This is a genomic window from Saccharothrix sp. DSM 118769, from assembly GCF_052936295.1.
In genome coordinates, this window is sequence record NZ_CP193627.1 from 7158210 (window position 1) to 7214041 (window position 55832).

The following is a 55832-nucleotide window of genomic DNA, read 5'->3' on the forward strand; positions in this document are numbered from 1 at the left end:
CGGCGACCCGGCGGCCCGGGAGCTGCTCGACCGGGTGTGCGACCTGTACGCGCTGAGCACGATCGAGGCGGACCGGGCGTGGTTCCTGGAGCACGGGCGGCTCACCCCGCAGCGCTCCAAGGCGGTGTCGCAGGCGGTCAACGAGCTGTGCGGCGCGCTGCGGCCCCGGGCGCGGGAGCTGGTGGACGCCTTCGGCATCCCCGAGAACTGGCTCGCCGCGCCGATCACCGCCTGAGGGGGCGAAGATGGGGGACGTGGACGATGCCGCGCTGCTGTCGCTCGGGCTCGCCGGTTACGTGCGGGCGGTCGCCGACGAGGTCGGGGTGCCCCCGGAGGGCACCGAGTTCGAGGTGGCCGACACCACCACCGCCTACCTGGCGCTCGCTGAGCGGGCGGGGCCGGACCTGATGCTGCTGTGGAGCGGTGAGCACGGCTGGTCGGTGGCGGTCGAGACGCGGCCGTCGGAGCCGCCGGTGACGGTGGCGCACCTGGGCGCGCCGCTCGTGCCGCCGCCCGGGGTGGTGGCCCGGTTCGTGTCCGACGTGCTGGCGGGCGACCCGGGGCGGCCGGAGCTGACCGTGGCCGACGACCGGCACGCGCTGGCCCGCGAGCTGGCCGAGTACGCGGACTAACCCACCCCGGCCAGCCGCAGCAGCGCCGTGGTGGCGGCGGCGAGCACCACGACCACCACGAACGGCGCCTTCCGCCACGCGGCGACGCCGCCGACGAGCACGCCGAGGGGCAGCGCGAGCCCGGCGAAACCGTCCCCCTTGGTCAGCGTCGAGGTCGCGACCAGGGCGAGCAGCAGGACCGTGGCCGAGGTCGACATGAGCGCCTTGACGCGGGCGGACAGCGTCAGCCGGTCGCGCAGCAGCGGTCCGGCGAGGCGGAACGCGTAGGTGCCGGCGGCGAGCACCAGGACGGCGGTGAGCGTCACGGCGCGACCTCCCGGCGGGCGGTGGCCACCAGCCCGCCGAGCGCGAGCAGCACCGGCACGCCCGCGGGCAGGAACGGGGTGGTGGCCAGGGCGATGGCCGCGCCGAGCAGGGCGGCGTTCAGCGTGACCCGGTCCTTGAGGGCGGGCAGCAGCAGCGCGAGCAGGGCGGCCGGGAACGCGGCGTCGAGCCCGAACGCGCCGGGGTCGCCGATGTTCTGCCCGACCAGCGCGCCGGCGAGCACGGAGACGTTCCACGCGCCGAACAGCGCGACGCCGCACGTCCAGAACGCGGCCTTCGCCCGCTCGGGGTCGCGCTGGGCGAGGGCGAACGCGGTGGTCTCGTCGATCAGCAGGTGCGCGCCGACCAGCCGCCGGAAGCGGCCAGGGCCGAACACGTCGCCGACCGCGAGGCCGAACGGCAGGTGGCGGGCGTTGAGCACGAGGCCGGCCAGCACCGCGGCCGCCGGGCTGCCGCCCGCCGCCACCACGCCCACCGCCATGAACTGCGAGCCGCCCGCGAACACGAGGACGGACATCACCACCGGCAGCCACCACGGCAGGCCGGCGGCCGTGGAGATCGCGCCGAAGCTCGCGCCGCTGACCGCGGCGCCGGCCGCCACCGCGGAGACGTCGCGCAGCAGCTTCGGGTCAAGGGTTCGCCATGTCGAACGCATCGTCTTCTACGATGAACAGCGGTGGGGGTGTTCGTCAAGCCGAACGATAGGACTGTCATGTCGAACACAGGTGCGCCGCTGGAGGTCATCGCCACGTCCCTGCGCCGCGAGCGCGAGCGCGTCGGGCTCTCGCTGAGCGAGCTGGCCAAGCAGGCGGGCATCGCCAAGTCGACGCTGTCGCAGCTGGAGTCGGCGAGCGGCAACCCGAGCGTGGAGACGCTGTGGGCGCTCGGCGTGGCGCTGGGCGTGCCGTTCTCCCGCCTGGTCGACCCGCCGACGCCGCGGGTCAAGGTGATCCGCGCGGGCGAGGGGCCGGCGATCTACTCGGAGCGGGCGCACTACACGGCGACCCTGCTGGCCTCGTGCCCGCCGGGCGCGCGGCGCGACATCTACACCCTGTGCCTCGAACCGGGCGCGGCGCGCGAGTCCGAGCCCCACATGCCGGGCACGGTCGAGCACATGGTCGTGTCCACCGGCCGCGTGCTCGCCGGGCCGCAGTCGGACCCGGTCGAGCTGGGGCCGGGCGACTACCTGCTCTACCCCGGCGACGTGCCGCACACGGCGCGGGCGCTGGAACCGGGCACGGTGGTGGTGCTGGTGATGGAGCACATCTGAGTGTTCACCCGAACGTGGAATTGATACCGCTGGTCAAGAGTGGTGCGTAGCACACGCGTTCGAGCGATCAAGCGGGTCGGACACCCCGCCGATGGATCTTGCATGCAAACAGCAACCGCACCGCCTATCGTCGACGACATGAGCGAGCGTGACACGAGGCCCGTCCACATCCGCGCCGTCCCCGCCGAAGTGGTGGACACGCTCCAGGCGCGGGCCAACAAGCGCGGCATGTCGCTCACCTCCTACATCCGCAACCACCTCGTCGAACTGGCGGACAGGCCGACCGCGGAGGAGTGGGTGTCGTCCGCCGTCGACCGGGATTGGGGCGTCGACAGCGCGGTGCTCCAGCAGGTGGTCCGCGAGGTGCGCGAAGAGGGGGACGACCTGTGACCGACACCATCGTGGTGGACAGCTCGGCGTTGCTGGAGGTCGTCGCCGCCAAGGCCCCGGACCGGGCACTGCTGCACAGGCTGGTGAACTCGGTCCAGTTGGCGCCGGCCCTGCTGGACGCGGAGGCGATCAGCGTCCTCCGCCGCCTGGAGCGCAGGGAACTGCTGTCGAGCGAGCAGGCGACGCGCGCGTTCCACCACATCCGCACCGCGCCCGTGGAGCGCGTCCCCCTCCGGCCGCTCGCCGACCGGGCCTGGGCGCTGCGCCAGTCGGTGTTCACGAACGACGCGTTCTACCTGGCGCTCGCCGAACACCTGAAGGTCCCGTTCGTCACCTGCGACGCGAAGGTGCTCGGCTCCAACGGTCACCAGGTGGACATCGAGGTCTACCCGGTCTCCTGACGGCGCGAGGAGCGGCCCGCCGGGGTGCACACCGGCGAGCCGCACCCGGGAAGGGCGTTACCAGCCGCGCTCGGCCAGGCGGTGCGGCTGCGGGATCTCGTCGACGTTGATGCCGACCATGGCCTCGCCCAGGCCGCGCGACACCTTGGCCAGCACGTCCGGGTCGTCGTAGAACGTCGTGGCCTTCACGATGGCCTCGGCCCGCTGCGCCGGGTTGCCCGACTTGAAGATGCCGGAGCCCACGAACACGCCCTCGGCGCCGAGCTGCATCATCATCGCCGCGTCCGCCGGGGTGGCGATGCCGCCCGCGGTGAACAGCACGACCGGCAGCTTGCCGGCCTCGGCGACCTCGCGGACCAGCTCGTAGGGCGCCTGGAGCTCCTTCGCCGCGACGTACAGCTCGTCGGCGGGCAGGTTCTGCAACCGCAGGATCTCGGCGCGGATCTTGCGCATGTGCGTGGTGGCGTTGGAGACGTCACCGGTGCCGGCCTCGCCCTTGGAGCGGATCATCGCCGCGCCCTCGGTGATGCGGCGCAGCGCCTCGCCCAGGTTGGTCGCGCCGCACACGAACGGCACGGTGAACTGCCACTTGTCGATGTGGTTGGCGTAGTCGGCCGGGGTCAGCACCTCGGACTCGTCCACGTAGTCCACGCCGAGCGCCTGGAGCACCTGGGCCTCGACGAAGTGGCCGATGCGGGCCTTGGCCATCACCGGGATGGACACGGCCTCGATGATGCCGTCGATCATGTCCGGGTCGCTCATCCGGGACACGCCGCCCTGCGCGCGGATGTCGGCGGGCACGCGCTCCAGCGCCATGACGGCGACGGCGCCGGCGTCCTCGGCGATCTTGGCCTGCTCCGCGGTGACCACGTCCATGATCACGCCGCCCTTGAGCATCTCCGCCATGCCCCGCTTGACGCGGGAAGTACCGGTGACCTGGGTGCCGGCGTCGGGTGAAGTGGTCACGGCCAACCTTTCGGAGTAGTGGGGGTGCGCCACCCATGGTAAGGCCCACGTGGACCGCCGAAGCAGGCCAATCCGGCACGTTCTCACCAGGCCACTCGTCCTTTCCGCGCAGGTGGTGGCGTGCGCCACCCTTCGGCACCTCCTCCGCCGGGCGGTGCCGGCCGCGGGTACCGGGTGACCACCCTCCGCGTTCCTCCTGCCGGGTCGAACCGGCCCGCTTGGGGTTGTCCCCGAAGTCACGCGGGTGTGAGATCGGACACCAAAGACTTGTGGAGGTCGGTCCCATGGGCAACAAGCACTCCGACAACAGCCCCTCGGCAGCCGCGGTCGCTGTGGACGACCCGGCCAAGGTCCGCAACGTCGTGCTGGTCGGCCCCTCCGGTTCCGGCAAGACGACGCTCACCGAGGCCCTGCTCGCCGGCACCGGCGTCCTCACCCGCCCGGGGTCGGTGACCGAGGGCAACACCGTGTGCGACCACGACCCGGCGGCGGTCCGCCAGCAGCGGTCGGTCGGCCTCTCCGTCGCGCCCGTCCGGCACGGCGACGTCAAGATCAACCTGATCGACACCCCCGGCTACGCCGACTTCGTGGGCGAGCTGCGCGCCGGGCTGCGCGCCGCCGACGCGGCGCTGTTCGTGGTGAGCGCGTCGGAGGGCGTGGACGCCTCCACCACGGCCCTGTGGGAGGAGTGCGCGGCCGTCGGCATGCCGCGCGCCGTGGTGATCGCGCGGTGCGACCACCAGCGGGCCGACGTGCTCGCCGGGATCGCCTCCTGCCAGGCCGCGTTCGGCGCGGGCGTGGTGCCGCTGTACCTGCCCGGCGAGGGCGACGCGCTGGTCAACCTGCTCACCACCGACGACCCCGCCCACGAGGAGCAGCGCAACGCGCTCATCGAGGGGATCATCGCGGAGAGCGAGGACGAGACCCTGATGGACCGCTACCTGGGCGGCGAGGACGTCGACCAGGCGACGCTGGTCGCCGACCTGGAGACCGCGGTGGCGCGCGGGTCGTTCCACCCGGTGCTGCCGGTGTGCTCGATGACGGGGTCGGGGCTGCCCGAGCTGCTCGACGGCATCGCCCGCGCGTTCCCCTCGCCGCTGGAGCACCCGCTGCCCGAGGTGACCGGGGTGGACGGCGTCCCGCACCCGCGCATCGAGGCCGACCCGGACGGGCCGCTGGTCGCCGAGGTCGTGCGCACCGCGGTCGACTCGTACGTGGGCCGGGTGTCGCTGGTGCGGGTGTTCTCCGGGACGCTGCGCCCCGAACGCCCGGTGCACGTGTCCGGGCACGGCATGGCCGACCGCGGGCACGAGGACCACGACGCCGACGAGCGCGTGGCGCACGTGTACTCGCCGCTGGGGGCGACCCTGCGCGAGGTGCCGTACTGCGTGGCGGGCGACCTGTGCGCGCTGACCAAGCTCGGCTCGGCGGAGACCGGCGACACGGTGTCCGCGCCGGAGCTCCCGCTGCTCGTGGCGCCGTGGGAGATGCCGGAACCGCTGCTGCCCGTGGCGGTCGTGCCGCGCAGCCGCAGCGACGAGGACAACCTGGCCCGCAACCTCGGCAAGCTCGTCGCGGGCGACCCGACGCTGCGGCTGGAGCGCAACGCCGAGACCCACCAGCTGGTGCTGTGGTGCATGGGCGAGGCGCACGCGGACGTCGTGCTGGCCCGGCTGCGCGCCGGCGGCGCGGAGGTCGACACCGAACCGGTGCGGGTGGCGCTGCGCGAGACGTTCTCCGCGCAGGCCAAGGGGCACGGCCGGCACGTGAAGCAGTCCGGCGGCCACGGCCAGTACGCGGTGTGCGACATCGTGGTGGAGCCGCTGCCGCGCGGGTCGGGCTTCGAGTTCGCGGACCGGACCGTCGGCGGCGCGGTGCCCCACCAGTTCATCCCGAGCGTGGAGAAGGGCGTGCGGGCGCAGCTGGCGCGCGGCCTGCAGGGCGAGCACCCGGTGGTCGACGTCCGCGTCACCCTGGTCGACGGCAAGGCGCACTCGGTCGACTCCTCCGACGCGGCCTTCCAGACGGCGGGGTCGCTGGCGCTGAAGGACGCCGCCGCGAACGGCCGCACCTGCCTGCTGGAACCGCTCGACGAGGTGGTCGTGCGGCTGCCCGACGAGCACCTGGGCACCGTGCTGGGCGACCTGTCGGGCCGGCGCGGCCGGGTCCTGGGCACCGAGGCCGAGGCGCCGGGCCGCACCGTGGTGCGGGCCGAGGTGCCGGTGACCGAGCTGCTGCGCTACGCCGTGGAGCTGCGCTCCCTGACCTCGGGCACCGGCACGTACACCCGCCGGTTCAGCCGCTACGACCCGCTGCCGGAGGCGGCGCGGGCGCAGGCGCGGTGACCCGCCCGTCGCGCGGGACGGGCGGGTCGGCGGTTCACGTGTTCTGCGGGAACCCCAGGTTCACGCCGCCGTGCGCCGGGTCGGGCCAGCGGCCGGTGACGACCTTCGTCCGGGTGAAGAAGTGGACGCCCTCCGGGCCGTAGGCGTGCGAGTCGCCGAACAGGGAGTCCTTCCACCCGCCGAACGAGTAGTACGCCACCGGCACCGGGATGGGCACGTTCACGCCGACCATGCCCACCTCGACCTCGTGCTGGAACCGCCGCGCCGCGCCGCCGTCGTGGGTGAAGATCGCCGCGCCGTTGCCGTACGGGTTGGCGTTGACCAGTTCCAGCGCGTCGTCGTAGGTCGCCACCCGCAGCACGGACAGCACCGGCCCGAAGATCTCGTCCCGGTACAGCGCCGTGTCCACGCCCACGTGGTCGAACAGCGTCGGCCCGAGCCAGAACCCGTCCGCCTCGCCGTCGACCGCGTGCGCCCTGCCGTCCACCACCAGCGAGGCGCCCGCGGCCCGCCCACCGTCCACGTAGGACAGCACACGGTCGCGGTGCGCGCCGGTGACGAGCGGCCCCATCTCGCAGCCGGGGCGGCGGCCGTCGCCGACCTTGAGGTCCCGGATGCGGTCCGCCACCTTCGACACCAGCTCGTCGCCCACCGGGTCGACGGCGACGACGACCGAGATCGCCATGCACCGCTCCCCCGCCGAGCCGAACCCGGCCGACACCGCCGCGTCCGCCGCCAGGTCGAGGTCGGCGTCGGGCAGCACGACCATGTGGTTCTTGGCCCCGCCCAGCGCCTGCACCCGCTTGCCGTGCCGCGTGCCGGTCTCGTAGACGTGCTTCGCGACCGGCGTGGACCCGACGAACGAGATCGCCTTCACGTCCGGGTGCTCCAGCAGCCGGTCCACGGCGGGCTTGTCGCCGTGCACCACGTTCAGCACGCCGTCGGGCAGCCCGGCCTCGGCGAACAGCGCCGCGACGAAGTTCGCCGCCGACGGGTCCTTCTCCGACGGCTTGAGCACCACGGTGTTGCCGCAGGCGATGGCGTTGGGCACGAACCACAGCGGCACCATGGCCGGGAAGTTGAACGGCGAGACGACGCCCACCACGCCCAGCGGCTGCTGGAGCGACCACACGTCGACCTTGCCGGAGGCGTTCTCGCTGAACCCGCCCTTGAGCAGGTGCGGGATGCCGCAGGCGAACTCCACCGCCTCCAGCGCGCGCTGCACCTCGCCCGCCGCGTCGGACAGCACCTTGCCGTGCTCGGCGGTCACGATCGCGGCCAGGTCGCCCTTGCGGGCGTTGAGCAGCTCGCGGAACGCGAACATGACGGTGGACCGCTGCGCGAGGGACGCGCCGCGCCACCGGGTGAACGCCTCGCGCGCGGTCGCCACCGCTTCATCCACAGTGGACTCGTCGGCGAGGTCGACGCGGGCCGCCACCCGCCCGGTCGCCGGGTCGAACACCTCGCCCGAGCGCGCGCTGTCGCCGTGCCACGGCTTGCCGCCGATCCAGTGGGTGATGCGCACGGTGCTCACAGCACGGCCTCCAGGATGCCCAGCGCCTCTTCGACCTCGTCCTCGGTCACCGTCATCGGCGGCGCGAGCCGGATGACGTTGCCGTACAGCCCTCCCTTGCCGACCAGCAGGCCGCGTTCCCGCGCGCCCTCCAGCACGGCCACCGCCTTCGCCGCGTCCGGCTCGCCGGCCGGGCCGACCAGCTCCACGCCCACCATCAGCCCCTTGCCGCGCACGTCGCCCACGGCGGGCCGGTCCTCCGCGACGTGCCGCAGCCCGTCGATCAGCCGCGCGCCGAGCTTGGCCGCGTTGGCCTGGAGGTCGTGGTCCAGCAGGTAGTCCAGGGTGGCGAGGGCGCCCGCGGTGGACACCGGGTTGCCGCCGAACGTGGAGATCGAGTTGGCCCCGAGGCAGTCCATCAGGTCACCGCGCGCCACCACGCCGCCGATCGCCAGCCCGTTGCCCAGGCCCTTGGCGAACGTCATCGCGTCCGGCACCACGCCGTGCGCCTGGATGCCCCAGAAGTGCTCGCCGGTGCGGCCCCAGCCGGTCTGCACCTCGTCCGAGACCAGCAGGATGCCGTGCTCGTCGAGCACCTCCTTGAACGCGGCGAACAACCCGTCCGGGGGCAGCGAGAACCCGCCGACGCCCTGGATCGGCTCCACCACCATGCACGCCACGTCGCCCGAGGTCGCCGTCTCCAGCACCTCGCGCAGGTCCGCCACGCACGCCTTGACGTAGTCGGCGTCCGACAGGTCCTTGAACGGGCTGCGGAACCGGTAGCCGCCGTGCACCCAGCCGACCTTCACCGGGCTCAGCGAGGACGCCGACCAGGCCCGGTTGCCGGTGATCGCGACGGTGGCGAACGCCCGGCCGTGGTAGGAGTTGCGCAGCGCGAGGACCTGGTCGCTGCGCCGGTACCGGGTGGCCAGCATGAGCGCCGTCTCGTTGGCCTCGGTGCCGGAGTTGGTGAAGAAGACCTTGGCGTCCGGGATGCCGGACAGCTCCGCGACCCGCTCGGCCAGCTCCACCTGCGACCGGATCAGGTAGAGCGTCGAGCTGTGCAGCACGCCGGTGTCGAGCTGGGCCCGGACCGCGTCGGAGATCTCGGCGACGTCGTAGCCGACCGCGTTGGTCAGGATGCCGGCGAAGAAGTCGAGGTACGTGCGGCCCTCGCGGTCGGTCACGCGCCGCCCGGACGCGCTCGCCAGCTCGATCGGCCGCTCGTAGTAGAGCGCCATCCAGGCGGGCATCACGGCGCGGTGCCTGGCCAACAACTCCTCGTGTGCCATCGCGTCCTCCGGTCGTCGTCGCCGAACTCCCTGCACCGGAGTCTGCTGGGCACGCGCGGGGGCCGCCATGCACAACCTGTACCGCTTTGGCGGAACGCCCATTACGTTGTGTCCATGTACCCCACGGTCGCCGAAGCGCTCGCCCTCCCGGTGGTCCGCCGCGGGCGCCCGGCGGTGGTCGCGGGCGCCGCCGGGATGGGGCGGCGGGTGCGCTGGGTGCACGCCGCGGAGATCGCCGACATCGCCCACCTGCTGCGCGGCGGCGAGCTGGTGCTGACCACCGGCATCGCGCTGCCCGGGGACGTCGAGGGGCTCACCAGGTACGTGGACGACCTGGCCGCGGTGGGCGTGTCCGGGCTGGTCGTGGAGCTGGTGCGGCGGTGGAGCGACGAGGTGCCGGGTGCGCTGGTCGCCGCCGCCGAGCGGCACGGGATACCCCTGGTGGCGCTCGCCCGCGAGACGCGGTTCGTGGCCGTGACCGAGGCCGTGGTGTCGCTGATCGTGGACGCCCAGCTCGCCGAGCTGCGGGCCGCCGAGCAGGTGCACGAGACGTTCACCGCGCTCACCGTGGCGGGCGCCGAACCGGCCGAGGTGCTGCGGGAGGTGGCGCGCACGTCCGGGCTGCCCGTGGTGCTGGAGAACCTGGGGCACGAGGTGCTGGCCTACGACGCGGCCGGGCAGGACCCGACGGCGCTGCTCGCCGACTGGGGCGGGCGGTCCCGTGCGGTCACCGTGGCCGAGCGGACCGCCTACCACGAGCAGGCGGGCTGGCTGGTGACCGTGGTCGGCGCGCGGGGCGCGGACTGGGGGCGGCTGGTGGTGGTCACGCCCGAGGCCCCGCCGCACCGGCAGGTCGTGGTCGCCGAGCGGGCCGCGTCGGCGCTGGCCGTGCACCGGCTCGTGGCGCGCGACCGCGAGTCGCTGGAGCGGCAGACGCACCGGACGCTGCTCACCCAGCTGCTCGGGCAGCCGCCGCACGACCTGCCGGCGCGGGCCGCGGCGCTGGGCGTGCCGCTGGACCGGCGGCAGCTCGTCGGCGTGGCGATCCGGCCGGGCGCGGCGACCGCGCCCGCGCAGGCGCTGGCCACGCAGGAGGTGCTGAGGGACCTCGCCGAGGCGACGGCGCTGGCGGCTCGGCGAGTGACGGTGCCCGCACTGGTCGGGGTGGTGGACGACACGAGTGTGCGGGCGTTGCTCTCGGTGCCGCCGCAGACCGGGTTGGACGGCGTGCTGCGGCGGTTGGCGCGGGAGGTGCACCGGACGGCGGCGGCCACGCCGCACGCCCTGCCCGTCGTGGTCGCCGTGGGGACGACCGTGACGGGGCTGGCGGACGTGCGGCGGTCGCTGGGCGAGGCCGCGCACGTGGCGGGTGCGGCGCTGCGCTCACCGGGGTCGAGGCTCTACCACCGGTTGGACGACGTGCGGCTGCGCGGGCTGCTGCACCTGCTGCGCGAGGACGAGCGGGTGCGGGCGTTCGCGGACCGCGAGCTGGGGCCGCTGCTGTCGCGCGACGGCAACCAGGGCAGCCGCTTGGTGGAGCTGCTGCGGTGCTTCTGCGAGAACGGCGGCAACAAGTCCGCCGCCGCGGCGGCGGCCCACCTCTCCCGCACCGCGTACTACCAGCAGCTCGCGCGCATCGAACAGGTGCTCGGCGTGTCGCTGGAGGACCCGGAGTCGGTGCTCTCGCTGTACGTGGCACTGCTCGTGCACGACCTGGACGCGGTCCGGGAGCCGGGCGGGCGGGACACCCGGCCGTCCCGCCCGGGGCGGCCCGACGACGGGCCGCCCGTTCCCGACACCCGCTAGGGCAGCTGCGGCGCCTGGACCGGCAGACCGCCGAGGGCGGGCACGTGCGGCGCCTCGCCGGACTGCACGAGCTGCTCCGCGCCGGGCACGGCGGGCGCGGTGGGCAGCGCGCGGCCGGTGGGCGCGAGGCCGCCGACGCCGAGGGCGCCGCCGGTGAGGGCGCTGCCGGTGAGGGCGTCGGTGACGAGCGCGTCCGCGTTGGCCGGGACGCTCGGCGTGGACGCGGGCTGGACGCCGGCGGGCGCGGCCACGTGCGGTGCCTTCACCTCGGGCAGCGCGGCGGCGGCCGGGGCGGGCAGCGCGACGGACCGGCCGCCCAGCAGGTCGGTGGCCGGCTTCGCGACGTCGAGGCCGGCGGCGGGCGCGCGGCCGACGGCGTCGTCGACGACGTCGAGGGGGGCTTCGGCGGCGTTCGCGACGGGTGCGAGCAGCGGCGAGGCGCCGGCGGCGAGCAGGGCTGCGGCACGCAGGAGTCCGCGCGTGCGGTGTCGGGACACGGTGTTCCTAACCTGGTTGGGGACCTGCAAGGTGGTGACCACCCAGACATCGGCCGGTGCCAAACCCGTCCTGAACCGCTCGATCAGGTGACTGACCGTCCGTACACCGCACCACGCCCGATCAGGTGATCACTTGCCCGATCGGGGAGGGCGTGTCCGGCGCGGCCCCCGACCGGATCGTGGGACGCGGGTAACCGCGCGGTCTCACGGTGTTCCGGTCCCCCGGCCGGGGTTCGGCCCTCCCTGGGCCCTCCGGCGCAGCCGGGTCGCCGCCGTTCGGCGCCCGGTCATCCGGCACTCGGCTCGGAACCACGGCGATCGGCGCAGGTCAAGCCTTTTCCGCTAGGAGGGCATAGGGGTTGTCGCCTGGCCGGCGGCGCTGGGAACGTCGATGATCGACCCGCCTTTGACGGATCGCCCAGGGGAGAGACGATGACGGTTGTGGCCGATCAGCCGGCGAACGGCGCGTTGCCGGAACCCGACCCGCGTGACCCGCACCTGCGGCTGGCCAAGCTGCTCGACCCCGGCTCGGTGGACGTGGTGCCGCACCCGGTGGCGTGCGCGGTCGTCGTGGCGCGCGGTCGCGTGGAGGGCGTGCCGGTGGTGGCCTACTGCACCGACGGGGCCAACCGCGGCGGGGCGCTCGGCGCGGCCGAGGCGGCGCGGATCGTGGAGGCCATCGAGCTGGCCGTGCGGCTGCGCGCGCCGGTGATCGGGCTGTGGCACTCCGGTGGCGCGAAGCTCGCCGACGGCGTGGAGTCGATGGACGGCGTGGGCCGGATGTTCGCGGCGATGACCCGCGCCTCGGGCCGGGTGCCGCAGCTGTCGGTGGTGCTCGGTCCCGCCGCGGGAGCCGCCGCCTACGGCCCGGCGCTCACCGACGTGGTGATCATGTCCGAGGCGGGCCGGGTGTTCGTCACCGGGCCCGAGGTGGTGCGCTCGGTGACCGGCGAGCGGATCGACATGGCCGACCTGGGCGGGGTGGAGGCGCACGGCCGGCGCTCGGGCGTCGTGCACGTCACCACGGACACCGAGGCCGAGGCGTTCGAGCGGACCCGCGCGATCACCGCCCTGCTGGGCGGTCCGGGCCTGCCGACGCCGCGCGAGGTGGTCGACGGCCCGTCGCCGGGCGACCTGCTGCCCGACTCGCCGCGCCGCGCCTACGACGTGCACCCGGTGGTGCGCAGCCTGCTCGACGACGGCGCGTTCGAGGAGCTGCAGGCCAAGTGGGCGCCGAACGTGGTGATCGGGTTCGGCCGGTTGGCCGGGCGCGCGGTCGGCGTGGTGGCGAACAACCCGCTGCGCAAGGGCGGCTGCCTGGACTCGCTGTCGGCGGAGAAGGCGGCGCGGTTCGTGCGGCTGTGCGACAGCTTCGGGGTGCCGCTGCTGGTGCTGGTGGACGTGCCGGGCTACCTGCCGGGCGTGGGCCAGGAGTGGGGCGGCGTGGTGCGGCGCGGCGCGAAGCTGCTGCACGCGTTCGCCGAGGCCACCGTGCCCCGGGTCACCGTGATCACCCGCAAGTCGTACGGCGGCGCGTACATCGCGATGAACTCCCGTTCGCTCGGCGCGACGCGGGTGTTCGCCTGGCCGGGCGCGGAGGTCGCGGTGATGGGCGCGGAGGCGGCCGTGGGCATCCTGCACCGCAAGAAGCTCGCCGCCGTGCCCGAGGAGGACCGCGCGGCCCTGCTCCAGGAGCTCGTGGCCGAGCAGCGGCGGGTGTCGGGCGGCGTGGACCGCGCGCTGGAGCTGGGCGTGGTGGACGAGGTGATCGCGCCCGAGCAGACTCGGCGGCGCGTCGCCGAGGAGCTGGCCGCCGCCCCCGCGGGCCGGGGCCACCACGGCAACATCCCCCTCTGACGGAGGGGGGACCGGCACCAGTGAGGGGATCGTCTTGGGCACCACCGCCACCGACCTGTGGACGCGCCGCTTCCACCCCGCGCCCGACGCGCCGCACCGGCTGGTGTGCCTGCCGCACGCGGGCGGTTCGGCCAGCTACTACTTCCCCGTCTCCCGGGCGCTGTCCCGGCGGTCGGTGGACGTGGTGGCCGTGCAGTACCCGGGCAGGCAGGACCGCAGGCACGAGCCGTGCGTGGAGTCGGTGACCGAGCTGGCCGACCGGTTGGTGGACGTGGTGCGCCCCTTGGCGGACCGCCCGCTGACGCTGTTCGGCCACAGCTACGGCGCGAGCACGGCGTTCGAGCTGGCGGTGCGCCTGGAGGCGGCCGGCACGCCGGTGCACGGGCTGTTCGTCTCGGGCCGCCGCGCGCCGAGCGCCCACCGCGTCGAGCGGGCGCACGAGCTGGCCGACGACGCGCTGCTGGCCGAGATCCGCAAGCTCGACGGCACCGACAGCGGCGTGCTCCAGGACGAGGAGATCCTGCGCATGGTGCTGCCCGCGATCCGCGCCGACTACAAGGCCGCGGAGACCTACCGGTGGGAGTCCGGGCCGAAGGTGCGCGCGCCGGTCCGGGCGCTCATCGGGGACAGCGACCCGAAGGTCACCGAGGCCGAGGCGCGCCGGTGGGCCGACCACACCACCGCCGACTTCGACCTGGAGCTGTTCCCCGGCGGGCACTTCTACCTCAACGAGCACTCCGGCGCCGTCATCGACCGCATCGCGCGGTACTGCGGGGGATGACGGCGCCGGGCGCTCACTTCTGGCCGGCCGCGTGCCGGCGCGGCAGCCGCACCGGCAGCTCGGTCCGCTTGGACACGTTGAGCTTGCGGTAGACCTTGGTGAGGTGCTGCTCCACGGTGCTCACCGAGATGTAGAGCTTCACCCCGATCTCCCGGTTGGTGTGGCCGAGGGCGGCGAGCACGGCGACCCGCCGCTCGGCCCCGCTCAGGGACGCCATGCCCGCGTGCTCGACCCGCTCGTCCCACTGCTCGGGCGGGTCGAGGTCGCGGACGGGCTGGAGGCGCAGGGTCAGCGGTTCGGCCTGGCAGCCCTTGGCCATCTGCGCGGCGCGGCGGGCGATCGTGCGCGCGGTCTCGCAGTCGCCGGTGGCGTTGTGCGCGTCGCTCAGCTCCAGCAGGGCGCGGGCCAGCTCGAACTTGTCGCCGGCCGCCTGGAGCAGCTCCACCGACTCGCGCAGGACCGGTACCCGCCGCTGCGCCGGGACGGTGGCGGCGAGCACCCGCAGCGCGACGCCCCGGCCGCGGTCGCCGCCGAGCGACGGGTGCTCCAGCTGCTGGCGGGCCAGGGCGTGCGCGGCCTCCCGGTCGCCCAGGGCCAGGTGCGCCTGCGCCGCGCCCACCCGCCACGGCACCGGGGCGGGCAGGTCGACGTCCCACGCCCCGGCCAGGTCGCGGCAGCGGTCGAAGTCGGCGAGCGCGGCCAGCGCGCGGCCGGTGGCCAGCAGGTGCTGCCCCCGCGCGTGCAGGTAGAGCAGGCCGAGCTGGGTGCGGAACACCGCTTCCGGCACCGGGGTGCGCAGCAGGGCGGCGGCCTCGTCGTGGTGGCCCATGGCGGTGTGCGCGGCGACGCCGACCGCCAGCGGGAGGACGATGGCGATGCCCCAGCTCTGCGGCGCCAGCGCCTCGAAGGAGGTGCGGGCCTGGCGGGTGGCCTCGGCCAGGTCGCCCTGCCGGAACAGCGCCTCCGCGCGCAGCGCGCCGACCACGGCGGTCCGGGTGTCGGCGGTCTCCGAGTCGGTCAGCAGCGCCTCGAACCACCGGGCGGCCAGGTCGACGTGGTCGAAGTAGACCAGCGCGGCCAGCGCGCACGCCTGCGTGCCGAACGTGTAGCTGCCGACCCGGCCGCTCTGGAGGATGCGCTCGGCGGTGGCCGCCAGCTCCGCGGGCCGCACGCCCGACGTGGTGGGCAGGTCGGGGTTCGGCCGGCCCGGTCCCGCCGGGTCGACGAGCACCGCCGGGTGCAGGAACGACAGCGAGCCCACCCGCGCGCCGCCGTGCTGGGCGTCCGCCGCGCCGCCCTGCTGGGGGACCACGTCGGCGAGCGTCGTGGCCAGCTCGTCGACCCGGCCGTACCAGAACAGGAACTCCGCCAGGTGCAGGCGGTTGCGGCGGGACAGGGCGCCGCGGTCGCGGGCGGCGAGCAGCGGCGGGACGTGCGCGGCGGCGGCGGACGGGTTGCGGACCCACTCCACGCGCAGCAGCAGCGTGGTGACGTCGGCGCGCTCGGCGTCGTCGGCGGTGCAGCGCAGCGCCAGCTCCAGCCGCCGCACGGCCACGTCCAGCCGGTTGGCGACCAGGTCCTCCTGCGCCGCCTTGCGCAGCACGTCGGCGCCCCACGCGCCCACCGCGCCGCCGCCCAGGGCGTCGGCGCCGGTCAGGTGACCGGCCACCTCGGCGGGCGCGGCGCCGTCGAGGTGCAGCAGCTCGGCGGCCTTGAGGTGCAGCTCGGCGCGCTCGGCGGGGGCGAGGCTCGCCAGCACGGCGGCGCGGGCCACGGGGTGCCGGAAGCGGCCGTCGTCGAGCAGCCCGCCCAGCTCCAGCACGTCGACGACGTGGGCCGCCGCGTCGGAGGTGGTGTCCAGCAGCTTGCCGAGCAGGGTCGGGGTCCGGCCCTCCCCCAGCACGGCCAGCGCGCGCGCCGCCTGGAGCACGGGCGGCCCCCAGCGGTGCAGGCACGCCAGCACGCCCTGGCCGAACTCGCGGCCCGCGGTGATCTCGCCGGCGTCGAGCGGGCCGCCCGCGCGGACGGCCGCGCGGTGGTCCTCGACGAGCGCGGTGACCAGCAGCGGGTTGCCGCCGCTGATGGCGTGGTGGACCGGGGCGAGCACGGCGGCCGTGCGCGGGTCCAGGGTGGTGGCCAGCAGCTCGGTGACCCCGTCGAGGGACAGCGGGTCGAGCACGAGGCGGGTGGTGTTGGGCTGGCGGGTCAGCTCCGCGCGGAACGCGGCCCGGCTCGGCCGGGGCACGGCCCACTCGGTGAACACGACCAGCGTGCGGGTGAAGCGCATCCGGCGCTGGAGGTAGAGCAGCGCGCGCAGGGAGGCGTCGTCGACGAACTGGACGTCGTCGACGGCGACCACCACGACCTGCTCGGCGGCCAGCGCGAGCAGGGTGGTGCACACCTCGTCGAGCAGCCGGGCGTCGGCGGCGCCGATGGTCGACGCGTCGCCGGCGGGCTGGTCGGTCGCGGTGCCGTCCGCGCCGGCGGCGCGCAGCAGGTCGAGCAGCCGTTCGCCGACCGCCGCGGGGAGCGCGGTGCTGCGGAACAGCTGGCCGAGGACGCCGAAGGACACGTCGCGCTCGGCGCGCGACCCGGTGGCGGGCAGCAGCACCGCGCCGCGCTGCACCACCTGTTCGGCGAAGGCGTGCAGCAGTTCGGTCTTCCCGCTCGCGACGCCGCCGCTGACGATCACGGCCTGCCCCCGGCCCCGCGCGCACCGCTCGTAGAGCCGGCTCAGCGCGGCCAGCTCCTCGTCCCGCTCGACAAGTGTCATTCGCATCCTCACCCCAGTGACGCGGGAGGCACTGTTGTGCGCACCCGCAGAACGCACGCTCCGTAACACCTCGCCGTGTTGTGCAGCGGGGGACGAATCTATCCGGCAACCCATTCGAGTGGAAGCTTTGCGCACTTCCGCAAGCTGAACACCCGGTTCCGGAATTGCTCCATCCGGGACCGGGTGCGGTCCGGCCCGTGTCCGCGGGTGCTCGGGGACACCCCCGGACACCGAGCGATATCACGGTGCGTAGTCATCGGCGGGTGTCGGGGCGGTGGCGCGGGGCGGCCCGACCGCCGCGCGCCCGGACCGGGCGCCGTTCCCGGGGGGCGGGAACGACTGCGGCGCCCCGCAGCCTCAGGCTCCGACGCGGTGCGGCACCGCGCCGTACTCGGGGTGCGCGGGCAGCCAGGCGGTGTAGCGCGGGTTGCGCTCGGCGACCTCCCGGTACGCCTCGGCCGCGTACCCCAGCACGCGCGGCCCGGAACCGGCGGCCGGTCCCTCCGGGTCCCAGCCGATGAGGTGCCGCCACCGCAGCGGCACGCCCGCGAGCGGCACCGCGGCCAGGCCGGGCGTGCGGCGGAACGTCGGCTGGCACAGCGCCACCGCGTCGCCGGCGGAGGCCAGGTCGATGCAGCTGCCGGTGTCCACCTCGTACACGGTGCGCGGGGTGAACCCGGCCCGGCTGCACGCCGCCACGAAGCAGTCGCCGAAGCACCCGTCCCCCGGTGTCACGGCCCACTGCACGTCCTTGAGCGCACCCAGCTCGACCTCGTCGAGCAGGGTGAACGGGTGCTCCTCGGGCAGCAGCACGAACACCGGGTCGACCGCGACCACGCTCCAGGCCAGGCCGTGCCCCGACGGCGGCGGGGCGTCACCGCACACCCCGACCAGCACGTAGTCCAGCCGCCCCGCGGCGACCATCGAGGCCAGCTCGGCACCGGACCACGACACCTGGGTGGACACGTGCGCGCCGGGGTGCCCCTCGGTGAGCCGGTGCACGAGCCCGCCGAGCATCGGCCCGTTCACCGCGCCGACGCGGTGCCGCTCGCCGGGCGCGTCGTCGTCGACCAGGCGCAGCGCGTCCTCCTGCAACCGGGAGAACGCGGGCAGCAGCACGCGGGCGCGCTCCAGCACCAGGTCACCGAGGGCGGTGGGCCGGGCTCCCCGGTGGTCGCGCTCGAACAGCCGGCCGCCGAGCAGCGCCTCGATCCGGTGCAGCTGGGCGGTCAGGGCGGGCTGGGCGAGGCCCAGCGCCGCGGACGCCTTCGACAGGCTGCCCGCGTCCTCGATGGCGCAGACGACCCTCAGGTGCCGCAGTTCCAGCTTCACCCGACCGACGGTAGGTGACCGTTCGCGGTCAGTCGAGGGTGGAGGTCCGGCCCGGGGAGCCCGGTGGCAATGGACAGAGTGTGCCCTGATCATGGCAAGCGTGGACACAACGACACTGCCCAACGCGCGTGGGCCGACCGGAGGATTCCGGGATGGAAACCGCGCCGAACCGCCCGCGTCGAGGGTGTTCCACGAGCGTAACAGGGATGTGACCGATGGCCCTTGACCACGCGACCCAGGTCACGACCGACGCCGACGGCCGCGTCGAGCTGCGCGACCACCGGGCGATCGCGGACAGCCCCCACTACAACCCGGAACTGGCCCCGGTGCCGCTGGAGCGCCGCACCTGGAGCACCTACAACTTCTTCGCGCTGTGGATGGGCATGGCGCACAACATCCCCAGCTACACGCTCGCCGCGTCGCTCGTGGCGCTCGGGATGGACTGGGTGCAGGCGTTCCTGACCATCACCCTCGGCAACCTGGTCGTGCTGGTCCCGATGCTGCTCAACAGCCACGCGGGCACCAAGTACGGCATCCCCTTCCCGGTGTTCGCCCGCGCGTTCTACGGCGTGCGCGGCGCGAACCTGGTGGCGCTGCTGCGGGCGTTCATCGCGTGCGCGTGGTTCGGCATCCAGACGTGGGTCGGCGGCAAGGCGCTGCACGTGATCGTCGGCCGCCTGGCGGGCGAGGGCTGGGTGGACGCGCCGGTCGTGCTCGGCCAGGTGTGGACGCTGTGGCTGTGCTTCCTGGGTTTCTGGGTGGTGCAGATGCTGATCATCTGGCGCGGCATGGAGGCGATCCGCAAGTTCGAGAACTGGACCGCGCCGCTGGTCAGCGTCGGGTTCCTGGTGCTGCTCGGGTACGTGGCGGTCAAGGCGGGCGGGTTCGGCCCGATCCTGTCCGAGCCGTCGAAGCTCGGCTGGGGCGCGGACTTCTGGAAGGTGTTCTTCCCGGCGCTCATGGGCATGATCGCGTTCTGGTCGACGCTGTCGCTGAACATGCCGGACTTCACCCGGTTCGGCGGCAGCCAGCGCAAGCAGGCGGTCGGCCAGGTCCTCGGCCTGCCGACGACCATGTCGTTCATCGCGATCGTGGCCATCCTGACCACGTCCGGGGCGGTGGCGCTCTACGGCGAGGCGATCTGGGACCCGGCGGAGCTGGCGAGCCGGTTCGACTCGACGGCGGTGGTGCTGGTCGCCCTGGTGGCGCTGGTGCTGGCGACGATCTCGGCGAACCTCGCGGCGAACGTGGTGAGCCCGTCCTACGACTTCTCCAACGCGTTCCCGAAGAGGATCAGCTTCGCGGTCGGCGGCCTGATCACCGGCGTGATCGGCATCGTGATCCAGCCGTGGCGGCTCATCGCGGACCCGTCCATCTACATCTTCGCCTGGCTCGGGTTCTACGGCGGCCTGCTGGCGTCGGTCGCGGGCGTGTTCGTCGCCGGCTACTGGGTCCTGGCGAAGACCCGGCTGGAGCTGCCCGACCTGTACCTGTCGGGGCGCGGCGCCTACTGGTTCACGGCGGGCTGGAACTGGCGCGCCGTGGTGGCCACGCTGGTCGGCTCGGTGCTGGCGGTGGGCGGCGCGTACGGCGGCCCGTTCCCGGCCGACGGGCTGATCCCGCTGCTGAAACCGCTCTACGACTACAACTGGGTCGTCGGCCTGGCCGGCGGTCTGCTCGTCTACCTGGCGCTGGCGCCACGGAGGGAGAACGCGTGAGCATCGTCCGAGCAGGTCTGGTCCAGCAGAGGTGGACCGGCGACAAGGATTCGATGATCGCGAACGCGGTCGAGGCGGTCCGGTCGGCGGCGTCGCGGGGGGCGCAGGTCGTGTGCCTCCAGGAGCTGTTCTACGGCCCGTACTTCTGCCAGGTGCAGGACGCGGACTACTACTCGTACACCGAGGGCATCCCGGACGGGCCGACCACCGAGCTGATGTGCCAGGTGGCCGAGCAGAACGGCGTGGTGCTCGTCGTGCCGATGTACGAGGAGGAGCAGCCGGGCGTCTACTACAACACCGCCGCGGTGATCGACGCCGACGGCACGTACCTGGGCAAGCACCGCAAGAACCACATCCCGCAGGTCAAGGGGTTCTGGGAGAAGTTCTACTTCAAGCCCGGCAACCTCGGTTACCCGGTGTTCGACACCGCCGTGGGCAGGGTCGGCGTCTACATCTGCTACGAGCGGCACTTCCCCGAGGGCTGGCGGATGCTCGGCCTGAACGGCGCGCAGATCGTGTTCAACCCGTCCGCGACCAGCCGGGGCCTGTCCGAGTACCTGTGGCGGCTGGAGCAGACGTCGGCGGCCGTGGCCAACGAGTACTTCGTCGGCACCATCAACCGGGTGGGCGTGGAACCGCTGGGCGACAACGAGTTCTACGGCCAGTCCTACTTCGCCGACCCGCGCGGGCAGCTGATCGGCGAGGCGGCGTCGGACACCGAGGAGGAGGTCGTCGTCCGCGACCTGGACATGGACCTGCTCGCCGAGGTGCGCGACCTGTGGGCGTTCTACCGCGACCGGCGCCCCGACACCTACGGCGGGCTGGTGCAGCCGTGAGCACCCTCCTCAAGGGCGGGACGGTCGTCAACGCGACCGGGGCCGTGCGCGCCGACGTGCTGGTCCAGGGCGAGACCATCGCGGCGCTGCTGTCGCCGACCTTCGCCGTGGACGCGGACGAGGTGATCGACGCGACCGGCCGGTACGTCATCCCCGGCGGCATCGACGCGCACACGCACATGGAGATGCCGTTCGGCGGCACGTCGTCCAACGACACCTTCTCGACCGGCACGGTCGCGGCGGCGTGGGGCGGCACCACCACGATCATCGACTTCGCCGTGCAGGCCAAGGGCACCTCGCTGCTGTCCACACTGGACAAGTGGCACCGGAAGGCGGACGGGAACTGCGCCGTCGACTACGGGTTCCACATGATCGTCTCCGACGTCGACGACACGTCGTTGAAGGAGATGGAGTCCTGCATCGACGCGGGCGTGAACACGTTCAAGATGTTCATGGCCTACCCCGGCGTCTTCTACGCCACCGACGGCGAGATCCTGCGCGCCATGCAGAAGGCCCGCGAGACGGGCGCCACGATCATGATGCACGCCGAGAACGGCATCGCGATCGACCAGCTCGTCGCGCAAGCGCTCGCGCAGGGCCGCAGCGACCCCGTGGAGCACGGCCTGACCCGGCCCGCCGAGCTGGAGGGCGAGGCCACCTCGCGCGCCATCACCCTGGCCAAGGTCACCGGGTCGCCGCTCTACATCGTGCACCTGTCCGCCGCGCAGGCGCTGGACGCGGTGACGAAGGCGCGCGACACCGGGCAGAACGTGTTCGCCGAGACGTGCCCGCAGTACCTGTACCTGTCGCTGGAGGACCTGGCCAAACCGGGCTTCGAGGGCGCGAAGTACGTCGCCTCTCCCCCGCTGCGGCCCAAGGAGCACCAGTCGGAGCTGTGGCGCGGCCTGCGCACCAACGACCTGTCGGTGGTGTCGACCGACCACTGCCCGTTCTGCTTCAAGGACCAGAAGGAGCTGGGGCGCGGCGACTTCTCCAAGATCCCCAACGGGATACCGGGCGTGGAGCACCGGATCGACCTGCTGCACCAGGGCGTGGTGGCCGGCGAGATCAGCCTGGAGCGGTGGGTGGAGATCTGCTCCACCACGCCCGCCAGGATGTTCGGCCTGCACCCGCGCAAGGGCGTCGTGGCACCCGGCGCGGACGCCGACCTGGTGGTGTACGACCCGACCGCGCGGCAGGTCATCTCGGCGGGGACGCACCACATGAACGTGGACTACTCGGCGTACGAGGGCATGGAGATCACCGGGAAGGTCGAGACCGTGCTGTCGCGCGGCCGGGTCGTCGTGGACGGCTCCGGGTTCCGCGGCTCGACCTCGCACGGCCGGTTCCTGTCCCGCGAGCTGAACCAGTACCTGGTCTAGGAGGCGCTGTGGACTTCGGTGTGGTGCTCCAGACCGACCCGCCCGCGCGGGACGTCGTGTCGGGCCTGCGGGCGGCGGAGGACAACGGGTTCAAGTACGGCTGGACGTTCGACTCGTGCGTGCTGTGGCAGGAGCCGTTCGTCATCTACTCGCAGGTGCTGGCGGCGACGTCCTCGCTGGTCGTCGGGCCGATGGTGACGAACCCGAGCACGCGCGACTGGTCGGTGACCGCGTCGCTGTTCGCCACGCTGAACGACATGTTCGGCAACCGCACGGTGTGCGGCATCGGGCGCGGCGACTCGGCGCGGCGGGTGATCGGGCAGCCGCCGGCGTCGCTGGCCACGCTCGGGCGGGCCATGACGGTGATCAAGGAGCTGGCCGAGGGCCGCGAGGTCGAGCACCACGGCACGCCGGTGCGCATCCCGTGGGTGCGCGACGGCAGGCTGGAGGTGTGGATGGCCGCGTACGGGCCGAAGGCGCTGAGGATGGTCGGCGAGCAGGCGGACGGGTTCATCCTCCAGACGGCGGACCCGGACATCGCCCGCTGGACCATCGGGTCGGTGCGCGAGGCGGCGGTGGCGGCGGGGCGCGACCCGTCGTCGATCACGATGTGCGTGGCCGCGCCCGCGTACGTCGGCGAGGACCTGCCGCACCAGCGCGACCAGCTGCGCTGGTTCGGCGGCATGGTCGGCAACCACGTGGCCGACCTGGTGGCGCGCTACGGCGACTCGGGCGCGGTGCCGGCGGCGCTGACCGACTACATCAAGGGCCGCGAGGGCTACGACTACGCCCACCACGGCCGCGCGGGCAACCGGTCGACCGACTTCGTGCCGGACGGCATCGTGGACCGGTTCTGCCTGGTCGGCCCGGCGTCGGCGCACGTGGAGCGGTTGCAGGAGCTGCGCGACATCGGCGTGGACAACTTCGCGCTGTACCTGATGCACGACGAGAAGGACAAGACGCTGGCCGCGTACGGGGAGCAGGTGATCGGCGCGGTGTGAGCCGCGGCGCTGGTCCTCGGGCGACCCCCGGGGATCAGCGCCCCTTCAGCCCGCCGAGGAAGGCGTGCCACGCGGTCGGGGTGAAGGCCAGGCGCGGAGCGGCGTTCTTGGAGTCCCGCACGCCGACGGCCCGCGGTGCGAACGCCACTTCAACGCACTCCGTGTTGCTCCCACCGCTGCGGCTGCTCTTACGCCACTTCCCCTCCGGCCCCATGCCGTTCCTCCCGCAGTCGGTCGTAGCGGTCCGCCCACGCGGCGAACACCGACCACGATTGTCCCTCACTGAGCGCCACCCGGTCGAGGTCGTCGCACGCCTGCCGGAACCGCTCGGTGGTCTCGGCCTCGTCCGAGAGCAGCGACACCGGACCGGCCTCGACGTACGAGACGGGCGCGTGCTCGGCGAAGGTCATGAAGGTGAAGGCCGAGGTCAGCGACGCGGGCAGTTGATCCGCGAAGGGCACCACCCGCACCCCGCCGCGGAACAGCAGTCGCAGCACCTGCTCGTACATCACCTGCGGACCGCCCACCACGTGGTGCAGCGCCGGTTCGAGGACGAAGAAACGCCCCTCGGGCGGCCGGAGCCGGTCGAAGATCCCCTGCCGGGCCATGCGCTCGGCCACGCGGTGCTCGGCGTCGGCGGTCATCAGCGCTCGGGCGTACCCCTCCGTCTGGAGCAACCCGGGAACGAGGGCGATCTGGTACGACCAGATGACGTCGGCGGTCTGCTCGTGCAGGAGGAGTGCACGCAGGTTGTCCGGCATCGCGATCTCGTGCGACCGGACGACGTGGCCGGTGTTCTGCGCCTGGGCCAGGGACATGATGTGGTCGTAGGTGGGTTGGTCGGCGTGGAGCCGGCCGACGTAGCGGGCGATGTCCGGCAGGCTCGTGCCACGCGTCCCGTGCTCCAGCTTCGATATCTTCGCGACCGACCAGCCCAGCTCCTCGACGAGGACCCCGACCTTGACGGCGGACCGGCGACGGGCTCGGCGGAGGGCGTCCCCCAGTTCACGGCTGAGCGCGTTGGACACGCGTGACTCCATGTCGCCACGCTAGGGCCGTCCGGTCGGGCGTTCCAAGCGGAAGCCGGTCATGTCAGCCCAAGGGGTCACCGGTGTACCGGCGGGCAACCCCTGACCCGATCGGGTGCTCGGCGGAGGTCACCCGTCCCGGAGGCGGACGTCCAGGCGGACCCGCCACTTCGTCTTCATCCGCTCGGCGCGCGGGTCGGTCAGGTACACCTCGCACCGGCAGGCGAACGCGTCCCCGTCCGGGGTGTCCGCGCGGTCCGGGACGAGGCCGGTGCCCTCGATCCACTCGACCATGGCGCGGTTGGCCCGGAGCGCGTGGTTCACGTACGTCAGGGTCGCGTACCGCCCGGCCGGCAGCACGCCCGGCGTCACGCGCCCGTCCCCGTCGAGCGCGGCGGGGGTGGTGACGCCGACCTCCACGTCCATCACGCCCCCCATGTCCACGACGTGCAGGCGGAAGAACGCGGTGCCGTGCCCGACACCGCGTTCGGCCAGCCACCCGTGCAGCTCGGCCAGGAGCGCGTCGCGCACGGCGAGCATCCCCCGGAACGGCGTCCGGACGCGGATGCCGAGCGTGTGCTCGGCCTCCCTCTCCACGACCACGGGCCCCTCGACGACCGCCACGATCCCTCCCGATCCCCGCGCGCACGGGAATTGTCGGACCCCGGCGCTACCGTCCCTCCCATGATCCTCCCCACCGCCGCCGACGAGGCCCGTTTCTGGACGATGCTGGAGAACGCGTGGTCCGGGCTCGGTCCCGAGCTGAACGAGCTGCGCCGCGCCATGTCGGACCCCGACGTGACCTTCGACGGCTACGACGAGATCGCCGCGCTGGAGGAGGGCTTCGACCACGTCCTCGCCGCCCTGCGCGCCGCCGCCGCCGACCTGTCCTCCGAGGAGCTGACCGCCCTGGACCGCGTGGTCGAGCGCAAGCTGCACGACATCGACCGCCAGGACGTGCACGAGGCCACCGACGGCTCCGACGACGGCTTCCTCTACGCCCGCGGCTTCGTCCTCGCCCTCGGCCGGGAGTTCTACGAGGCCGTGTCGCGCGATCCCTCCGTCGCCGTGGAGGACGCGTCGGCCGAGTCGTTCTGCTACCTGTTCGCCCGGGTGCACGAGGAGAAGTTCGGGGGTTACCCGGAGACGGGGTCGGGGATCTCCCGGGAATCGTTCTCCAACCCGGCGGGGTGGCGCGACTAGCGGGTACCGTCGAACGCGTGATCGACTTCGAGAAGCAGTCCGTCTTCAAGCTGGCCCCGTGCCGGCCGGAGGACATCGCGTCGCAGGTGTCGCCCATCCTGATCCAGGGCGAGCAGATCGTGTCGTGCTTCAAGACGGTGCGCGACTTCGTCGTGTTCACGAACAAGCGGATCATCGCGGTGAACGTCCAGGGCATGACGGGCCGCAAGAAGGACTTCACGACCCTGCCCTACAGCCGCATCCAGGTGTTCTCCATCGAGACCGCCGGGACGTTCGACATGGACTCCGAGCTGGACCTGTGGTTCTCCGGCCTGGGGAAGGTGCGGCTGGAGTTCAAGGGGCACGCCGACGTGAAGCTGCTGGGGCAGATCATCGCGACGTTCGTGCTCTGAGCGCCGGCCGCGCCGAACGGGCGCGGCTCACCGCACCGGGCGCGTCGTGCCGTCCCACCGGTCGAGCGCGGCGGGCAGGAACTCGGCGAGCTGCACCGGGTACACGGTGGCGTCCGCCGCGACCAGGTCGTCGACGGACCACCAGCGGTGGCGGCGGATGGTGCGCCGTTCGACGTCGTTGAAGCGGGACGTGTCGACCTCGACGCCGGTGGGCACGCGGGCCACGAAGAACCACTCGACGGCGGCGTAGCCCAGGCCGTCGAACGTGAACACGGCGTGCCGCTTCCACACCGGGCCGACCAGGTCGCCCGGGGCGACCTCCAGGCCGGTCTCCTCGAACAGCTCCCGCGCCGCCGCGTCCCGCAGCTCCTCGCCGGGCTCGACGCCACCGCCGACGGTGAACCAGAACAGCTCGTCCGGCCGCACCGGGTCGAAGCCCTCGAACATCAGCACCCGGTCGGCCGGGTCGAGCAGCACGACGCGCGCCGACACCCGCTGGGTCAGCGAGGACGACTCGTCCTCGACCTCCGGTTCGGCGATCTCGAAGTACGACGGCGTCGGCGCGGTGCCCGCGAGCCGCAGCCAGCGCACCGACCGGCGGCGGCGCAGCGCGAGGGTGTCGCGCACGGCGTCGTTGTGCACCCGCCGCGCCAGCACGACGCGCTGCTCGGCGTCCGACAGCTCGGCGGCCAGGGCGGGCTCCAACCGGCTGCGGTCGAGTTCCTCCAGCAGCGCGGACAGCGCGTTCTCGGCGGCCTCGCGGTCCGCGCGCGGCGACCGCTCGGCCTCGTCGGCGGCCACCCGCATCCCGGGCTGCCCGCACACCGCCGCCACCGCCCGGGTCACCACGGCGCGGCGCGCGAGGGCCGCGTCGAGGGCCGCCCACGCGGAGTCGGTGCGCACGTGCAGCCGGTCGAGCCGGTTGGCCGTGCCCAGCACCCACGGCCCGACCAGCACCGCCACGCCCAGCAGCACCAGGAACGCGGTCGCGACACCGGAACTGGTCACGCCTCCCCCACCCGCCGCGGGTCGGCCGCCGTCGCGCTCTCGTAGACGCGCAGCACCTGGTTGGCCACCACGGACCAGTCGAACGCCATCACCCGCTGCCGCGCCGCGTCCGCGTAGCCGGCGCGCCGCTCGGGGTCGGTCAGCAGGTCGCGCAGCGCGGCGGCCAGCGCGGCCGGGTCCCCCACCGGGGTCAGCACCCCGGCCTTGCCGTCGTCCAGCACCCGCCGGAACGCGTCGAGGTCGCTCGCGGCGACCACCGCGCCCGCCGACATCGCCTCGGTGAGGATGATCCCGAAGCTCTCGCCCCCGGTGTTGGGCGCGCAGTAGACGTCCACGCTGCGCAGGGCGCGCGCCTTCGTCTCGTCGTCGACCATGCCCAGGAACACCATCCGCGACGCCAGCTCGGGACCGGCCAGCTTGCGCAGCTCGTCCTCGTCGCCCTTGCCCACCACCAGCAGCCGCACGTCGGGCAGGTCGAGCGCGCGGAACGCGTCGAGCAGCACCGGCATGCCCTTGCGCGGCTCGGCGAACCGGCCGACGAACCCGACCGTGCCGCCGGGGCGCGGGTAGCCGTCCAGCGGGGTCGCGTCGGCGAAGAACCCGACGTCGACGCCGTTGGGGATCTCCACCGCGTCGCCGCCCAGGTGCTCCACCTGCACGCGCCTGGCCAGCGCGGACACCGCGATCCGGGCGGTGATCTTCTCCAGGAACGGCTGGAGCACGGACTGGAACGCGGACAGCATCTTCGACCGGGGCGTGGAGGTGTGGAAGGTGGCCACGATCGGCCCGTCCGCGACCATCAGCGCCAGCATCGACAGCGACGGCGCGGTGGGCTCGTGCAGGTGCAGCACGTCGAACTCGTGCTCGGCGATCCACCGCCGGACCCGCGAGAACGACACCGGCCCGAACGACAGCCGCGCCACCGACCCGTTGTACGGGATGCCGACGGAGCGCCCGGCGGGCGTCACGAACTCCGGCACCGGCGTGTCGTCGTCGGCGGGGGCGAGCACCTCGACCTCGTGGCCGAGCCCGCGCAGGGCCCGCGCCAGGTCGACCACGTGCGCCTGCACGCCGCCGGGGACCTCGAACGAGTACGGGCAGACGATGCCGACCCTCACTCCGCGCCCTCCCTGCGCGCCAGCACCCTGGCCAGCGCCCGCTGCCTGCTCTCCGGCAGGTCGGCGAGCCACAGCGGCTGCATCATGTGCCAGTCGGCGGGGTGCGCGGCGATGTCGGCGGCGAACACGTCGGCCAGCGACTGGGTGGCGGCGGCCACACCGGCCGTGTTGGGGACGCGGATCGACGGGTGGATGCGGAACGTCCAGCCCTTCTCGGTGAACCAGACGCCGACGGGCAGCAGCGCGGCGCCCGTGGTGGCGGCGAGGTGCGCGGGGCCGGCGGGCATCATCGTGCGCTCGCCGAAGAACGTCACCGGCACGCCGCCCGCGGTCAGGTCGCGGTCGGCCATCAGGCACACCACCCGGTTGTCGCGCAGCCGCTCGGCCAGCACGACCGCCGGGTTGCGCTCGCCGCCGGTCAGCGGCACCACCTCGAAGCCCAGCGTCTCGCGGAACTCGATGAACCGCCGGTAGAGCGACTCGGGTCTGAGGCGCTCGGCGACCGTGGTGAACGTGCCGGAGTGGCCGACGAGCCACACCCCCGCCATGTCCCAGTTGCCGCTGTGCGGGAGCGCGGCCACCGCGCCCCGGCCCTCGGCGAGCGCCGCGTCCAGGTTCTCCACGCCGGTGATCGACGCGTCCAGCTCGGCGAACACGGCGTCGAGGTCCATCGACGGCAGCCGGAACGCCTCGCGCCAGTACCGCAGGTAGGAGCGCATCGAGGCGTGCACCAGCTCGTCCAGCTCGGCCTCGCCGGCCCGCGGCACGACCCGTCGCAGGTTGGCGCGGAGCTGCTGCGGCCCGCCCTTGCGGACCGTCCAGTCGGCGATGCGGTCGAACAGCGCCACCGCCGCGCCTTCCGGCAACAACCGCACCAGCCGCCACCCGGCCGCGTAGCCGAGGTCGGCCAGTCGTTCCTTCACGTCCCGAGGTCCTTCACGTGCCGAGCTCCTCCACGTCCTGGATCTCCTTCGCGGCCCGGCTCACGGCCAGCACCCGCTGCACGACGGTGATGGTGACCATCGCCGCCAGCAGGTACAGCGCGACCGGGAGGATGTAGGGCACGCCGAGGCCGTGCAGCCCGATGCCCACGAGGGCGACGATGAACCGCTCGGCGCGTTCGGCGAGGCCGCCGTCCGCCGACAGGCCCGACGCCTCGGCGCGCGCCTTCACGTAGGAGGTGACCTGCGCGCCGACCAGCGACACGAGGGTCGCCGCGGCCAGGCCCCTCTCCCCCGCGTCGAACGCCCACCAGGCGACGGCCGCGAACAGCGCGCCGTCGGCGATGCGGTCGCAGCTGGCGTCCAGCACGGCGCCGAACCGCGTGCCGCCGCCCCGGGCCCGCGCCATCGCCCCGTCGATGAGGTCGAACAGCACGAACGCGGCGACGAGCGCCGCGCCCGCGAACAGCTGGCCGCGCGGGATGAACCACAGGGACGCGGCGACGGAGCCGACGGTGCCCAGCACGGTGACGGCGTTGGGGGTGAGGCCGCGGCGCAGCAGCCACGCCCCGATCGGATCGGTGACGCGCGAAACCGACGCGCGGGCGAAGATGTTCAGCATGGGGCGACGAGGCACCTACCGGCGGGGACGACGTGGTCCCGGGCAGCCTAACGGCCCAGCTCAGCCGAGCTTGCGGTGGTCCCTGGAGATGTTCTCCAGGAGGTCCTCCAGCGCCTCCCCGCGCACCGCGAGCCGTTCCAGCCGGCCGAACAGCGCCAGGTACTCGCGCACGTCGTGCGGGTCGGTGATGGTGGCGTTGCCGGTGAGCACGCTCAACGTGACCACGCGCTCGTCGTAGACCTGGAACCCGTGCAGCGCCACCATGTTGGCGTCCACCGTCCACGGCACCACGCCGAGCTGCACGTTCGACCGGCGCATGGTCTGCACCAGGTGCTCGATCTGGTCGCACATCAGGTCCGCCGAACCCATCCGCCAGCGCAGCGCGCTCTCCGCGAGCAGGAACACGAACCGCTTGCCCAGGTCGTCCATCCGCGCCCGGCGGCTGCGCAGGGTCGCGATCGCGGTGTCCTGCTCGTGCGACGGCGTGGTGTTCAACACCACCCGCAGGTAGTTCTCGCTCTGCAGCAGCGCGGGCACACCCGCGTTCTGGAAGAAGCGGCTGGTGGTGGCCCTGGCCTCGATGCGGGCCACGGTCTGCTGGTGGCGGTGCGCGCCCCGGTGCAGCACCACCCGGCGGGTCTCCGCCTCGGCGTGCAGCTGCCGGGCCAGCTCCACCAGCTCGACCCTGGTCTCCCTGGTCGCCGACAACTCGGCCACGAGTCTCTCCACGTCGGTCACGGACGGGAGGAGCATGCCGTTCTCGATCTTCGACAACTTCGACTGGCTCATCCCGGTGGCGCGCGCCGTGGCCGTGCCGGTCATCCTGGCCTCGGTGCGCAGCCGCCGTAACTCGCGCGAGAGCCGTTCTCGGGCCAGCCGCGAACGCTCTGGTGCGGTCATGAAACGCACCGTATCGATGCGGACCCCTCTTGACGATCGGCCACCAAGGTGTCTGAGGCCCCTTGACTTGTCACGCGGCAGTGATCTGCGGCACGCGGGCGGGACGCAGGGCCTGATGCACGTGCACCCGGGCGTGCAGCTGCGTTTGCACAGGTCGGGGGTTGCGAATCGATGCAGTCGGACAGCCGTCGCGACGCTGCGGGTTCCCGCAGTGCGCCGGGCCCGGCCGGACCCGCCGGCCCGGCCGGGGCGTCGCTCAGGCCGGGTCGGCCCAGGCTTCGGCCAGCAGCCGGCGGGTCTCCCCCAGCAGCTGCGGCAGGACCTTCGTCTGGCCGATGACGGGCATGAAGTTCGCGTCGCCGCCCCAGCGGGGCACGACGTGCTGGTGCAGGTGGGCCGCGATGCCCGCGCCCGCCACCACGCCCTGGTTCATGCCGATGTTGAACCCGTGCGGGCTCGCGACCTGCCGCATCACGCGCATCGCGCGCTGCGTGAACGCGGCGAACTCGGCCGTCTCCTCGGTCGTCAGGTCGGTGTAGTCGGGCACGTGCCGGTAGGGCAGCACCATCAGGTGACCCGGGTTGTACGGGTAGAGGTTCAGCACCGCGAAGACCAGTTCGCCGCGCGCCAGGATCAGGCCGTCGGCGTCGTCGAGGTCGGTGACCCGGCAGAACGGGCACCCCTCGGGCTCGTCGCCGACCGCCTTGCCCTCGCCGCGCACGTACGACAGGCGGTGCGGGGTCCACAGGCGCTGCAGCGCGTCGTGGACCCCGACCCCGTCCTGCTCCTCGAAGTCCGTCGTCACTGGACGAGGTCCGCCGTGGGCGAGGCGTTCTCGCGGCGGGCGATCCAGTCGACGACCGTCTCGACCGCCTTGGCGACCGGCACGCCGTTGACCTGGGTGCCGTCGCGGAATCGGAACGACACCGCGCCCTGCTCCACGTCCTTGCCGCCCGCGAGCAGCATGAACGGCACCTTCTGCGTGGTGTGGGTGCGGATCTTCTTCTGCATCCGGTCGTCGGAGGCGTCCACCTCGACCCGGACGCCCTTCGCCTTGAGCTGCTTCGCCACGTCGAACAGGTGGTCGACGTGCTCGTCGGCGATCGGGATGCCCACGACCTGCACCGGCGCGAGCCACGCCGGGAACGCGCCCGCGTAGTGCTCGGTCAGCACGCCGAAGAACCGCTCGATCGAGCCGAACAGCGCCCGGTGGATCATGATCGGCCGCTGCCGCGAGCCGTCCGCGGCGGTGTACTCCAGCTCGAACCGCTTCGGCTGGTTGAAGTCCAGCTGGATGGTCGACATCTGCCACGACCGGCCGATGGCGTCCTTGGCCTGCACCGAGATCTTCGGCCCGTAGTAGGCGGCGCCGCCCGGGTCGGGCACCAGCTCCAGGCCCGAGTCGAGCGCGGCCTGGCGCAGCGTCTCGGTCGCCTCCTCCCACTCCTCCGGGTCGCCGATGAACTTGGGCGAGTCGTCCCGGGTGGACAGCTCCAGGTAGAAGTCGCTCAGGCCGTAGTCGGCGAGCAGGTCGAGCACGAACTTGAGCAGCGACCGCAGCTCGCCCGGCATCTGCTCCTTGGTGCAGTAGATGTGCGAGTCGTCCATGGTCAGGCCGCGGACGCGGGTCAGGCCGTGCACGACGCCGGACTTCTCGTAGCGGTAGACCGTGCCGAACTCGAACAGCCGCAGCGGCAGCTCCCGGTACGACCGCCCGCGCGACCTGAAGATCAGGTTGTGCATCGGGCAGTTCATCGCCTTGAGGTAGTAGTCCTCGCCCTCGAACTCGATGGGCGGGAACATCGTCTCCGCGTAGTACGGCAGGTGGCCCGAGGTGTGGAACAGCCCGCCCTTGCTGATGTGCGGGGTGTTGACGAACTCGTACTCCGCCTCCTCGTGGCGGTGGCGCGCGTAGTTCTCCAGCTCGCGGCGGATGATGCCGCCCTTCGGGTGGAACACCGGCAGGCCCGAGCCCAGCTCGTCGGGGAAGCTGAACAGGTCCAGCTCCGCGCCCAGCTTGCGGTGGTCGCGGCGCTCGGCCTCGGCGACGCGCTCCAGGTGGGCGTCCAGCGCCTCCTGCGACTCCCACGCGGTGCCGTAGACGCGCTGGAGCTGCGGGTTCTTCTCGTTGCCGCGCCAGTAGGCGGCGGCCACGCGGGTCAGCTTGAACGCCGGGATGTGCTTGGTGGTCGGCACGTGCGGGCCGCGGCACAGGTCGCCCCAGACGCGGTCGCCGGAACGCGGGTCGAGGTTGTCGTAGACGGTCAGCTCGCCGCCGCCCACCTCCATGACCTCGGAGGAGTCCACGTCGCTCTTGAGGTCGACCAGTTCGAGCTTGAACGGCTCGGAGGCCAGCTCGGCCTTGGCGGCGTCGACGGACTCGACGACCCGGCGGTTGAACCGCTGCGCGCCCTTGACGATCGCCTTCATGCGCTTCTCCAGCGCCTGGAGGTCCTCGGGGGTGAACGGCTTGTCGACCTGGAAGTCGTAGTAGAAGCCGTCCCGGACCGGCGGGCCGATGCCCAGCTTGGCCTCGGGGAACTGCTGCTGCACGGCCTGCGCGAGCACGTGGGCGGTCGAGTGGCGGATCACGCTGCGGCCGTCCTCGGTGTCGGCGGCGACCGCCTCCACCTCGACGTCGGTCCGCGGCGCCCACGACAGGTCGCGCAGGGTGCCCTCGGGGTCGCGCACGACCACGACGGCGTCCGGGCCCTTGCCCGGCAGGCCCGCCTCGCGGACCGCGGTGCCCGCCGTGGTCCCCGCCGGCACCACCACGCGAGGTGGCTCGGAAGCGGCTGCGGGACGTGGCTGGGACACGGTGACTCCTAGGTTGGCGCGGTGACGCTGACCCACCGATGTTATCGGTGCTCATCCACGGCTTTTCCCCCGCACCACGCCCACCGTCCCCCGATAGCGCGAGAGTCCAACGCCCAGGCCCCGAGAGTCCAACGCTCAAGACCCGAGAGTCCAACGCTCGGGACCCCTGAGTTCTGCGTTCGGGTCGGGTCGGGCGGCGGCGCGCGGGGGTCCCGAGCGCAGAACTCAGGGGTCCTGGAGGTTGGACTCTCGGGACCTGGGCGTTGGACTCTCGGGGCCTGGAGGTTGGACTCTCGGGGTGGGGCTTTGGCTGGTTGGTTACTTTGGGTTAGAAGTTGGTGACGTTGGGGAGTCTCAGGGGATCGACAGCGGTGGCACAGGGGTGGCACAGGTCGGTGACGGAGGCTGGGGCCACCACGCACGGAGAGAGCAGGGGGCCCGCCATGTCGGAACCGCAGCAACCCACCACACCGGGACAACAGCCCGTCACGCCGTCGGCACCCGCGGAGCCGGTCGAGGCCGCGGCGGAGCGGCCGACGGTCGAGCAGGCACGGGCCCTACCGGTCGCGCCGGTGCGCCGGGGGCGGGTGCGGGGGTTCGTCCGCCACCGCGCCACCCAGTTGGTCGCAGTCGGTCTGCTCGGCCTGGTCCTCGGGGGCGGGGCCGTGGCCCTCCTCGACCGCGACGGGCCGCGGGTCCGCGCCGGGGTCGACCGGCCCGGGCACTCGCGGTTCGACGACCGGGGCGACGGCAGGGGCGGCGACTGGAGGGGCGACCGGAGGGGTGGCGAGCGGGGTGAGCGGGGGCCCGGTCGCGGGGGCGAGCGCTGACCCGGACGGCCCTGCCGCTACGTCAGGAAGCCGCGCAGCAGCAGGGCCGTCCCGTCCAGGTGCTCGGCCATGGCCCTCCGCGCCGCCTCGGCGTCGCCGGCCAGGATCTGCGCCACGATCACCTCGTGCTGCTCGTTGGAGTGCGCGAGGTTGGGCGGCAGCAGCGGGATGCGGTCCAGCAGCTCGTTGACCCGCATCCGGACGTCCGCGACCGCCGCCGTGAGCGACGCCGACCCGGCCGCCTCCGCGATGGCCAGGTGCAGCCGCGAGTCCTTGCGCCGGTACTCCTCCAGCGGGGCGTCCCGGCACTCCGCCAGCCGCGACAGCAGGTCGCGCCGCTCCACGGCGCCCAGCGACCGCCCCGCCGCGCACTCCGCCGCGCCGCTCTCCAGCACCGACCGCAGCGTCACGGCGTCCAGCAGCTCACCCGCCGGCACCTGGCGCCCGGACGGCACGGCCGGCACGGACGCGGTGACGAACGTGCCGCCGTACCGCCCGCGCCGCGACTCGACGAACCCGGCGTCCTGCAACGACCGGATCGCCTCGCGCAGCGTCACCCGGCTCACGCCCAGCCGCTGCGCCAGCTCCCGCTCGGCGGGCAGCCGCTCCCCCGGCCCGACCGCGCCGAGCCGGATGGCCTGCATGAGCCGCTCCACGGTCTCCTCGAACGCGTTGCCCGCCCGCACGGGGCGGAACAACGCGTCCGCCAGCGGGGTCACAGCGGGGTCACGTAGGCACCGGCGATCCCGCCGTCCACGAGGAAGTTCGACGCGGTGACGAACGACGAGTCGTCGCTGGCCAGGAACGCCACCGCGGCGGCGATCTCCTCGGGTTCGGCGAACCGCCCGAGCGGCACGTGCACCAGCCGCCGCGCGGCCCGCTCCGGGTCCTTGGCGAACAGCTCGCGCAGCAGCGGCGTGTTCACCGGTCCGGGCGACAGGGCGTTGACGCGCACCCCCTGGCGGGCGAACTGCACGCCCAGCTCGCGGCTCATGGCGAGCACGCCGCCCTTGGACGCGGTGTAGGAGATCTGCGACGTGGCCGCGCCCATCGTGGCCACGAACGACGCGGTGTTGATCACCGATCCCCGGCCCTGCGCGAGCATGTGCGGGATGGCGTACTTGCAGCACAGGTACACCGAGGTGAGGTTCACCTTCTGCACCCGGTCCCACGCCTCGATGCCGGTGGTGAGGATCGAGTCGTCGTCGGGCGGCGAGATGCCCGCGTTGTTGAACGCGACGTCGAGCGAGCCCCAGGTGTCCACGGCGGTCTGGAACAGCGCCGCCACCTGCTCCTCGTCGGTCACGTCGACCTGCACGAACAGGCCGGACACCTCGTCGGCCGCCGCCTTGCCCGCGTCGCCGTCGACGTCGGCGACGACGACCCGCGCGCCCTCCGACGCGAGTCGCCGCGCCGAGGCCAGGCCGATCCCGCTGCCGCCGCCGGTGACGACGGCGACCCGGCCCTCAAGTCGCTGAACCATGTGCTCTCTCCCGCGGTCTCGGAGTTCAGTGCGCGATGAAGACGTTCTTGGTCTCGGTGAACGCGTCGAGGGCGTCCGGCCCCAGCTCGCGGCCCAGCCCGGACTGCTTGAACCCGCCGAACGGCGTCCAGTACCGCACGGACGAGTGAGAGTTCACGGAGAGGTTCCCGGCCTCGACGGCCCGCGACACGCGCAGCGCGCGGCCCACGTCCCGGGTCCAGATCGAGCCGGACAGCCCGAAGTCGCTGTCGTTGGCCAGCCGCACGGCGTCCTCCTCGTCGGTGAACGGCAGCACGGCCACGACGGGTCCGAACACCTCCTCGCGGACCACCGGGTCGGTGGGCGAGACCGGCGCGAGGACGGTCGGCGGGAACCAGAACCCCGGCCCGGACGGCGCGGTGCCGCGGAACGCGACGGGCGCGTCGGGCGGCACGTAGGAGGCGACCTTGTCGCGGTGCGCGGCGGAGATCAGCGGCCCCATCTCGGTGGCCTCGTCGCCGGGCGCGCCGACGACCACGCCGCGCACGGCGGGTTCGAGCAGCTCCATGAACCGGTCGTAGACCGACGCCTGCACGAGGATGCGCGACCGGGCGCAGCAGTCCTGGCCCGCGTTGTCGAACACCCCGTACGGCGCGGTCGCGGCGGCCCGCTCCAGGTCGGCGTCGTCGAAGACGATGTTCGCGGACTTGCCGCCCAGCTCCAGCGTGACCCGCTTGACGTGCTCGGCGCACCCGGCCATGACCTGCTTGCCGACCCGGGTGGAGCCGGTGAACACGACCTTGCGCACGGCGGGGTGCGTGACGAACCGCTGCCCCACGACCGGTCCCGAGCCCGGCAGCACCTGGAACACGTCCTCGGGGACGCCCGCGTCCCTGGCCAGCTCGGCCAGGCGCAGGGCGGTGAGCGGGGTCAGCTCGGCGGGTTTGAGCACGACGGTGTTCCCGGCGGCCAGCGCGGGCGCGAAGCCCCACCCGGCGATGGGCATCGGGAAGTTCCACGGCACGATCACGCCGACGACGCCCACCGGCTCCTGGAAGGTCACGTTCAGCCCGCCGGGCACCGGGATCTGCCTGCCGAACAGGCGTTCCGGCGCGGCCGAGTAGTAGTGCAGGACGTCGCGGACGTTGCCCGCCTCCCACCGCGCGTTGCCGATGGTGTGCCCGGAGTTGCGCACCTCCAGCGCGGCCAGCTCCTCGACCGCGCCGTCGACGGCCTCCGCGAAGCGGCGCAGCAGCCGGGCCCGGTCGCCCGGGGCCACGGCGCGCCACGCGGGCAGCGCCCGCGACGCCCGGTCGACGGCCTCGTCGGTCTCCTCCAGGGAGGTCAGGGGCACCGAGCGGACCACCTCCTCGGTGGCCGGGTCGATCACGTCGAACGCGGTCATGCCACTCCTCCGTCCCCGCACGCCGCCACCAGGGCGGCGAACAACCGGTCGTCCTCGCTGTCGGCCTCCGGGTGCGACTGCACGCCGAGCACGAACCGCGTGCCCGGCAGCTCCACGGCCTCCGCGGTGCCGTCGGGCGCGGTCGCGGTGATCCGCAGGCCGTCGCCGACGGCGTCCAGGGCCTGGTGGTGGTGGCAGTGGACGGTCGTGGCCGGGCCGACGACGCCGGAGAGCAGCGTGCCGGGCGCGACGGCGATGCCGGTGTGCTCGAACACGCCGGGCCCCGGGCTGTGGCCGTCGACGTGCTGCACCAGGGTGCCGCCGAGCGCGACGTTGAGCACCTGCATCCCCCGGCACACGGCCAGCAGCGGCAGGTCCAGCTTGAGCGCGGCGCGGGCGAGGGTCAGCTCGGCGGCGTCCCGCTCGGGGCGGGGCGGCCCGGTGCGCGGGTCGCGCGGTCGCCCGTACAGCGCCGGGTCGAGGTCCGCGCCGCCCGCCAGCACCAGGCCGTCGAGGAAGCCGATGGCGTCCGCGTCCCAGTGCCCGACGGGCGGCAGCAGCACGGGGTTGCCGCCCGCGCGCACCACCGAGTCGAGGTAGTCGCGGTGCAGGACGGCCGCCTCCACGTCCCAGACGCCGAACTTCGTCCGTTCGAGGTAGGTGCTGACGCCGATGAGCGGCCTACAGCCGTTCGAAGCCACGGATGCGCTCCCAGTCGGTCACGGCGGAGTCGAACGCGGCCAGCTCGACCCTGGCGGCGTTGAGGTAGTGGTCGACCACGTCCTGCCCGAACGCGTCGCGCGCGATCTCGCTGCGGGCCAGCAGGGACGCGGCGTCGCGCAGCGTGGTGGGCACGGTGGGGCGGTCGGAGGCGTAGGCGTTGCCGGTGAACTCCTCCTCCAGCGGCAGCTCGTTGTCCACGCCGTGCAGGCCGGCCGCGATCAGCGCGGCCACCGCGAGGTACGGGTTCACGTCGGCGCCCGGCACGCGGTTCTCGAACCGCAGCCCGTGGCCGCGGCCGACCACGCGCAGCGAGCACGTCCGGTTGTCCCGCCCCCACGCCACGGCGGTCGGCGCGAAGCTGCCGCGCGCGAACCGCTTGTAGGAGTTGATGTTCGGGGCGAGGAAGCAGGTCAGCTCGCGCAGGCCGGCGAGCTGGCCGGCCATGAAGTGCTCCATGAGCTTGGACATGCCCCGGCCCTCGGCGAACACCGGCTCGCCGTCGGCGTCGCGCAGGCTCAGGTGGATGTGGCAGGAGCTGCCCTCGCGCTCGTCGTACTTGGCCATGAACGTGAGCGACTTGCCGTGCTGCGCCGCGATCTCCTTGGCGCCGGTCTTGTAGATGCTGTGGTTGTCGCAGGTCGCCAGGGCCTCGGTGTAGCGGAACGCGATCTCGTGCTGGCCGGGGTTGCACTCGCCCTTGGCGGACTCCACGACCATGCCCGCGCCGGTCATGTGGTTGCGGATGGCGCGCAGCAGCGGCTCGATGCGCCCGGTGCCCAGCAGCGAGTAGTCCACGTTGTACTGGTTGGCCGGGACGAGGTCGCGGTAGCCGCTGTTCCAGGCTTCCTCGAAGGTGGTGTCGAAGACGATGAACTCCAGCTCGGTGCCCACGAACGCGGTCAGCCCGCGCTCGGCGAGCCGGTCGAGCTGCCTGCGGAGGATCTGCCGGGGCGAGACGGCGACGGGTTCGTCGTCCTCCGTCACGATGTCGCACATGACCAGGGCGGTGCCCTCGTGCCACGGCACGCGGCGCAGCGTGGACAGGTCGGGGCGCATGACGAGGTCGCCGTAGCCGCTGTCCCAGGAGGACGAGGCGTAGCCCTCGACGGTGTTCATCTCGACGTCCACGGCGAGCAGGTAGTCGCAGCCCTCGGCGGTGTGCTCCATCACCTCGTCGACGAAGTAGCGCGCGGCGCAGCGCTTGCCCTGGAGGCGGCCCTGCATGTCGACGACGGCGACCAGCACCGTGTCGATCTCGCCGCTGTCCACGAGCACGCGCAACTCCTCGACGGCAAGCATCGGCAGTACCTCCAAAGGTATGGCAGCGAACCATTGGACGCACCAATCTTGACACCATCGAGTGGCCCACGCCACCCTCAAATCCCCTTCAAAGGAACGCGACTGACCCATTAGGGAGCGTCGATGGCCAAGCACGTCGAATACGAGAAGGTGGGCAGCGACTACCTGGAGCAACGCCAGCTGAAGCGGGGCGCGGCGGGGTGGGTGCTGCTGGCGGGCCTGGGTGTCTCCTACGTCATCTCCGGCGACTTCGCCGGCTGGAACTTCGGCCTCGCCCAGGGCGGCTGGGGCGGGCTGCTCATCGCGACGGTCCTCATGGGCCTCATGTACGCGTGCATGGTGTTCGGCCTGGCGGAGATGGCCTCGGCGCTGCCCGTGGCGGGCGGCGGGTACGGCTTCGCGCGCCGCGCCCTCGGACCGCTCGGCGGGTTCGCCACCGGCGTGGCCGTCCTCATCGAGTACGCCATGGCGCCGGCGGCGATCGCGGTGTTCATCGGGGGGTACGTGGAGACGCTCGGGCTGTTCGGGCTCACCAGCTCGTGGCCGGTGTACCTGGCGTGCTTCGTGATCTTCATCGGCGTGCACCTCTACGGCGTGGGCGAGGCGCTGCGGCTGATGTTCGCCATCACCGGCGTCGCGGTCGTGGCGCTCGTCGTGTTCGTGGTGGGGATGATCCCGAAGTTCGAGCCGGCCAAGCTGTTCGACCTCGCCGAGGGCGACTCGTTCCTCCCGTTCGGCGTCACGGGCGTGCTGGCCGCGCTGGTGTTCGCGATCTGGTTCTTCCTCGGCGTCGAGGGCGTCCCGGTGGCCGCGGAGGAGGCGCGCGACCCGAAGCGGGACATGCCGCGCGGCATCATCGCGGCGATGGCCGTGCTGCTGGTGTTCGCCGCGGCCATCCTGGTGTTCGCGGCGGGCGGCGCCGGGTCGGAGGCGCTGAAGGCGTCGGACAACCCGCTGCCCGCGGCGGTGCGCGCGGCCTACGGCGGGGACAACCTCCTCGCCCAGGTCGTGAACTACGTCGGTCTGGCCGGCCTGGTGGCGAGCTTCTTCTCGCTGATCTTCGCCTACTCGCGGCAGCTGTTCGCGCTCTCGCGCGCCGGGTACCTGCCGCGCTGGCTGTCGCGCACCGGCAAGCGCAAGACGCCGTACCTGGCGCTGATCGTGCCCGGCGCGATCGGGTTCGCGCTGGCGGCGATCACCCGCGACGGCGCGGTGCTCATCAACATCGCGGTGTTCGGCGCGGCGCTGTCCTACGTGCTGATGATGGTGTCCCACATCGTGCTCCGGGTCCGCGAGCCCGACCTGGAGCGGCCGTACCGGACGCCGGGCGGCGCGGTCACCACGGGCGTGGCGCTGGTCTTGGCGGTGGCGGCGGTCGTGGCCACGTTCTTCGTCGACGAGGTGGCCGCCGGGATCACCGCGGGCATCGTCGTGGTGGCGCTGGCCTACTTCTGGTTCTACAGCCGGCACCACCTGGTGGCGTCCGCGCCGGAGGAGGAGTTCGCGGCCATCGCGCAGGCCGAGGAGGAGCTGAGGGACTGATCGGAGGTCGGGTGGCGGTTCCCCCCTCACCGCCACCCGACTCCACCCGAAGGTGGACTTTCGCTCACCGTCCGCGACGGGAACCCCCTGACCACGGGTGCCACCGGGTGAGGAGGTAGGGCCATGACCGCCAGGACGTTCGCCGCCGGTATCGCCGCCGCGGCACTGCTCTCGACCGCCGCCGTGACCACCGGCACGGCGACCGCGGCGCCGAGCTCCGAGGAGCAGGTGCTCTCGCTGACCAACGGCGAGCGGGCCGCGGTCGGCTGCCCCGCGCTGACCGCCAACGCGCAGCTGGGCGCGGCCGCGAAGCGGCACAACGACGAGATGGCGCGCACCGGCAACTTCAGCCACACCGGCGTGGACGGCAGCACGCCCGCGCAGCGCGTCACCGAGGCCGGCTACACCTACCGCACCACGGCGGAGAACATCGCGATGGGCCAGGGCACGGCCGAGGAGGTCGTGGGCTCGTGGATGGCCAGCGAGGGCCACCGCGCCAACATCCTGAACTGCGAGCTGCGCGACCTGGGCGTCGCGTTCACCACCGACGCGGGCGGGCGGACGTACTGGACGCAGGAGTTCGGCCTGCACCAGTGACGACGGGTCGGCGGCGCGGCGGGCCGGCGGCGCGGGCGGGCCGGCGGGTCGGCGGCGGACCTCCGTGAGCAGGGCGTCGAGGAACCGGCCCGCGGGGTGCGCCCCGTGCCCGCCCGCGGGCGCCCTGGCAGGATCGGGGCGTGAGTGACATTCAACGTGTTGGAGTGGTGGGCTCGGGCCTGATGGGGTCCGGCATCGCCGAGGTCTGCGCCCGCGCCGGCCTCGACGTGCTGGTCGCCGAGGTCAGCCCGGACGCCACGGAGGCCGCGCGCGGGCGGATCGCCTCGTCGCTCGGCCGGGGGGTGCGCAGCGGCAAGCTGTCCACCGAGGACCGGGACGCCGCACTGGAGCGCCTGCGGTTCACCACCGACCTCGCCGACTTCGCCGACCGGAACCTGGTCGTGGAGGCCGTCGCCGAGAACGAGCAGGTCAAGACCGAGATCTTCGCGACCGTGGACAAGGTGGTCGTCGACCGGGACGCGATCTTCGCGTCGAACACCTCGTCGATCCCGATCATGAAGCTGGGCATGGCGACCAGCCGGCCGGAGCAGGTCATCGGCGTGCACTTCTTCAACCCGGTGCCGGTGCTGAAGCTCGTGGAGCTGGTGCCGTCGCTGCTGACGGGCGAGCAGACGAAGGCCCGCGCCGAGGCGTTCGTGACCGGCGTCCTGCACAAGGAGGTCATCCGCTCGCAGGACCGGGCCGGGTTCGTGGTGAACGCCCTGCTGATCCCCTACCTGCTGTCGTCGATCCGGATGCTGGAGTCCGGGTTCGCCAGCGCGGAGGACATCGACAACGGCATGGTGCTGGGCTGCGCGCACCCGATGGGCCCGCTGCGCCTGGCCGACCTGATCGGCCTGGACACGACCAAGGCCATCGCCGAGTCGATGTACGAGGAGTTCAAGGAGCCGCTGTACTCCCCGCCGCCGCTGCTGCTGCGCATGGTGGACGCGGGCCTGCTGGGCAAGAAGAGCGGGCGCGGGTTCCACGTCTACGCGTCCTGACCCCCTCCGACGGGGCCGTCGATCCGCGGATCGGCGGCCCCGTCCGCGCACCGGGGGCCGTCCGCGCACCGGGGGCCGTCCGCGCACCGGGGGCCGTCCGCGCACCGGGGGCCGCCGTACCACACCGCGGTCGGCCGGGCGCGGCGGCGACTCGGGGAACAATTAACAGAAGTGTCTTGAATGGCCCGGGGCCAATCACGGTGAACGCTCGACCGTATCCCGCGCGGAACGGCCCACAAAATGCCACGATCTGTCATCGAAGATCGTCGGCGCATTGGTGCGAAAGACTGACGGCGGTCCAGTCAATAGGCCGTTCGGAGCAGTCTTGATTACCGTTCCCAACGGGCACCACCCTGATCGACAGCGACTGTGACGTGCCCTTAGAGTGCGCTACGTCACGCTACGGCCGCCTGGTGGACAAGATTGCTTCGCCTAGCGTAACTTTCGGTTCGCACCCCACGAGGAGAAGCCTGCCTTGGACCCTCAAAACGTTTCCGTACGCGATTTCACAGGCCGCCAGCTGAGCGCGATCCTGCATTCTGTGGGCATCACCGAAAACACCGTGAAGTCCGTCGGCCTGCTCGCGGACACCCTGGGTCCCGGCGGCCTCCGACCGCTTTCCGGCAGCCCGGCGTGGCCCTCCGACGTGGCCGACGACCACACCCCCGTCGAGTTCTCCACGGCCTTCGAGGCGGACGAGCCCCCGACCGTCCGCGCGATCGTCGAGACCAGCGCCACCAGGCCGTCCAGGTCGGCCAACGTCTCGGCCGCGCTCGACGCGCTCGACCGGGTCCGGCGCCGGGAGGACCTCGACACGACCCGCTTCGACGCCGTGCGCGACCTGTTCCTCCCCGAGCACCCGGAAAGCGATTTCGCGTTCTGGTACTCACTGGTGTTCCGCGCCGGCGAACAGCCCGCCGTGAAGGTGTACTTCAACCCTGAAGTACGTGGTGAGGACGCCGCCGAGGGATTGGTCCGGGAAGCTCTCGGGCGTACCGGTTTCGCCGCCGGTTTCCCGGTGCTGCGCGACCACGCGGTGACCCGGCCCGGGCTCGACAGGTATTCCTTCTTCGCCCTCGACCTGGTGGACCCGCGCCGGGCGCGCGTCAAGGTGTACGTGTCGCACCGGTCCGCGGGGGTAACCGAAGTCACGCGCGCCGCCAAAGCCGCGCACGGCGTGGATGTGGACAGGGTGCCCGATTTCTGCCTGCTCACCGGCGGCAGCACCGAGACGTTCGACGAGCGCCCGTTGATATCCAGCTACACGTTCCTCGACGGCGACGTCGGCGCACCCAGCGGTTATTCCCTGTACGTGCCGATCCGGGACTACGTCGCGGACGACGAGGAGGCGCGCAGGCGCGTGCTGCGGGTGATGGCGAAGTACGACCTGGACCCCACCCCGTTCGACAACGCCCTGCGCGCCGTCACCCGCCGCCGGCTCGACGAGGGCGTCGGCCTGATCGCGCACGTGTCGCTGCGCATGGGCAGGCCGCGCCCCGGCATCACCGTGTACCTGTCGTCCGAGGCGTACGGCGTCGCGTCCCCGCGCCCGGTCAGCCTCGCTGTCTAGGAGGCGAGCAGTGCCCATCATGGAGCCGTACCGCATCAAGGTCGTGGAGCCCATCCCGATCACCACGCGAGAGCACCGCGAGCGGGCGCTCGCCGCCGCCGGGTACAACCCGTTCAACCTCGCCGCCACCGACGTGACGATCGACCTGCTCAGCGACTCGGGCACCGGTGCCCTGTCGGCCGAGCAGCAGTCGGCCGGGATGCGCGGTGATGAGACCTACGCGGGCGCGCGCTCCTACTACCGGTTCCGCGAGGTGGTCGAGGACCTCACCGGCTACGCGCACCTGTGGCCCGTGCACCAGGGCCGCGCGGCCGAGCGGATCCTGTTCACCGCGCTGGTCAAGCCCGGCTCGGTCAGCGTGAGCAACACCCACTTCGACACGACGCGGGCGAACGTCGAGATCCTCGGCGGCCAGGCCCTCGACCTGCCGTGCCGGGCCGCCGGGGACCTCGACAGCGACGCGCCGTTCAAGGGCGACATCGACCTGGACGCGCTGGAGGCCGTGCTCTCCGGGCCGCGGGACGTCGCCCAGGTGCTGATGACCATCACCAACAACGGCGGCGGCGGCCAGCCGGTGTCGATGGCGAACCTCAAGGCCGCCGCGGCGCTCGCCCGGCGCCACGGCGTGCCGTTCATCCTCGACGCCGCGCGGTTCGCCGAGAACGCCTGGTTCGTCACCCAGCGGGAACCCGGCTACGCCGACCGCACGCCGCGCGAGGTGGCCCGGGAGGCGTTCCGGCTGGCCGACGGCTGCGTGGCGAGCCTGAAGAAGGACGCGATCGTCCACATCGGCGGGCTGCTCGCGGTGAACGACCCCGAGCTGGCGCAGAAGTGCGAGCTGCTGCTCATCGCCACCGAGGGGTTCCGCACCTACGGCGGTCTCTCCGGCCGCGACCTGGAGATGCTCGCCCAGGGCCTGCTGGAGGTCACCGAACCGTCGTACCTGCGGGCGCGGGCGGAGGCCACGGCGTACGTGGCGGACCTCGCCGCCGCCGCCGGCGTGGACAGCGTGCGCCCGACCGGCGTGCACGCCGTGTACCTCAACGCGGGCCGCCTGCTGCCCCACCTCCCGCCGGCGCGGTTCCCGGGGTTCGCCCTGGCGACCGAGCTGTACCTGGCGGGCGGCATCCGCTGCGCCGAACTGGGCTCCCTCTACCTGGGCGAGCTGGACGACGACGGCGCCCTGCTCAAGCCCGCGCCGTACGAGCTGGTCCGCCTGGCCATCCCGCGCCGCGTCTACACGCAGAGCCACCTGGAGTACGTCGGCGAGACCCTCGCCGAGATCGCGAAGGACCCGGGGCGGGTGCCCGGCTACCGCCTGACCTACGCCCCGCCCCTGCTGCGCCACTTCAACTGCCGCCTGGAACCCGTGACCTGAGCGGGGCCCGTCAGGCCGGCCGGACGCCGACCGCGCCGTGGACCGGCTGGACGCTGCCGTCCGGCCGGACCAGCACGGCGGCGTCGGGCAGCGGCGTCCCGGCGCGCTCCTCGCCGAGCGGACCGAGGGTGAACGAGGTCGGGATCGGGACGACGGGCGACCGCTCGTCCCACGCCTGGTCGAGGATCAGCAACGTCGGCGCGCCCCGCTCCCGCGCGGCGGCGAGCCGGTCGAGTTCCGGCCGCACGGCCGGGTCGAGGCTCCGCCGGACCTGGTCGGTGACGTCGGCCGTCGAACTCGCCGAGGTCGTGACGACGACGCGGCTGCCGTCCGGGAACCGCGCCGCCCCGGACACGTGGATCGACCCCTCCCCGTTCAGGGGCTGCGTGCCGGGGCCGAGCGCCAGGGCGTTGCGCACCGCCTCGGTCACCCGCTCCACGTAGTCGGCGGCCCAGCGCCGGGACTCCTCGTCGGAGGCGAGGTCGGGGAGCACGCAGTCGACCCGCACCGCGTACCCGCGCTCCCGGGCGAGCGGGTCGAGGCGCTCCGGTAAGTCGTCCCTGACGTACTGCTCGGTGGACACCTCGCGGGGCGCGTAGGTGATCGTGCTGACGCACGCCGCCCACACCTCGCCCGTCCCGCCCGCCTCGACCTCGATGAACGCGTCGACCGGGTCGGTGGCGGCGTCGGTTCCCGGGTCGGTGTCGCTGTCGCTGTCGCTGTCGCTGTCGCTGTCGGGGCGGTCGACCACGCGGAGCGTCAGCGTGAAGTCGGAGAGCTGCTCGCAGACCAGGTCGACGACCTGGTCCTCCCGTGCCTGTCCTGTCGTCGTCGGCATGAGCCGAAGGATGCTCCGGTCCCCGGCGGAACGCCACTCCACCGGGTGACACGAACCCCGGTTGACGCAGGTCGTCGCCGGTCGGTGCCGGCCGCGGTGAGCACGGGGAACCGGAATTGTCGGCCCCCGCCGGTAACGTCAAGAACAGGGGTCCCCCGGGCGGGGACCCCTGCGCAGCGTTCCGGCAGGCAGGCGGGTGGGCAGACAGGCAGGGGCAGGCGGGTCGGGCGGGTAGGTCGGGCCATCGCGCCCGTCGGACCGTCGCCGTTCGCCGGGCCTCCGCCGTTCGTCAGGCCATCGCCGTTCGTCAGGCCATCGCGTCGAGCCGGTCCATCGTGTGCTGGATGAGGCTGATCAGCACCGACTTCGACGACTCCCGGTCCCGCGCGTCGCACAGGACCAGCGGGATGGCGGCGTCCACGTCGAGGGCCTTGCGGACCTCTTCGACCTCGTAGTTGTGCGCACCCTCGAAGCAGTTCACGGCGATGATGAACGGGATGCCGCGCCGCTCGAAGAAGTCGATCGACGGGAAGCTGCTGTCCAGCCTCCGGGTGTCGACGAGGATCACCGCGCCGATCGCCCCGTACGCCAGCTCGTCCCACATGAACCAGAAGCGGTTCTGGCCGGGGGTGCCGAACAGGTACAGCACCACCTCCTGGCTGATGGTGATGCGACCGAAGTCCAGGGCGACCGTGGTGGTCTCCTTGTTCTCCAGCCCGACCACGTCATCGACGCCGACACCGGCCTCGGTGAGCAGCTCCTCGGTGTGCAGCGGGGGTATCTCGCTGACCGAGTTGACCATCGTCGTCTTGCCGGTGCCGAACCCCCCGGCGATGACGATCTTGACTGGGGTGGGGACCAGCAGTTCCCCACCCGGCCGCTCAGATTCCACGGACACCATCCAGCACAGCCTGCAGCAGGTTCCGGTCCGGCACTTGCGGGACTCGGGAGGGATCTCGGACCACGACGTCACCGCGCTGGATGAGGTCGCTCAACAGCACCTTGACGACCACCAGGGGCACGTCGAGGTAGGCGGCGACCTCGGCCACGGACAGCGGTCGCCGGCAGAGCTCCATGATCTCCAGGTGCTCGACCGACAACGCGTCCGGGTCGGACGGCGAGGGCATCGCGCGCACCTGGGTCACCAGGTGCAGTTCGGGCCGCAACGGGCGGGTGCGGCCGCGCACCATGGCGTACGGCCGGACGAGGGGACCGGCCGCCTCGTCGTACCACCAGTCCTCGCGGGGCGGCATCAGGAGGACCTTCGGGCGGTCGGCAGGCTCGCCGCGGCTGTGCCGCGCGGCGCCGACGACAGGTAGGTCCCGACCCGCTTGACCAGCATGTTCATCTCGTAGGCGATCATGCCCATGTCGGAGTCCTCTTCGCCCAGGACGGCCAGGCAGGCGCCGTGGCCGGCGGCGGTGACGAAGAGGTAGGCGTGCTCCATCTCGACGATGGTCTGCCGCACGGCACCACCGCCGAAGTGCCGGCCGGTGCCGCGGGCCAGGCTCTGGAACGCCGAGGCCATCGCCGACAGGTGGTCCGAGTCGTCCTTCGACAGTCCTGGTGAACGGCCCAGCAGCAGACCGTCCGCGGACAGGACCACGGCGTGGCGAGCTCCGACCACCCGGCTGACCAGGTCATCCAACAACCAGTTCAGCTCGTTGTGCTGGCTGCTCATGTCGTTCATCGGGTTGCCTTTCCGGTTTCCAGTCGTCCGGCCACTGCTGCTGGTCAGGGTTCGAGGTCGTCGCCGGAGGTCCGGCGGGCGTCGCGGGTGCCCCGTTGGAACGCCGACAGGCCCTTGCGGGCCTTCTCGGCGGACTGCTCGGGATCGACCTCGGTGAGCGGTTCGGGCGAAGGGTGGAAATCGTTGCGCACCAACTGGGGCGCCAGGTTCTGCTGACGGCGCCTTCGCGGCAGTTCGGGTCGGCCGCCGGGACCGGTGGTGCCGGCGGCCGGTTCGCCTTCGTTCACGGGCCACTCCTCGGGGGCCCGCTTGCGCTGCGGCAGTTCCAGCTCGCCGCTGCGCTGCGACAGGTCCAGGCTGCCGCTGCGCTGCGGCAGGTCGAGCCCGCCGCTCAGTCGCTCGACCTCTGGAAGGGGATCCGGGTCGGCCTTGGCGTTGGCGGCTGCCTCGGCCTGGGCCCAGAAGCCCTCCAGGTCTCGGGAGGTGTCGGGAAACCTGGCGTCTCGCACTGGGTCGTCGCCCTGCTCCGGGATCTCGTGGTAGGTGCGGCGCGGGAGCTGCCGCGTCTCGGCGGGTTCCGTCGCCGTGGTGGGTCCCGCGACGATCGCGGACGGGATCAGCACGAGCGCCAGCGTGCCGCCGTAGGGGGATTCGCGCAGCTCGACGTGGATGCCCCGGCGGGCGGCCAACCGGGCGACGACGAACAGGCCGAGGCGCGACTCGCCGCGCAGGCGCATCGCGTCGAACTCCGGCGGGTCGGCGAGCATCGCGTTGTGCTGCTCGCGGTCCTCCGGGTTGATGCCGAGGCCGTGGTCCTCGATCTCCACGACGATGCCCTGCGGCACCTCGCTCGCGTGGACCTGCACCTGGGAGCGCGGCGAGGAGAACGCGGTGGCGTTGTCGACCAGCTCGGCGACGAGGTGGATGGTGTCGGCGACGGCCGCGCCGACCAGCGCGGTGTCGGGGATCGGGTTGACCTTCACCCGCACGTACTGCTCGGTCTCGGCGACGGCGGCGCGCAGCACGTCCTGGAGGCGGACGGGCTTGCGCCACTGCCGGCCGGGCTGCTCGCCGGCGAGGATGATCAGGTTCTCGGCGTTGCGGCGGGCGCGGGTGGCGAGGTGGTCGAGCTGGAAGAGCGCGTCGAGCTGCTCGGGGTTCTCCTCCTCGCGCTCCAGCTTGTCGAGGATCTTGAGCTGGCGGTGCACGAGGCCCTGGTTGCGGTGGGCGATGTCGAGGAAGACCCGGTTGACGCCCTCGCGGGCCTGGCTCTCCTTCACGGCCGCGGCGACGGCGGTGTACTGGGCGGCGTTGAACGCGTCGGCCACCTGGCCGATCTCGTCGCTGCCGTAGTCGAGCGGCGGGACCTCGACCTCGACGTCGACGTGCTTGCCCTCGCGGAGCCGGTCGACGATGTCGGGCAGGCGCTCGTGGGCCAGGGCCAGCGAGTCCTTCTTCAGCGCCGCGAGGCGGGTGATCAGGGCGCGGTTGACCAGGCGGTTCGACGTGTGGATCGCGATCAGGATGCCGATGATCACCGCGAGCAGGGCGATGAGGGAGCCGACGAGCACGGTGCGGAACTTGCTCTCGCCGCGGGCCATGGTGATCTTGACGGCCTCGGACGCCTGCACGCTGACCAGCGCGGTCAGGTCGTCGGAGATGGGGCCGCTGAGGTTCTGCCAGTCCTGGAGCGAGCCCGCCTCGGTCGGGTCGTCGCCGTTCTGGATCAGCCTGTTCTCGAACTCGACCAGGCGCTTCCAGCGCTCGTCGTCGACCATGCCCTGGTACTGGCTGCGCACCAGGGAGTAGGGGGCGATCGAGTCGTAGGACGCGTGGTAGGCGCCGACCAGGCTCGCGAACTCGATGTGCTCCTCGGGGGTGAACTCGCCCGCGGCGAGCGCGCCCGAGGCGAGCGAGGTGGCGCGGGACATCCAGTCGGCGGCCTTGAAGTAGTCGGCCGCGGTGATGGCGTTCTGCACCGACTGGTGGTCGGGCACGATGCGGGCCTGCACGTTGAACAGCGCGTTGCCCGCGTCGAGGACGCTGTTGTAGTACGAGTAGACCTCGGTCTTGGAGGCGCGGTCGGCCTCCAGCGCGGACCGGCGCTGCGGCAGCTGGTCGAGCAGCGCGTTGAGGGCGTTGATCCGGTCGACGATCTCCTGCGGCGCGGAGGACGCGAGGTCCTCGAACGCGGCGCGCATCTCGGTGACCGCGCGGTCGGTGTCCTGCTGCTGGGCCTCCAGGTCGCTGGTGCCCCGGTCGGGCTGGCTGAGCGCCGTCATGCTCAGCTCGCGCTCCTTCTGGATCGCGGCGAAGGACTGGACGGCCGGGATCGAGGCGTCCTTGACGCCGGAGGCGACCGCGCGCAGGTAGAAGCCGTCGAAGACGGTGTAGGACGAGAACAGCGCCCACATGATGAGCAGGACGATGCTGGGGACGACGACGACACCCGTGAGCCGTGAACGGATGGTCTTGTAGTTCGTCTCCGTGGTGCTCTTCTGCTTCACAGCGCTCCGCAGCCTCGTCCTCGTTGGCAGGTCAGACGCAGCGCTAGGACCACTGCCTCTTCTTCACCCGATCGGCCACGGAACGGTAACACCGGAAGATCATTATTACGAAGAGACAGCGATCACTCGCGCGACGCGACGATGAGGTTACCCAGTCGAGTGATGCCGCGAACAGGGGGCCGATGTGAACTTCTCGACATCGACCCCCTCGACTTTCACGCCTTGGGAACGGAAACCGCGTCGTACGTCGTCGCGGGGGTGGGCGGCGTCGTGAAGCGGGCGTTCGGCAGGTACAGCCGGTGACCGAACGAGGCGACCGTGGTGGGCACGTCGAACCGCGGGTCGGTGATCTTGGTCACCAGCCTGCCGCTGGTCCCGTCCCTGGTGAGCGCGAACACCGCGATGGTGTTCAGCCTGTTCTGCACCACGTACAGGGTCCGGCCCTCGACGAGCAGGCCGTCACCGTTGGTCAGGACCTCGCCCCCGAGGTCGACCACCCGGGTCACCCCGGTCTTCTCGCTCACTTCGTGCAGTTGACCGGTGTTGCTCTGGACGATCAGCAGCGCTTTGCCGTCCGGGGTCTCCGCGATGCCGTTCGCGTTGTTCACGCCCGGCGTGAGCACGAAGTCACCGGTGAGCGGAATCGGGACGTGCGAGTCGGGCAACGCCCCGAACCGGCCAAAAGGGATCTTGTAGAGCACGGACTTGCGGGAGTCGGTGAAGTACGCGGCCTCGTCGGTGATCACCACGTCGTTCACGAACGTGTCGGTCTCGGCGAAGTCGTAGCTCTTGAGGACCTCTCCGGTTCTCGCGTCGACCACCCGGCCGTCACCGCCGGCGCCGCCGGCCACGAACAGCCTCTTGCGCCGGTCGACCTTCAGCCCGACCGAGGCCGTGCCGGGCCCCTGGCTGAACACCTCGCCCCGGCCGGTGCGGAGGTCGACCCGGAACAGGTCGCCGTCGGCGCGCGACCCGAAGTAGGCGGTGGGCGCGGAGCCGATCGCGATGCCCTCCGGCAGGAACCCGTCGGGCAGGGGGAACTCGGAGGGGAACCCGTGCGCGTGCGCTGCGGCGGCGGGCGCGGCGGCGACGAGGGAGACCCCCATCACCACGGCGGCCAGCGCGCCGAGTGTGCGAGACATGACCACTCCTAACGGTTGAGTCCGTCGCGGGAGTCTTCCGCGCCGGGACGCACCCGGAGAAGGGCCTACAGGAAACCGACAGGCCCACCCCTGCCGCGCAAGGCGGGGGTCAGGGGCCGAGATCGGGTAACGGAGGGGACGGGGAGGTCACCGGGGCGGAAACACGCCCACCGACGCCGACTCCACCGGAAGGGCGGAGGTCGGGACGGCGGGAGCGCCGACAGCGCTGATCGGCGGGGGCGCTGATCGGCGGGAGCGCTGATCGGCGGGAGCGCTGATCGGCGGGAGCGCTGATCGGCGGGAGCGGGTGGCGGTTCCCCTGCGGCCGGTTACTGCCGGTCGTGGAGGGCCTGGTCGTGGACGACCTGGTCGCGGTAGGCCTGGAAGTCGTGCCAGGTGCCGGGGTCGCCCTCGCGCAGCAGGTCGCCCTCCGACAGGTCCACCGGGCGGCAGCCGATGCCGCGGCCCAAACGGAAGATGGCGGCGTGCGCCTCGTCACCGCCGCCGCGCACGTGGAGCATGATCGCCTCGACCGGGTCGTCGTGGCCGATGTTGACCTCGATGCTCCAGCCCTCGCCGCGCAGCACGCCCCAGACGGGGTCGTGCAGGTCGATGCCGGGCTCGGCTCGGCGCAGGCCCTCGTGCACGGTGGCGAGCGGTCCGATCGGGGGCAGCCGCGCGTCGGTGGGCAGGTCGTCCACGGACCGCAGGTCCTCGGGCAGCGGGTACAGCATGACGTCCCAGCTCATCCGCGAAGTCTGCCAGGGGCGTCAGCCCGCCTGGAGGGCCAGGTAGAGGTCGACGCGTTCGGCGAAGTTCGACAGGTCCGCGCCGAGCAGGTCCTCGACGCGGCCCACCCGGTAGCGCAGGGTGTTCACGTGGACGTGCAGGAGGCCGGCGGCCGTGGTCCACGAGCCCGAGCAGTCGAGGAAGACGCGCAGGGTGCCCAGCAGGTCCGAGCCGTGCTCGTCGTCGTAGTCGATCACCGGGCCCAGCAGCCTGCGGCGCAGGGAGCCGCGCAGCTCCTCGGGGACGCCGGCCAGCAGCAGCTGGTGGAACGCGATCTCCTCGCCGGCGACGACCCGGGTCCGGCCGGTGCGCCGCTCCCCCAACCGCCGGGCGTGCGACGCCTCCTCCGCCGCGCCGCGCAGACCCGCGTGGCCCACCGGGGACGAGATGCCCACCAGCACGCGGGTGGTGCCCAGGCCGGGTTCGAGGGTGCGCAACGCCGTCCGCACGTCCTCCACCCACGGTCCGGCGGGGGCCAGCGCGTACACCTCGTCGCCGACCGCGGCGACCAGGAACCGGGGGGTCACGGCCGCCAGCACCTCGTCGAGCAGGGCGGCGGCGTACCCGGTCCCGGCCCGCTCGCCGCGACCGCCGGACGTCGAGGCGGCCACGACGCGCAGCGGGGCGTCCGGGTCCCAGCCGACGGCGGCGACGCGGGCGGCCAGATCCCCGCCGGCCAGCACCTGCCGCAGCAGCGGCCCGGCGGCGCGGTTCTCGATCTCCCGCCCCTGCACGACGCGGGCCCGCTCCACGCCGACCAGGCCGGCCAGCTCGGCGGCGACCTCGTCCCGGGCGCGGTCGCCGGGGACGACGAGGACCCACGACGCCGGCCTCGGTCCGCCGCGCACCGGCACCGGCAGCAGGGTCACCCCGCGCACCACGCGCGGGAGCCGGTCGGCCAGCAGGAACTCGCGGACCAGGGCGGCCGGGTCGTCCGGCGCCGGCCCGGCGACGACGCGACCGGTGCACGAGAGGACCGAGCACGGCACGCCCAGCTCGGCCGCGCCCGCGGCGACCAGCTCCGCCAGGTCCCCGCCCCCGGTGACCACGGTCAGCAGCCGCCGGTGGCGGCCCAGCTGGACGCCCGCCGCGCCGACCCGTTCGGCGGCCAGCTCCAGCACGACCCGCTCGGTGATGGTCGCGAAGGACAGGTCGACGGGCACCTCCAGCAGCGGCACGCCGTGCCGTTCGCACGCCTCCACCAGCGCCGCCGGCAACGCGCCCGCCTGGGGCGGGCTGGCCGCCAGCGCCGCCACCCCCGAGGCGGCCAACGACGCCACGAACGTCTCGCAGTCGGCGTCCACCCGGTGCCACAGGAGGCCGGACAGCACCAGCTCGCCCCCGGACAGGTACCGGGCCGGATCGGGCAGCTCGGTGCCGTAGAGCCTGGTCACGGGCCGGTCGAGCAGGTCGGCGCCGCTGACCGGGCGCAGGCGCAGCTCGGCCATCCCCACGAGGCTGCGGAGCAGCAACACGCACGCCTCCCCGTTGTCATCTCCGGTGCTTACCTTCGTCCGATCGTGTTTGTAGGAAAGCACAAATCCACTCCGGGGAGGAGGCTGGGATTCATGCGCCACCGCCGTAGCTGACCACCCCCACCGGTCTGTGTACTGGCCCCACGCCGCGTCCCCACCCCCCGAGGTAGCCGACCCCCGAGGTAGCCGATGGACTTCCTTCGCCCCGACAGCCTCGCCGAGGCGCTGGCCCTCAAGGCGCAGCGCCCCGACGCCGTGCCGATCGCCGGCGGCACGGACGTGATGGTGGAGCTGAACTTCGACCACCGCAGGCCGGCCGCCCTGCTCGACCTCACCCGCGTCGAGGAGCTGCGCGCCTGGGACCTCGACGGTGGCGCGGTGCGCCTCGGGGCGGGCGTGCCGTACACGCGGGTCATCGAGGAGCTGGGCGACCGCCTGCCCGGCCTGGCGATGGCGTCGCGCACCGTCGGGTCGCCGCAGATCCGCAACCGGGGCACGGTCGGCGGCAACCTCGGCGCGGCCTCCCCGGCGGGCGACGCGCACCCGGTGCTGCTGGCCGTGGACGCCGTGGTCGAGGTCGCCTCCACCCGCGGCACGCGCCGCATCCCCGCCACCGACTTCTACCTGGGCGTGAAGCGCAACGCGTTGGAGCCCGACGAGCTGATCACCTCCGTCCACCTGCCCGAGACGCGGGCGCCGCAGCAGTTCGCCAAGGTCGGCACCCGCAACGCCATGGTCATCGCGGTGTGCTCGTTCGCCGTCGCCCTGCACCCGGCGTGGCAGCGGGTGGGCGCCGCGATCGGGTCCGCCGCGCCCACGCCCCGGCGCGCCTCGGCGGCCGAGGAGTTCCTGACCGGCGAACTGACCTCCACCGGCCAGTGGGAGTCGCCGAAACCCCTGCTGGACTCGGTGAAGCGCCGCTTCGGCGACCTCGTCGCCGAGGCCGCGAGCCCCATCGACGACGTCCGCGGCACCGCCGCCTACCGCAAGCACGCCCTCTCCGTGCTCGCCCGCCGCACGCTCGGCTGGGCCTGGCAGGACTACTCCGGGAAGGTCGCCTGACATGCGCGTGAACGTGACGGTGAACGGCGAGCGGCGGACGGCCGACGACGTGTGGGCGGGCGAGAGCCTGCTGTTCCTGCTGCGCGAGCGGCTGGGGCTGCCCGGCGCCAAGAACGCCTGCGAGCAGGGCGAGTGCGGCTCCTGCACGGTGTACCTGGACGACGTGCCGGTCTGCTCGTGCCTCGTCGCCGCGGGGCAGGCCCACGACCGCGAGGTGCGCACGGTGGAGGGCCTCGCCGACGGCGACCGGCTCGACCCGGTGCAGGAGGCGTTCGTCGAGGCGGGCGCCGTGCAGTGCGGGTTCTGCACGCCCGGCCTCGTGGTCGCCGCGCACGACCTGCTCGCCCGCGTGCCCCGGCCGAGCGACCCGGAGATCCGCGAGGCCCTCGCCGGCAACCTGTGCCGCTGCACCGGCTACGAGAAGATCCTCGACGCGGTGCGCCTGGCGGCGTCGAGGCGATGATCCCCACCATCATCGACGGCGCGGCCATCGCGACGGTGGACGCCGCCGGCACCGAGATCGCCTCCGGCCACGTCGTGGTCGAGGACGGCCGCATCACCGCGGTCGGCCCCGGCCAGGCCCCGCGGCCCGCCGGACCGCACACGTGGGTCGACGGCACCGGCTGCCTCGTCACACCCGGTCTGGTCAACACCCACCACCACCTCTACCAGTGGGCCACGCGCGGCATCGCCCAGGACGCCACGCTCTTCGAGTGGCTGACCGCGCTCTACCCGGTGTGGCGCGGGCTGGACGCGGGGATCACCCACGCCGCCGCCTCGGCGGGCCTGGCCAGGCTCGCCACCACCGGCTGCACCACGGCCGCCGACCACCACTACGTCTTCCCGCGCGAGGGCGGCGACCAGTTCGAGGCCCTGGTGGGCGCGGGCCGGCGCGTGGGCGTCCGCCTGCACGCCGTGCGCGGCTCGATGGACCGCGGCCGGTCGCAGGGCGGCCTGCCGCCGGACAACCTCGTCGAGGGCACCGAGGACGCGCTCATCGCCACCGAGCAGGCCGTCAACGACCACCACGACCCGGCGCCCGACGCCCTCGTGCGCGTCGCCGTCGGCCCGTGCTCGCCGTTCTCGGTGAGCCGGGAGCTGATGACCGGCGCCGCCGAACTCGCCCGCGCCAAGGGCGTGCGCCTGCACACCCACCTCGCCGAGACCGTCGACGAGGAGGAGCAGTGCCGGGCCGAGTACGGCTGCACGCCCACCGAGTACGCCGAACAGCTCGGCTGGCTCGGCGAGGACGTGTGGCTCGCCCACACCGTGCACCTGTCGCCGGACGCGGTGCGGCGGCTCGGCGCCACCGGCACCGGCTCGGCGCACTGCCCCACGTCCAACGGCCGGCTCGGCACGGGCATCGCCCCGGTC

General features: G+C 73.0%; 54 protein-coding genes and 1 pseudogene (2 of these 55 cut by a window edge). 24 read left to right on the top strand and 31 right to left on the bottom strand.

Going from position 1 to position 55832, the window contains the following annotated elements:
* On the top strand, positions 1-235 hold the end of the coding sequence (locus ACRAKJ_RS29735; protein ID WP_438922851.1) for an acyl-CoA dehydrogenase family protein. It extends 1637 nt beyond the left edge of the window; only the last 235 of its 1872 coding nucleotides appear in the window; its start codon lies off the left edge, out of view; the stop codon is at positions 233-235.
* 10 nt (positions 236-245) lie between these two features.
* On the top strand, positions 246-632 hold the full coding sequence (locus ACRAKJ_RS29740; protein ID WP_438922850.1) for a DUF6292 family protein: 387 nt from the start codon (positions 246-248) through the stop codon (positions 630-632).
* Here the strand turns inward: ACRAKJ_RS29740 and ACRAKJ_RS29745 are convergent.
* Both ACRAKJ_RS29745 and ACRAKJ_RS29750 read right to left on the bottom strand, forming a co-directional pair.
* Positions 629-937 carry an AzlD domain-containing protein gene (locus ACRAKJ_RS29745; RefSeq protein WP_438922849.1) on the bottom strand — a complete coding sequence of 103 codons (309 nt, stop codon included), beginning with the start codon at positions 935-937 and terminating at the stop codon, positions 629-631. The genes ACRAKJ_RS29740 and ACRAKJ_RS29745 overlap by 4 nt on opposite strands.
* Entirely contained in the window at positions 934-1611 is a 678-nt protein-coding gene (locus ACRAKJ_RS29750) for an AzlC family ABC transporter permease (protein ID WP_438922848.1), read from the bottom strand. Before ACRAKJ_RS29750 ends, ACRAKJ_RS29745 begins: the two co-directional genes overlap by 4 nt.
* Before the next feature lie 57 nt (positions 1612-1668).
* Here ACRAKJ_RS29750 and ACRAKJ_RS29755 point away from each other — a divergent pair, with 57 nt between their 5' ends.
* The 3 genes from ACRAKJ_RS29755 to ACRAKJ_RS29765 all read left to right on the top strand — a co-directional run bounded on the left by ACRAKJ_RS29755 (position 1669) and on the right by ACRAKJ_RS29765 (position 3017).
* Positions 1669-2226, top strand: coding sequence for a helix-turn-helix domain-containing protein (locus ACRAKJ_RS29755; protein WP_438922847.1), 558 nt, complete (start codon positions 1669-1671; stop codon positions 2224-2226).
* Between the two features lie 138 nt (positions 2227-2364).
* On the top strand, positions 2365-2616 hold the full coding sequence (locus ACRAKJ_RS29760; RefSeq protein ID WP_438922846.1) for a hypothetical protein: 252 nt from the start codon (positions 2365-2367) through the stop codon (positions 2614-2616).
* Positions 2613-3017 carry a PIN domain-containing protein gene (locus ACRAKJ_RS29765; protein WP_438922845.1) on the top strand — a complete coding sequence of 135 codons (405 nt, stop codon included), beginning with the start codon at positions 2613-2615 and terminating at the stop codon, positions 3015-3017. The genes ACRAKJ_RS29760 and ACRAKJ_RS29765 overlap by 4 nt, the downstream gene beginning before the upstream one ends.
* 57 nt (positions 3018-3074) lie before the next feature.
* Here ACRAKJ_RS29765 and pdxS read toward each other — a convergent pair whose 3' ends face one another.
* Entirely contained in the window at positions 3075-3983 is a 909-nt protein-coding gene (gene pdxS, locus ACRAKJ_RS29770) for a pyridoxal 5'-phosphate synthase lyase subunit PdxS (protein WP_438922844.1), read from the bottom strand.
* A gap of 284 nt (positions 3984-4267) precedes the next feature.
* Here pdxS and ACRAKJ_RS29775 point away from each other — a divergent pair, with 284 nt between their 5' ends.
* The gene (locus ACRAKJ_RS29775) at positions 4268-6328 is read left to right on the top strand and encodes an elongation factor G-like protein EF-G2 (protein WP_438922843.1); all 2061 of its coding nucleotides are present in this window, start codon (positions 4268-4270) and stop codon (positions 6326-6328) included.
* A 34-nt stretch (positions 6329-6362) separates the two neighbouring features.
* Here ACRAKJ_RS29775 and ACRAKJ_RS29780 read toward each other — a convergent pair whose 3' ends face one another.
* Together ACRAKJ_RS29780 and ACRAKJ_RS29785 are read right to left on the bottom strand one after the other, a co-directional pair.
* A complete protein-coding gene (locus tag ACRAKJ_RS29780) occupies positions 6363-7862 on the bottom strand; it encodes a CoA-acylating methylmalonate-semialdehyde dehydrogenase (protein WP_438922842.1) in 1500 nt (499 codons plus the stop codon).
* A complete protein-coding gene (locus ACRAKJ_RS29785) occupies positions 7859-9133 on the bottom strand; it encodes an aminotransferase class III-fold pyridoxal phosphate-dependent enzyme (RefSeq protein ID WP_438922841.1) in 1275 nt (424 codons plus the stop codon). The genes ACRAKJ_RS29780 and ACRAKJ_RS29785 overlap by 4 nt, the downstream gene beginning before the upstream one ends.
* A 114-nt stretch (positions 9134-9247) precedes the next feature.
* On the opposite strand from ACRAKJ_RS29785, the gene ACRAKJ_RS29790 reads away from it, so the two are divergent.
* A complete protein-coding gene (locus ACRAKJ_RS29790) occupies positions 9248-10939 on the top strand; it encodes a PucR family transcriptional regulator ligand-binding domain-containing protein (RefSeq protein ID WP_438922840.1) in 1692 nt (563 codons plus the stop codon).
* Here the strand turns inward: ACRAKJ_RS29790 and ACRAKJ_RS29795 are convergent.
* Positions 10936-11436, bottom strand: coding sequence for a hypothetical protein (locus ACRAKJ_RS29795; protein ID WP_438922839.1), 501 nt, complete (start codon positions 11434-11436; stop codon positions 10936-10938). The two genes, ACRAKJ_RS29790 and ACRAKJ_RS29795, sit on opposite strands and share 4 nt — an antisense overlap.
* Before the next feature lie 432 nt (positions 11437-11868).
* On the opposite strand from ACRAKJ_RS29795, the gene ACRAKJ_RS29800 reads away from it, so the two are divergent.
* A complete protein-coding gene (locus ACRAKJ_RS29800; protein WP_438922838.1) occupies positions 11869-13293 on the top strand; it encodes a carboxyl transferase domain-containing protein in 1425 nt (474 codons plus the stop codon).
* Between the two features lie 34 nt (positions 13294-13327).
* A complete protein-coding gene (locus tag ACRAKJ_RS29805) occupies positions 13328-14074 on the top strand; it encodes an alpha/beta fold hydrolase (RefSeq protein WP_438922837.1) in 747 nt (248 codons plus the stop codon).
* 13 nt (positions 14075-14087) lie between these two features.
* On the opposite strand, the gene ACRAKJ_RS29810 is transcribed toward ACRAKJ_RS29805, so the two are convergent.
* Both ACRAKJ_RS29810 and ACRAKJ_RS29815 read right to left on the bottom strand, forming a co-directional pair.
* Entirely contained in the window at positions 14088-16847 is a 2760-nt protein-coding gene (locus ACRAKJ_RS29810; RefSeq protein ID WP_438922836.1) for an AAA family ATPase, read from the bottom strand.
* 357 nt (positions 16848-17204) lie between these two features.
* Positions 17205-18179 (bottom strand): LysR substrate-binding domain-containing protein, encoded by a 975-nt coding sequence (locus ACRAKJ_RS29815; RefSeq protein ID WP_438922835.1) that lies wholly within the window; start codon positions 18177-18179, stop codon positions 17205-17207.
* A 215-nt stretch (positions 18180-18394) separates the two neighbouring features.
* On the opposite strand from ACRAKJ_RS29815, the pseudogene ACRAKJ_RS29820 reads away from it, so the two are divergent.
* The 4 genes and pseudogenes from ACRAKJ_RS29820 to ACRAKJ_RS29835 form a co-directional block, all read left to right on the top strand.
* Positions 18395-19934, top strand: a pseudogene (locus ACRAKJ_RS29820) (NCS1 family nucleobase:cation symporter-1); the annotation flags it as partial.
* Between the two features lie 16 nt (positions 19935-19950).
* Positions 19951-20733 carry a nitrilase-related carbon-nitrogen hydrolase gene (locus tag ACRAKJ_RS29825; RefSeq protein ID WP_438922874.1) on the top strand — a complete coding sequence of 261 codons (783 nt, stop codon included), beginning with the start codon at positions 19951-19953 and terminating at the stop codon, positions 20731-20733.
* Complete coding sequence (gene hydA / locus ACRAKJ_RS29830) at positions 20730-22115, top strand: dihydropyrimidinase (protein ID WP_438922873.1); 1386 nt, start codon at positions 20730-20732, stop codon at positions 22113-22115. Before ACRAKJ_RS29825 ends, hydA begins: the two co-directional genes overlap by 4 nt.
* A gap of 8 nt (positions 22116-22123) precedes the next feature.
* Complete coding sequence (locus ACRAKJ_RS29835) at positions 22124-23116, top strand: TIGR03842 family LLM class F420-dependent oxidoreductase (protein WP_438922834.1); 993 nt, start codon at positions 22124-22126, stop codon at positions 23114-23116.
* A gap of 34 nt (positions 23117-23150) precedes the next feature.
* Here the strand turns inward: ACRAKJ_RS29835 and ACRAKJ_RS29840 are convergent, their stop codons facing one another.
* The 3 genes from ACRAKJ_RS29840 to ACRAKJ_RS29850 form a co-directional block, all read right to left on the bottom strand.
* Positions 23151-23264 (bottom strand): DUF397 domain-containing protein, encoded by a 114-nt coding sequence (locus ACRAKJ_RS29840; protein ID WP_438922833.1) that lies wholly within the window; start codon positions 23262-23264, stop codon positions 23151-23153.
* 40 nt (positions 23265-23304) lie between these two features.
* Positions 23305-24156, bottom strand: a complete 852-nt coding sequence (locus tag ACRAKJ_RS29845; protein WP_438922832.1) for a DUF5753 domain-containing protein — start codon at positions 24154-24156, stop codon at positions 23305-23307.
* A gap of 117 nt (positions 24157-24273) precedes the next feature.
* Positions 24274-24768 carry a GyrI-like domain-containing protein gene (locus tag ACRAKJ_RS29850; RefSeq protein WP_438922831.1) on the bottom strand — a complete coding sequence of 165 codons (495 nt, stop codon included), beginning with the start codon at positions 24766-24768 and terminating at the stop codon, positions 24274-24276.
* Between the two features lie 60 nt (positions 24769-24828).
* Between ACRAKJ_RS29850 and ACRAKJ_RS29855 the strand changes: the two genes are divergently transcribed.
* Together ACRAKJ_RS29855 and ACRAKJ_RS29860 are read left to right on the top strand one after the other, a co-directional pair.
* The gene (locus ACRAKJ_RS29855; RefSeq protein WP_438922830.1) at positions 24829-25347 is read left to right on the top strand and encodes a DUF4240 domain-containing protein; all 519 of its coding nucleotides are present in this window, start codon (positions 24829-24831) and stop codon (positions 25345-25347) included.
* A 17-nt stretch (positions 25348-25364) separates the two neighbouring features.
* Entirely contained in the window at positions 25365-25739 is a 375-nt protein-coding gene (locus ACRAKJ_RS29860; protein ID WP_438922829.1) for a PH domain-containing protein, read from the top strand.
* Positions 25740-25766: 27 nt separating this feature from the next.
* On the opposite strand, the gene ACRAKJ_RS29865 is transcribed toward ACRAKJ_RS29860, so the two are convergent.
* The 7 genes from ACRAKJ_RS29865 to thrS form a co-directional block, all read right to left on the bottom strand.
* The gene (locus tag ACRAKJ_RS29865) at positions 25767-26747 is read right to left on the bottom strand and encodes an NUDIX domain-containing protein (protein WP_438922828.1); all 981 of its coding nucleotides are present in this window, start codon (positions 26745-26747) and stop codon (positions 25767-25769) included.
* Positions 26744-27865 (bottom strand): glycosyltransferase, encoded by a 1122-nt coding sequence (locus ACRAKJ_RS29870; RefSeq protein WP_438922827.1) that lies wholly within the window; start codon positions 27863-27865, stop codon positions 26744-26746. Before ACRAKJ_RS29870 ends, ACRAKJ_RS29865 begins: the two co-directional genes overlap by 4 nt.
* A complete protein-coding gene (locus tag ACRAKJ_RS29875) occupies positions 27862-28788 on the bottom strand; it encodes a phosphatidylinositol mannoside acyltransferase (protein ID WP_438922826.1) in 927 nt (308 codons plus the stop codon). The genes ACRAKJ_RS29870 and ACRAKJ_RS29875 overlap by 4 nt, the downstream gene beginning before the upstream one ends.
* 13 nt (positions 28789-28801) lie before the next feature.
* Positions 28802-29428, bottom strand: coding sequence for a phosphatidylinositol phosphate synthase (pgsA, locus tag ACRAKJ_RS29880; RefSeq protein WP_438922825.1), 627 nt, complete (start codon positions 29426-29428; stop codon positions 28802-28804).
* Between the two features lie 60 nt (positions 29429-29488).
* Positions 29489-30328, bottom strand: coding sequence for a helix-turn-helix domain-containing protein (locus tag ACRAKJ_RS29885; protein ID WP_447008754.1), 840 nt, complete (start codon positions 30326-30328; stop codon positions 29489-29491).
* Between the two features lie 256 nt (positions 30329-30584).
* A complete protein-coding gene (locus tag ACRAKJ_RS29890) occupies positions 30585-31133 on the bottom strand; it encodes an HIT domain-containing protein (protein ID WP_438920927.1) in 549 nt (182 codons plus the stop codon).
* Entirely contained in the window at positions 31130-33145 is a 2016-nt protein-coding gene (gene thrS / locus ACRAKJ_RS29895) for a threonine--tRNA ligase (RefSeq protein ID WP_438920926.1), read from the bottom strand. The genes ACRAKJ_RS29890 and thrS overlap by 4 nt, the downstream gene beginning before the upstream one ends.
* A 443-nt stretch (positions 33146-33588) precedes the next feature.
* Between thrS and ACRAKJ_RS29900 the strand changes: the two genes are divergently transcribed.
* Entirely contained in the window at positions 33589-33975 is a 387-nt protein-coding gene (locus ACRAKJ_RS29900; RefSeq protein ID WP_438920925.1) for a hypothetical protein, read from the top strand.
* Between the two features lie 17 nt (positions 33976-33992).
* Here ACRAKJ_RS29900 and ACRAKJ_RS29905 read toward each other — a convergent pair whose 3' ends face one another.
* The 5 genes from ACRAKJ_RS29905 to ACRAKJ_RS29925 are packed head-to-tail and all read right to left on the bottom strand — an operon-like array spanning position 33993 to position 38864.
* The gene (locus ACRAKJ_RS29905; protein WP_438920924.1) at positions 33993-34694 is read right to left on the bottom strand and encodes a GntR family transcriptional regulator; all 702 of its coding nucleotides are present in this window, start codon (positions 34692-34694) and stop codon (positions 33993-33995) included.
* On the bottom strand, positions 34691-35458 hold the full coding sequence (locus ACRAKJ_RS29910; RefSeq protein WP_438920923.1) for a 3-oxoacyl-ACP reductase: 768 nt from the start codon (positions 35456-35458) through the stop codon (positions 34691-34693). The genes ACRAKJ_RS29905 and ACRAKJ_RS29910 overlap by 4 nt, the downstream gene beginning before the upstream one ends.
* A gap of 25 nt (positions 35459-35483) precedes the next feature.
* The gene (locus ACRAKJ_RS29915; protein ID WP_438920922.1) at positions 35484-36842 is read right to left on the bottom strand and encodes an aldehyde dehydrogenase family protein; all 1359 of its coding nucleotides are present in this window, start codon (positions 36840-36842) and stop codon (positions 35484-35486) included.
* Positions 36839-37543, bottom strand: a complete 705-nt coding sequence (locus ACRAKJ_RS29920) for a gamma-glutamyl-gamma-aminobutyrate hydrolase family protein (RefSeq protein ID WP_438920921.1) — start codon at positions 37541-37543, stop codon at positions 36839-36841. The genes ACRAKJ_RS29915 and ACRAKJ_RS29920 overlap by 4 nt, the downstream gene beginning before the upstream one ends.
* The gene (locus tag ACRAKJ_RS29925) at positions 37524-38864 is read right to left on the bottom strand and encodes a glutamine synthetase family protein (RefSeq protein ID WP_438920920.1); all 1341 of its coding nucleotides are present in this window, start codon (positions 38862-38864) and stop codon (positions 37524-37526) included. Before ACRAKJ_RS29925 ends, ACRAKJ_RS29920 begins: the two co-directional genes overlap by 20 nt.
* Positions 38865-38987: 123 nt before the next feature.
* On the opposite strand from ACRAKJ_RS29925, the gene eat reads away from it, so the two are divergent.
* From eat to ACRAKJ_RS29950, 5 genes are all read left to right on the top strand, one after another.
* Complete coding sequence (gene eat, locus ACRAKJ_RS29930; protein WP_438920919.1) at positions 38988-40406, top strand: ethanolamine permease; 1419 nt, start codon at positions 38988-38990, stop codon at positions 40404-40406.
* Between the two features lie 123 nt (positions 40407-40529).
* Positions 40530-41003 carry a CAP domain-containing protein gene (locus ACRAKJ_RS29935; RefSeq protein ID WP_438920918.1) on the top strand — a complete coding sequence of 158 codons (474 nt, stop codon included), beginning with the start codon at positions 40530-40532 and terminating at the stop codon, positions 41001-41003.
* 140 nt (positions 41004-41143) lie between these two features.
* Positions 41144-42007: a 3-hydroxybutyryl-CoA dehydrogenase gene (locus ACRAKJ_RS29940; RefSeq protein WP_438920917.1), complete on the top strand. Its 864-nt coding sequence runs from the start codon at positions 41144-41146 to the stop codon at positions 42005-42007.
* A gap of 541 nt (positions 42008-42548) precedes the next feature.
* Positions 42549-43577: a tryptophan dimethylallyltransferase family protein gene (locus ACRAKJ_RS29945; protein ID WP_438920916.1), complete on the top strand. Its 1029-nt coding sequence runs from the start codon at positions 42549-42551 to the stop codon at positions 43575-43577.
* 19 nt (positions 43578-43596) lie between these two features.
* Positions 43597-44955, top strand: a complete 1359-nt coding sequence (locus ACRAKJ_RS29950; RefSeq protein WP_438920929.1) for a tryptophanase — start codon at positions 43597-43599, stop codon at positions 44953-44955.
* Positions 44956-44965: 10 nt separating this feature from the next.
* Here ACRAKJ_RS29950 and ACRAKJ_RS29955 read toward each other — a convergent pair whose 3' ends face one another.
* The 8 genes from ACRAKJ_RS29955 to ACRAKJ_RS29990 all read right to left on the bottom strand — a co-directional run bounded on the left by ACRAKJ_RS29955 (position 44966) and on the right by ACRAKJ_RS29990 (position 53396).
* Positions 44966-45793, bottom strand: coding sequence for a hypothetical protein (locus tag ACRAKJ_RS29955; RefSeq protein ID WP_438920915.1), 828 nt, complete (start codon positions 45791-45793; stop codon positions 44966-44968).
* A 307-nt stretch (positions 45794-46100) separates the two neighbouring features.
* Complete coding sequence (locus ACRAKJ_RS29960; RefSeq protein WP_438920914.1) at positions 46101-46694, bottom strand: ATP/GTP-binding protein; 594 nt, start codon at positions 46692-46694, stop codon at positions 46101-46103.
* The gene (locus ACRAKJ_RS29965) at positions 46675-47046 is read right to left on the bottom strand and encodes a DUF742 domain-containing protein (protein WP_438920913.1); all 372 of its coding nucleotides are present in this window, start codon (positions 47044-47046) and stop codon (positions 46675-46677) included. The genes ACRAKJ_RS29960 and ACRAKJ_RS29965 overlap by 20 nt, the downstream gene beginning before the upstream one ends.
* Entirely contained in the window at positions 47046-47483 is a 438-nt protein-coding gene (locus ACRAKJ_RS29970; protein WP_438920912.1) for a roadblock/LC7 domain-containing protein, read from the bottom strand. The genes ACRAKJ_RS29965 and ACRAKJ_RS29970 overlap by 1 nt, the downstream gene beginning before the upstream one ends.
* A gap of 44 nt (positions 47484-47527) precedes the next feature.
* Positions 47528-49990: a nitrate- and nitrite sensing domain-containing protein gene (locus ACRAKJ_RS29975; RefSeq protein ID WP_438920911.1), complete on the bottom strand. Its 2463-nt coding sequence runs from the start codon at positions 49988-49990 to the stop codon at positions 47528-47530.
* A gap of 215 nt (positions 49991-50205) precedes the next feature.
* Positions 50206-51132 (bottom strand): SMP-30/gluconolactonase/LRE family protein, encoded by a 927-nt coding sequence (locus tag ACRAKJ_RS29980; protein ID WP_438920910.1) that lies wholly within the window; start codon positions 51130-51132, stop codon positions 50206-50208.
* 329 nt (positions 51133-51461) lie between these two features.
* Complete coding sequence (locus tag ACRAKJ_RS29985; protein ID WP_438920909.1) at positions 51462-51881, bottom strand: hypothetical protein; 420 nt, start codon at positions 51879-51881, stop codon at positions 51462-51464.
* 21 nt (positions 51882-51902) lie between these two features.
* A complete protein-coding gene (locus ACRAKJ_RS29990) occupies positions 51903-53396 on the bottom strand; it encodes a PucR family transcriptional regulator ligand-binding domain-containing protein (protein ID WP_438920908.1) in 1494 nt (497 codons plus the stop codon).
* Positions 53397-53585: 189 nt separating this feature from the next.
* On the opposite strand from ACRAKJ_RS29990, the gene ACRAKJ_RS29995 reads away from it, so the two are divergent.
* The 3 genes in view from ACRAKJ_RS29995 to ACRAKJ_RS30005 are tightly spaced (at most 1 nt apart) and all read left to right on the top strand, a layout consistent with a single transcriptional unit that may run on beyond the window.
* Positions 53586-54458: an FAD binding domain-containing protein gene (locus ACRAKJ_RS29995; protein ID WP_438920907.1), complete on the top strand. Its 873-nt coding sequence runs from the start codon at positions 53586-53588 to the stop codon at positions 54456-54458.
* 1 nt (position 54459) lies between these two features.
* Positions 54460-54921, top strand: a complete 462-nt coding sequence (locus ACRAKJ_RS30000) for a 2Fe-2S iron-sulfur cluster-binding protein (protein WP_438920906.1) — start codon at positions 54460-54462, stop codon at positions 54919-54921.
* Positions 54918-55832, top strand: the 5' portion of a protein-coding gene (locus ACRAKJ_RS30005) for an 8-oxoguanine deaminase (protein WP_438920905.1). 441 nt of this gene lie beyond the right edge of the window; only the first 915 of its 1356 coding nucleotides appear in the window; it begins with the start codon at positions 54918-54920; its stop codon lies beyond the right edge, outside the window. Before ACRAKJ_RS30000 ends, ACRAKJ_RS30005 begins: the two co-directional genes overlap by 4 nt.

What these genes read in the sequence shown, in the direction of transcription:
- ACRAKJ_RS29790 (WP_438922840.1), top strand. Translation starts at nt 9,248, where the DNA reads ATGTACCCCACGGTCGCCGAAGCGCTCGCCCTCCCGGTGGTCCGCCGC.
- ACRAKJ_RS29885 (WP_447008754.1), bottom strand. Translation starts at nt 30,328, where the DNA reads ATGACCGCACCAGAGCGTTCGCGGCTGGCCCGAGAACGGCTCTCGCGC.
- ACRAKJ_RS29825 (WP_438922874.1), top strand. Translation starts at nt 19,951, where the DNA reads ATGATCGCGAACGCGGTCGAGGCGGTCCGGTCGGCGGCGTCGCGGGGG.
- ACRAKJ_RS29955 (WP_438920915.1), bottom strand. Translation starts at nt 45,793, where the DNA reads ATGCCGACGACGACAGGACAGGCACGGGAGGACCAGGTCGTCGACCTG.
- ACRAKJ_RS29925 (WP_438920920.1), bottom strand. Translation starts at nt 38,864, where the DNA reads ATGCTTGCCGTCGAGGAGTTGCGCGTGCTCGTGGACAGCGGCGAGATC.
- ACRAKJ_RS29855 (WP_438922830.1), top strand. Translation starts at nt 24,829, where the DNA reads ATGATCCTCCCCACCGCCGCCGACGAGGCCCGTTTCTGGACGATGCTG.
- ACRAKJ_RS30000 (WP_438920906.1), top strand. Translation starts at nt 54,460, where the DNA reads ATGCGCGTGAACGTGACGGTGAACGGCGAGCGGCGGACGGCCGACGAC.
- ACRAKJ_RS29810 (WP_438922836.1), bottom strand. Translation starts at nt 16,847, where the DNA reads ATGACACTTGTCGAGCGGGACGAGGAGCTGGCCGCGCTGAGCCGGCTC.
- pgsA (WP_438922825.1), bottom strand. Translation starts at nt 29,428, where the DNA reads ATGCTGAACATCTTCGCCCGCGCGTCGGTTTCGCGCGTCACCGATCCG.
- ACRAKJ_RS29755 (WP_438922847.1), top strand. Translation starts at nt 1,669, where the DNA reads ATGTCGAACACAGGTGCGCCGCTGGAGGTCATCGCCACGTCCCTGCGC.
- eat (WP_438920919.1), top strand. Translation starts at nt 38,988, where the DNA reads ATGGCCAAGCACGTCGAATACGAGAAGGTGGGCAGCGACTACCTGGAG.
- ACRAKJ_RS29970 (WP_438920912.1), bottom strand. Translation starts at nt 47,483, where the DNA reads ATGAACGACATGAGCAGCCAGCACAACGAGCTGAACTGGTTGTTGGAT.
- ACRAKJ_RS29915 (WP_438920922.1), bottom strand. Translation starts at nt 36,842, where the DNA reads ATGACCGCGTTCGACGTGATCGACCCGGCCACCGAGGAGGTGGTCCGC.
- ACRAKJ_RS29995 (WP_438920907.1), top strand. Translation starts at nt 53,586, where the DNA reads ATGGACTTCCTTCGCCCCGACAGCCTCGCCGAGGCGCTGGCCCTCAAG.
- ACRAKJ_RS29775 (WP_438922843.1), top strand. Translation starts at nt 4,268, where the DNA reads ATGGGCAACAAGCACTCCGACAACAGCCCCTCGGCAGCCGCGGTCGCT.
- ACRAKJ_RS29845 (WP_438922832.1), bottom strand. Translation starts at nt 24,156, where the DNA reads ATGGAGTCACGCGTGTCCAACGCGCTCAGCCGTGAACTGGGGGACGCC.
- ACRAKJ_RS29750 (WP_438922848.1), bottom strand. Translation starts at nt 1,611, where the DNA reads ATGCGTTCGACATGGCGAACCCTTGACCCGAAGCTGCTGCGCGACGTC.
- ACRAKJ_RS29785 (WP_438922841.1), bottom strand. Translation starts at nt 9,133, where the DNA reads ATGGCACACGAGGAGTTGTTGGCCAGGCACCGCGCCGTGATGCCCGCC.
- ACRAKJ_RS29740 (WP_438922850.1), top strand. Translation starts at nt 246, where the DNA reads ATGGGGGACGTGGACGATGCCGCGCTGCTGTCGCTCGGGCTCGCCGGT.
- ACRAKJ_RS29800 (WP_438922838.1), top strand. Translation starts at nt 11,869, where the DNA reads ATGACGGTTGTGGCCGATCAGCCGGCGAACGGCGCGTTGCCGGAACCC.
- ACRAKJ_RS29950 (WP_438920929.1), top strand. Translation starts at nt 43,597, where the DNA reads ATGGAGCCGTACCGCATCAAGGTCGTGGAGCCCATCCCGATCACCACG.
- ACRAKJ_RS29900 (WP_438920925.1), top strand. Translation starts at nt 33,589, where the DNA reads ATGTCGGAACCGCAGCAACCCACCACACCGGGACAACAGCCCGTCACG.
- ACRAKJ_RS29910 (WP_438920923.1), bottom strand. Translation starts at nt 35,458, where the DNA reads ATGGTTCAGCGACTTGAGGGCCGGGTCGCCGTCGTCACCGGCGGCGGC.
- ACRAKJ_RS29980 (WP_438920910.1), bottom strand. Translation starts at nt 51,132, where the DNA reads ATGTCTCGCACACTCGGCGCGCTGGCCGCCGTGGTGATGGGGGTCTCC.
- ACRAKJ_RS29960 (WP_438920914.1), bottom strand. Translation starts at nt 46,694, where the DNA reads ATGGTGTCCGTGGAATCTGAGCGGCCGGGTGGGGAACTGCTGGTCCCC.
- ACRAKJ_RS29935 (WP_438920918.1), top strand. Translation starts at nt 40,530, where the DNA reads ATGACCGCCAGGACGTTCGCCGCCGGTATCGCCGCCGCGGCACTGCTC.
- ACRAKJ_RS29985 (WP_438920909.1), bottom strand. Translation starts at nt 51,881, where the DNA reads ATGAGCTGGGACGTCATGCTGTACCCGCTGCCCGAGGACCTGCGGTCC.
- ACRAKJ_RS29760 (WP_438922846.1), top strand. Translation starts at nt 2,365, where the DNA reads ATGAGCGAGCGTGACACGAGGCCCGTCCACATCCGCGCCGTCCCCGCC.
- ACRAKJ_RS29965 (WP_438920913.1), bottom strand. Translation starts at nt 47,046, where the DNA reads ATGCCGCCCCGCGAGGACTGGTGGTACGACGAGGCGGCCGGTCCCCTC.